The sequence below is a fragment of the Tenacibaculum sp. 190130A14a genome (assembly GCF_964048965.1).
Taxonomy (GTDB): domain Bacteria; phylum Bacteroidota; class Bacteroidia; order Flavobacteriales; family Flavobacteriaceae; genus Polaribacter; species Polaribacter polynesiense.
Genome location: NZ_OZ040189.1, coordinates 2191515 through 2249185 on the forward strand (window position 1 = coordinate 2191515; position 57671 = coordinate 2249185).

A 57671-nucleotide genomic window follows, 5' to 3' on the forward strand; every position below is an offset into this window, starting at 1 on the left:
AAGTAACACAATTATTAACCCTGTTAATCCAAGTGTTAAACCTCCAATATTGATTAGCGTATTTAACCAATTCTTTTTACTATTTCTAAAGAATAGTTTTAACCAAACTTGTAACATAGCTATTCAAATTTTAAATATTTAATCAAATCTACTTTAGTGGCATAAAACGCTTTAACTCCAACCACCATAAAAACTAAAACACTTAAAATTAATGGAGTAATGATATAAGGTATCAAAGGCATCTCTATTCGATATACAAAATTATCTAACCAGTTTTGCATAAAATAGTGTGCTATAGGAATTAATACAACTGATGCAATTAGCGTAATTTTTAAGAAATTCTTTATTAATTGAAACATAATTTCTTGTACAGAAGCTCCTAAAGTTTTACGAATTGCCACTTCCTTTAATCGTTGTTGAATTGTTAACGTAGCTAAGGCAAATAATCCTAATAGCGATATTGTAATTACAATGACTGACAACAACAGAAACATTGATTCTTGCTTTTTAAATTTTTCATAAGTCTTGGCAAATTTCTTATCTAAAAATTCATAGGTAAAGGGATACTTGGAATCGACATTTGCTTTCCAAAAAGTTTCGATTTCAGCAATTGTCTCTTCTATATTCTGAGATTTTAGTTTAAACTGAATTCCTGGAAGCCAACTATCTGGGAAATCTAAGCTATTCCAAAGAACAAAAAACATCGGTGCTATTTTAGTATCAAAGCCATCAAAATGATAATCTTTGACCATCCCAACTACTTCAAAACCATTAGAATTTTCATCTAACCAACCTAAATTTAATTTTTCACCTAAAGGATTCTCATAAATTGCAAGTTCTCTTGCTGCTGTTTCATTAATAATTATTTTTAAAGAGTCAGACGCCAATTCTTTTGTAAAACTTCTACCTTTCAATACTTTAATTTTGGCAAAATCTAAATAATTATCATCAATAATATTTGAGGCTGAATTGAATCGGATATCATTTAATTTATGTATTAAAGAAGTTCCATTTACAAAACCTTCTCCTGGTACAAACATACTTGAAGTAATTCCTGTTATATTCTTATTTTTTATCAATACTTCCTTTGCCAATTCATATTTTCTAAACTTATCCTTTATGTTATACATTTCTACAGAAAGTACATATTCTTTATCAAAGCCCAGTTCCTTCTCCATCATATAACCAATTTGATTATTTACAATTAATACACTAATTATAAAAAATCCAGAAATTAGAAATTGAATACCTAACATAATGTTTCTTGCCAAATTCCCTTTCTTTGTTTTAGAAACACTCCCTTTTAAAACTTCTATTGCTTTAAAGTTGGAAAGATAAATTGCAGAAATAAGTCCGATAATAAAAGCGAGTACTAAGGAAGTTAATAATATAACAATTAGTGAGTTTACTTGAAGAATAGAAATATCCTTCTCTACGAATTGATTAAAAAATGGTAACAACATCTCTACTATAAGTAAAGCAAAGATAAATGAGATTATTCCCTGTAAAATAACTTCAAAAGCATATTGAAATAGTAACTGATTTTTTGATAAACCTAAGGTTTTTTTAACCCCTACTTCTTTAGCTCTTTGACTTCCAGAAGCAATAGATAAATTGATAAAATTAACACAAGAAATAATAATTAATAGTATAGATAAAGCCAACAATATCATAAGCAACTGATAGTTCCCTGTTCCACTAGGCCCAGCTCTTTTTGCCGTGCTGTGTAAATAAATAGTATCTAACTTATCCAGTAATATTGTTGGTGCTTTGTATTTTGCTTCAAACTCAGCTATACTTACTCCTTCTTCTAAAGCCATACTCTTATGAGCATTTACAATGATTTGATTCATTTTATCCTTTACCAGATCTAAATCTGAATTTTGAGTAATTCTACAAAAGAGCTCATTATTATGATTTCCCCAATGAATTTCAAAAGGAGTATCAAATTGCATTAACAAATCTGGTTCTTGGTGAGAGTTTTTCGGAATTTCATAGACACAACCTACAATGTAGTTTTTACCATCTATTTTAACCGTGTTACCAACAGCTTTATCCTCTTTAAAAATTCTTTCTGCATATGCTTTCGATAAGCCTATATAATTTCGAGTTTCTGAAAATTTTTGAACAGAACCTTCTAGTATTTTAAATGGAAAGAAATTAAAAAAATGTGGATCAGTAAATATCATTTTATCGCTATATTCAAACGATTTCTTGTACTGCACCGTTCTACTTCTGTAAAAAGGTTTTACCATTAACGCTTCTGTAACTTCTGGAATCTCTTCCGGAAAAGTTAAATACATTCCTGGGTTACTGGTAAACCATACTTCTCCACTTCTAGGTTTCTTTATATTTACCCTATAAACTTCATTTTTATTTGGGTTCCACTGATTATAACTCTTTTCTTCAGTGATATAAAGTAACACAATGAGTAAGCCAGATAACCCTAAAGTTAATCCACTGATATTAATCACTGTGTTCAACCAATTTTTCTTGCTATTTCTAAAGAATAATTTGAACCAAACTTGCAACATAACTATTCGAATTTTAAGTATTTGATTAAATCTACTTTAGTAGCATAATATGCTTTAATTCCTACTACAATAAACACTAAAACAGTTAATACAATTGGAGTTATTATAAATGGTATCAAAGGCATATCTATTCGATATACAAAGTTTTCTAACCAGTTTTGCATAAAGTAATATGCTACTGGAATTAAAATTACGGATGCAATGATGGTAATTTTTAAGAAACTCTTTATCAATTGATACATAATTTCCTTAATAGATGCCCCTAAGGTTTTACGTATAGCTACTTCTTTTAATCGCTGTTGAATTGTTAACGTTGCCAAAGCAAATAACCCTAATAAAGACACCAATATGACCACAGAAGTTAATATAAAAAAGATAGTTTGTTGTTTCTCGTATCTTTTATAAGTTCTAGCAAAACGTTTGTTTACAAACTGAGGATTGTAAGGATATCCTTGCTCTACATTTTGCTTCCAATAATCTTCTATATATACTAATGTTTCTTGTACGTTTTCTGGTTTAATTTTTATTTGAATTTTCCATAGATTTTGACGCATCCAGTCGAAACTATTCCAATGTACATAAAAAGTTGGTGGTATTTTGTTTACCAATCCTCTAGTATGATGGTCTTTTACAACTCCAATTACATTTAAGTTTTTCCCATCATTATCTTCCCCACCAAATCCAGCATCTACTTTTTTTCCAATAGGATCATTAGCTATTCCTAAAGCAGCTGCTAATGTTTCATTAATCAAAACATTTTTAATAGTGTCTGAAGCTATCTCTTCTTGAAACCCTCTACCCTTTACAATATCAATATCCATTACGTCTAAGTAATTATAATCTAATGCATTTGAATTAGATTGAACAGATATGTCCTTGTAAGTTAAATTTGTTGAGCTTGCGCTTCCTCCTCCAATAATAAAAGAATTACAAGTTACAGCTTCAATATTTGGATGTTTTACTAATTCTTGTTTAGCTATTAAATAGTTTTTAAAACGATCATCATACTTATTAAATGAAATCATGATTACTTGGTCTCCTTTAAAACCAAGATCTTTGTTCATCATATAATTTACTTGTTTGTTTATGATAATTGATCCAGTTAGAAAGAAACCTGAAATTAAAAACTGAACTCCTAACATCGCATTTCTAGCCATTACTCCTTTCTTACTTCTAGAAACATTTCCTTTTAGTACTTCTACCGATTTAAATTTAGACAGGTAAAATGCAGGAATACTTCCTATAGCTATTGATATTACGATTGCCAACAAGGTTAACTTAGCTAACAGTCCGAACTGTAAAATCGAAATATCTTTTCTCATAAATTCGTTAAAAGAAGGTAAAATTAACTCTACAAGAATAAGAGACAATAAAAACGCCACAGTACCTTGTGCTACAATCTCTAAGGTATATTGTCTTATTAAAGATTTTTTTGAAAGACCTAGTGTTTTCTTTACCCCAACTTCTTTTGCTCTTTGGGTTGCTGAAGCAATTGATAAATTGATAAAGTTTACACATGATATAATAATTAAAAGTACCGATAAGCCTATTAAAATTAGTATCAATCTATAATTCCCTTTACCTTCAGGACCAGCGTCATCTGAAATTGTGTGTAAACGGATACTTTCAATAGCCTCTAAATAAGCCTCTGTACCGTATTTTTCATTAAACTCTTCTACCGTAATCCCCATACTTTTTACATTCGGTAGTACAGAATGCTTATGCCATACGTCTTTCGCTTTTCTATTAAAATCTTCCTCATTACTCCCCTTAGATAGTTTTACCAATAAGTTCTTTGAAAAATTTCCCCAATGCCCTTCAGGTTGCTTTTTGTATTGTAAAATAACTTGAGGCATAAAGTAATGCTTCCCCACTATCTTATATACAGTAGTTACGATAAAATCCCTTTTATAAAAACTAATTGTTTTTCCTATTGGAGATTCATTTCCGAAGAAGATTTTTGCTTGCTTTTCTGAAATAGCAATGTTATTTCTAGTTTTTTCAAACGATTCTTTACTTCCTTCTATAATTTCAAAAGGAAAAAAGTTAAAAAAGTTAGGCTCTCCTTGCAATACATCTTGCGTAAAAACATCCTTACCATTCACCTTAACCAAAGCATCATCATACCAACTATTACATAAAAAGAACTCTTCAACTTCAGGTATTTCTTCTTGATAAGTTGGTCCTTCAATATTTGTACTAGTGGACCAAACATCACCATTAGACATTTTATGAGCTACCCTGTATACTTCTTTTTTAAACGGATTAGTTGCATTGTAACTTTGTTCATCGTTTAAGTATAACAAAACAATAATAAGCCCAGCAAAACCAAGAGTTAAACCTAATACATTCACTAGAATGTTTAACCAGTTCTTTTTACTATTTCTAAAAAATATTTTAAACCATGTTTGTATCATTTTCTTACAATTATTAATGGGTTATATTTATTGAACTAGTAAATCGACTGTATGTTCATTTTGTTTTTCAGAAACTATTTCACCATCTTTTAGCGTTATAATTCTAGAAGAAAATTTAGCATCATAAGATGAGTGCGTTACCATAATAATAGTTGCTCCTGTAGCATGTAGTTCAGTTAATAACTCCATTACATCATTTCCACTTTTACTATCTAAGTTTCCTGTTGGCTCATCTGCTAAAATTAACTTTGGATTGGTTACTAAAGCTCTTGCTACTGCTACTCTTTGTTGTTGTCCTCCAGATAATTGTAAAGGATAATGCTTTGCACGATGTGCAATTCCAATACGCTCCAAAATTTCATTTACACGTTGTTTTCTTTCTGAAGACTTTACTTTGTTATAAATCAAAGGCAATTCAACATTTTCAAATACAGTTAACTCATCAATCAAATTGAAATTTTGAAAAACAAAACCAATGTTTGCTTTTCTTAATCCCGCACGTTGTTTTTCATTAAAATTAGCTACTTCTACACCATCAAAATCATAACTTCCTGATTCTGGAGCATCCAATAACCCAATAATATTTAATAGTGTAGATTTACCACAACCTGATGCTCCCATTATAGAAACGAACTCTCCTTCTTTTACTTCTAAGCTTAGTTTGTTCAATGCTGTTGTTTCAACTTCTTCTGTTCTATATACCTTTACTAAATCATTAATTTTTATCATCTTATTTTATTTTTTTATGTTAATTCCAAGTGATTACAAATTTTCCCGATGCGTCCTTTCCTTTTACAAATAATTGGTAATTTTTAATCACATCGTTATGTGTAGTCACAATTTCTTCTATATTATTTTTTAATTCTTTCGAACTCCAAATGGTCTTTTTATTTTGATCTACAAGATAAACTATGATACTACCCTTAACTAAATTTGATTGCACTTTAAAGTTCGTTTTTGTAACTGCTTCCAGTTCAATATTTTGATAAGTATCTCCTGAAAAATCATCAAATGTTGCTTTAAAACTTTTATTTTCTTTTACAACCTTCCAATTTTTAACATTAATTCCTTTATATGCTATTTTTGAAGAACACGATGCTATTAAAAGTGAAAATAAAGCAATTATGAGTATAATAATTCTTGTCATTTAATCAATATTAACTTGTTCAACATCTTTAAAATCAGCATAGCTAGAGGTTATCACCTTATCTCCTACTTTCAGTCCTTCTAGAACTTCATAATAAAATGGATTTTCACGTCCAATTCTAATATTTCTTTTGACTGCTTTATTATTTTCATCTAACACAAATACCCATTTTCCATTTGTATCATGATAAAATTGTCCTTTCGATATTAACAAAGCCTTGCTATTATTCGATAAAAAGACTTTACTTTTAAGAGACATTCCTCTTTTAATATCCTTTGGTAAAGAATCTTTATCAAATTGAAATTCAATTCTAAATTGTCCGTTTACTACTTCTGGATGAATTTTAGATAATTTGATTTGATAATCGTTAGTGTTTATAGCAACTTTCCCACTTATGTTTTCTTTCAATTTAGCAATATAATATTCATCTACTAGAGCGACTAATTTATACCCATTTAGCACATCAATTTTCCCGATGTTTTGCCCTTGATTATAGTTTTCACCTAAAGTAGGATTAAATGATGATAGCAAACCATCTACAGGGGCTTTCACGGTGAAATTTTCTTTGTTTTTTCTTAATAATTCTAAACTCTTTTGCATGTTTGTAATCGAAGTATTGATACGTGCTAATTGTACATCTCTGCTCTTTTTTTCTTCTGCAACACTCTTCTTTATAACACCACTGCGTTCTTTTTGAAACTTATATTGTTGTGCTGTTTTTTCATAGTCATTCTTAGCTACAACACCTTTACCATACAGTTTTTTATCCAAGTCATATTGACGCTTGGCATTTCTAAAGTCATTATCTATACTTAACAATTGTTGATCTAATGTTAACTGTTGATTTTTAACATTAACTCTAATGTTTCTCAAATTATTGATTTGCTCAACAATAGCAGTTTCTTGTGTTAAATAATTTAATTCTGCATTAGGATTATACACCTTTAATAATGCAGTTCCTTTTGTAACTTTTTGTCCACTTTCTACAAAAATTTCTGAAACTGAACCTCCTTGAATTACATTCACAAAAACTGATGTTTTAGGCTCAACAGTACTATTAAATAATAAGACATCTTCAAAATCTCCTTCGGTTACTTCTCTAACAGAAATGGATTGTTTACTTATATTTACTTGTTTTTTTCGAGTCATGTTCATCAACACCAAACTCGTTAATAATATAATGGGTATACTCCATAATAACATCTTTTTTGTTTTTTTGTTTTTGGGTTGTATTTGCTTGTCCATAGTTAATTACACTTTGTTTGATTTAGTAGATGCCACAAATATGCCAGCACAAAACAACTATATAAAAACCTAGCTTACAGTAAGTTATGTTTTTATACTTATTTTAAAGTGTTCGAAATCGAACATTTCTTTGTTCATATTCTAACAATTAACTAATTATGTAACATGAGAAAAAAAGATGCTACCATTTTAATTGTTGATGACGACGATGATATATTATTTTCTGCAAGAATCAGTCTGAAAAAATATTTTTCTGAAATTATTACAGCCAACAATCCAAAAAAAATAAGTAACCATCTGACCAACTCTACAGTAGATGTTGTTTTGTTAGATATGAACTACCGCATTGGTTTCGAGGATGGTAAAGAAGGTTTGTATTGGTTAAAACATATTAAAGAAATTAATCCAGAAACTACTGTAATCCTCATGACTGCCTTTGGTTCGGTTAATCTTGCTGTTGAGGCTATTAAACAGGGCGCTACCGATTTTATTTTAAAACCTTGGAATACTGAGAAATTATATGGTGTAGTAAATGCTGGTGTTGAATTAGCACGTTCTAAAAGAAAAACTTCGCAACTCACTACTGTTCAAAAACAACAGGATAAAGACTTTCACCAGCAAACAGAACATATAATAGGAAACTCTCCTGCAATGAAATCTGCAATAAAATTAATGCAGAAAGTTGCTCCTACTGATGCCAATATTTTAATTTTAGGTGAAAACGGTACGGGAAAATACGTCTTTGCTAAAGAAATTCATTTATTATCTGAAAGAAAAAACCATCCTTTTATTCATGTAGATTTAGGTTCTTTAAATGAAAATTTATTCGAAAGTGAACTCTTTGGGTATGCTAAAGGTGCTTTTACAGATGCACAAAAAGATACATTGGGTCGTTTTGAATTAGCAAAAGGAGGTACTATTTTCTTAGATGAAATAGGAAATCTACCCCTACACTTACAAGCAAAACTTTTAACTGTAATTCAAAATAGGAAGATTACGCGCTTAGGAGAAGGAAAAGAACGCGTTATTGATGTACGTATTATATGTGCCACCAACGCACCTATTCATGAAATGGTGGACGAACAAACCTTTAGACAAGATTTGCTTTTTAGAATTAATACTATCGAGTTGAGCCTTCCAGCTCTGCGAGATCGTAAAGAAGATATTCTTTTATTAGCCAATCATTTTCTAAAAAAACTTACTAAAAAATACAGAAAAACAATAACCCACTTTTCCAATGAAGCCATCTCAGCAATGAAAGGTTATCATTGGCCTGGTAACATTAGAGAAATAGAACATATTGTTGAACGCGCAGTAATTATAACAGATAGAGAAATTATCCAATTAGAAGATTTACATTTTTCTACTAAAAAAATGAACGTATCTTTAGGAGATAATCTTAATCTAGAAGAAACTGAAAAGATGCTAATACAACAAGCTCTGAATAAACACCAAGGAAATATTTCCAAAGCCTCCAAAGATTTAGGTTTAACAAGGGCCGCTCTATATAGAAGGTTAGAAAAATTCGGATTATAATATTTTGGGAAAATCACAAATCATACAAATATCCATACGAATTCTGTTAATTCTAGTTAACGGAATCATTGTATTTTACACTTACAATAATGACTTTGTTGCCAACGCGGCAGGGTTTTCTTTAATACTCATTTTTCAATTCTTTTTACTAATTGATTACCTTAAGAAACTTTTTGCTGATATAGAAAAATCTATCGATTGCTTATTACACAATGACTATTCAAATACAATTTCTCAAGAAAAAAGAAAAAACCCATTACACAATAAAACAGCTTTATTATTAGAAAAACATCGAAAATTAAGCCTACAAAGCTCTTCAGAAACCTTAATCTTTACCAATATTTTGGAAAGTTTAAGTATTGGGGTACTTATTTTGAGAAAAGATAGTAATGAAGAGGTGGATGTTTTTCAGCTTAATGAAGCCTTTGTAAATTTTTTACAAGTACCCAAGTTTTATAAGTGGCAATTGTTAAAAGAACGTATTGGAAACTTAGAAGATCTAATATCAGAATGGAAATTTCTCAAACATACCATTGCTTTAACTATAAATAATAAGGAAGAAAATTTTTTTCTAAAAACATCTGTCACAAGGACCAACGAATATCAATATCTAATTGTTACATTAGAAACCATACAACAATTAATTGATAAAAAAGAAAAAGAAGCATGGTATAAATTAATGAATGTAATGTCTCATGAAATCATTAATACCATAACTCCCATTAGCAGTTTAGCCGAAAATCTAGAGGATCTTATTCAAGAAGAAGCAGATGAAGATACTTTAGAAGAATTATCTACTGGTTTAAAAATTATTAAGAAGCGTTCAAAACATTTAACATCATTTGTTGATACGTATAGAAAATTGGCAGAATTACCGCTCCCCAATAAAGAAGAATTCGATTTGATTGTTTTTGTTGAGAGTACTTTACAATTGTTTGAGCGTGAATTTCAAGCTAAAAACATTGAAACAACTTTGTTTACAAATGTAAACAGAAAGATTTTAGCAGACAAACAACAATTAGAACAAGTTCTTATCAATCTTATATCTAATAGTATATATGCTTTAGAGACTATTAATCTCCCTAAAATATCTATAAATATTGAACAAGATAAAGACTATAGAACATATATAACCGTGAACGATAACGGTATTGGTATTTCAGAAGAGATAAAAGACAATATCTTTGTACCCTATTTTACCACTCGAAAAGATGGTTCTGGAATTGGATTAACCTTATCAAAAAGTATCATAGAAGCACATAAAGGAACAATTAAGTTTAGTTCTTCTTTTCAAAATACTAGTTTTACTATTAGTTTACCCATTTAAATTTATGAAACAAACAACATCAACTAAACTGCTTAGCTTAAAAGACTTAAAAACTCCCAAAGGAAGCTTTATTTTAGGAAACTTAAAAGACTTTAAAAAGAAAAATAAGCATCGTATACTAGAGCAATGGGCAGATGAATTTGGTGATTTATATACGATTAAACTCGGTCCTATAAAAGCATTAGTTTCTGCTGATACAATTGTAAACACGACTATTTTAAAACAAAGACCAGATCAGTTTCGTCGTTTGTCTAAAATTGATGAAGTGTTTAAGGAAATGGGGTTTCATACAGTGTTTAATGCTGAAGGTGATGATTGGAAAAAACAAAGAAAACCAGTTGCTGAAGCATTGAATGTTCGTAAAGTAAAGGGTTACTACCCTATTGTACACGATAAAACTGAAAAGCTACTTGCTAAACTTCATTCTTATGCCAATACAAACGCACCTGTTGAAATATTGAAAGATTTTATCGCTTATACCATAGATGTTACCACTGAAATAGCTTTTGGATACAAATTAAATACGATTCACAATAAGCAAGATAGTTTTCAAAATCATTTAGAGTTAATCTTTCCTATGATTAATGAGCGAATAACAGCTCCTTTTCCATCTTGGAGGTACTTTCCTAGTAAAAAAGATAAACAATTAAAAGAATCGCTTATAGCTATAGAAAAAGTGGTTGGGAAGTTTATAGAAGAGGCTAAAGATAGGTTGCTTAAAAACCCTAATTTAAAAGAATCTCCTTCTAATTTCTTGGAAGCTCTTTTAATTGAGAGTGAAAAAGAGCATAGTATTTTTGATCAAAAGACTTTGTACGGTAATGTAATAGCAATGCTTTTAGCTGGAGAAGATACTACTTCTAATTCTATGGCTTGGACATTATATTACTTAGCGCAGCATCCAGAAATAGTACATAAAATAAGGGAAGAAGCTCATAAAGAATATACCGGTAGTATTGCTGATGCTTATGAGGTTGTTAGTAAGTTGAAATATACAAATGCCGCCATACAAGAAGCTATGCGCTTAAAACCCACCACTCCTATCCTATTCTTCCAATCAAATGATGATATTATAGTAAATAATCTTCAAATTCCTAAGAACACCAGTATTATACTAGTAAACAGTCACGCTCAGTTAAATAGTGATTACTTTAGTGACCCGATGAACTATGAACCTAGTAGATGGATTAAATCAGAATGCCCATTTCATAAGAACCATACGCCAAAAGCAGTTAAAGTATTTGGTGGTGGAGCTAGATTATGTCCTGGAATGCATTTATCTATGGTAGAAATGACCACTGCTATTTCAAGTATTTGTAAGAGTTTTGATTTTAAATTGAATGTTCAACCAAAGGATGTTCATGAAAATTTTGCTTTTACTGTGTTTCCAGAGAATTTAAAAATGGAATTCATTAGTATAATTTAACATTTTACATTTGTAAACAATAGATGTATTATATTTAAGTGTAAAACTATAACCTTTATATAAGTATTTAACGAAAGTATTGCACTCAATTTAGACGATTACAAGTAAAATACATGTATTTAGTATCAAAATACCCAACATTTACTTCTCTATATACGGTATATATCTACTATTTACACTTGTATACCACTAAAACTTGATAAAAACTCATAACACTTAGTTAGGTATAAGTGTTTTCTATATAAAACTTTTAACTAACTCATTTACAACTAATAACAACCCTTTATTTTAAGTTAATTCTAGATTAAATATATCTAAGAATAAGAAAAATTCGGTTTTTTTCTTGTTTACTTATGTAATTTAACTATCTTTACAAACGTAAACAATAAATATCGTTTACTAATGTAAACCAATGATCGATAGAATTAAACTTATTTTAGATTATTACAATTTGTCAGCTTCAACATTTGCTGATATGATTGATGTACCAAGATCTAGTATCTCTCACCTATTATCAGGAAGAAACAAACCTAGTTTAGATTTTGTCATTAAAGTAGAAAAGGCTTTTGATGAAATTGAATTAGATTGGTTAGTGTATGGTAGAGGTACTTTTCCAAAAAGTAAGAGTACAATTATAAATAAAGAAGAAAAATCCCCTATGACTGAATCCCCTTCTCTGTTTAACGAAAATCCCGTATTTGAGCAACAGTCCGAAAAAAAATCAAATACGCCATTCTCAGGCAATGAACAAAAAGGTGTTCCTGTTGAGAAAAGAATAAAAAACATTGTTGTACTATACAATGATGGTACTTTTGAAGATTATAAAAAATAAAATTTAAATTTTTAGTTTCCCTTATAACCAACCCCTCTATAATTTTGATTTCTCTTGTGTATTTCTTCCCCTTAAGTAATACAATACAGAGTTCCCCGGATAACATTTTACCCCTAAAATGTTTCCCTTGATTCCCCGATGATTGCTTTTCCCCAAAAGCACATTGCCCCTAAGCCCCTTACACTTTTCCCCTTTAAAAGTGTACCCCTAAAAACAAAAACCCCTAAATGAAAAAAGTCTGTATCCTTTAAGATACAGACTTTTTTATTTTATATTATTAAGTTTTATGCCTAGGTTAACATACCTCCATCTACTGATAAAGTTTGCCCAGTGATATAAGAACTCATATCAGATGCTAAGAATACACAAGCATCAGCAATGTCTTTTGGAGAACCTCCTCTTTTTAAAGGAATTTCATTCCTCCATCCCTCTACAACTTTTTCATCCAATTTAGCAGTCATCTCAGTCTCAATAAAACCTGGAGCAACCACGTTACTACGAATATTACGAGAACCTAATTCTAATGCAACCGATTTAGAAAAACCTAAAATACCTGCTTTTGAAGCTGCATAGTTTGCTTGACCCGCATTTCCTTTTAACCCAACAACAGAACTCATATTGATAATAGATCCTGCACGTTGCTTCATCATTGGACGAATAACTGCTTTTGTTAAATTAAAAACAGATTTTAAGTTTACTTCAATTACTTTATCAAAATCATCTTCAGAAATACGCATCAACAAATTATCTTTTGTTATACCTGCATTATTCACTAAGACATCAATCGTTCCAAATTCTTCTAAAACATTCTTTGCCAATTCTTGTGCTGCATCAAATTCAGCTGCATTTGATTGGTATCCTTTTGCATTTACTCCTAATTCTTTCAATTCATTTTCTAAAGCAGTAGCAGCATCTACTGAAGAATTAAATGTAAAAGCTACATTAGCTCCTTGTTTAGCAAACTCTAAAGCAATTCCTCTACCGATTCCTCTTGTAGCACCTGTGATAATTGCTGTTTTATTTTCTAAAAGTTTCATTTATTAGTTGTTTTAATGGTTCAAATATAAAAAGAAAATCCTGCTTAAAAAGATTAAGCAGGATTTATATTACGATAAATACTATTTTAAGATTTTATCTTCTTTTCATTTACATAATTAAATAAGTAGTCTACATCTAACTCTTTGATCTTACCTAATTTTTGTAATGATTTTACGTCTAAATCTTTCTTGTTTCCAATTACCATTACGTTATATGACTCTCCTTTAACATTTTTGTCAAAGAATGACTTTAAATCTTCCATAGTCATATTTTTAATAGTATTGTACATTTGCTCTCTATTATCATTATCAATACCTAGTTTCTTTAGTCTCTCATATGACCAGAAAATACTAGATTTTGTAATTCTTTGTGCTGCTAATTTTTTCAAAGTAGCATTTTTTGCTGCATTAAATTGCTTTTCAGCTTCAGGCATATTATTCATTAAATCCATCATCGCATCTACTGCTTGTGATAATTTATTTGCCTGTGTACCAACATACGCCAATACATAATTAGGATCCTCTTTTTTACTTGCATTACTATATGATGCAAATGCAGAATAAGCTAAAGATTTACTTTCTCTAATTTCTTGGAAAACAATTGATGATAATCCGCTACCAAAATAAGTATTAAACAACGTTGAAGCTGCTAAGTTCTCTGCTTTAAATGGCTCTCCTTTTGCTAAAAAGATCATTTCTGTTTGAACCATATCATAATCAGTATAGAATACATTCCCTCCAGTTTCAGTTTCTGTATATTTCTTTGCTTCAGGATACTCTTTTAACTCTCCATAAATTTTATGATGATCATTTAAAGCAGCTACTGCAGCATCAATATCTTTACCATAATAGAAAATACGTTGTTTATAGTTTTTCATTCCCTTAATGACATTTACTAAATCTTCTGGGTTAATTTCTTTTAACTCATCAATTTGCATAATATCTCTTAAACGAGAATCTTCTCCATATTTTCCGTAGCTATATAATCCACTCCAAAGAATATTACCTTTTTGAGTTTTTCCATCTAAACGACCTTTGTAAATCTTTTCAACATATTTATCATATGCACCTTGATCAGCTTTTGCATTATCCCATAAATGCTCTAATAATTCGAGTCCTTTAGGTAAATTCTCTTTTAATCCTCTTAAACCAACATAGGTTTTGTCATTTTGAGCACTTACATAATAGTCTACTCCTAATTTATAAAACTCTTTTTTGATTTCTTCAGCTGTATATTTCACTGTTCCTAAATACTCTAAATAACCTGCAGCTAAACTTAACTTTTTATCATTGTCTTTCCCCATATCAAAGATGATATTTAAGTCAAACAAATCATTATTTTCATTTAATACATAAGAAACATTAATATCGTTTGCTGTTTTAGTTTCTTTTATTGCAGTCTTATAATCAACAAACTTAGGTTGCAAAGCTTCTGATTTTACTTTGTTAAACTCTTTTAAATAATCAGAACTCTTATCTCTATTTAATTTAACAGGGGTAATACCAGGGTTCTGAACTTTAACAATATTCTTATCTTCTCCTTTACGTTTGTAAGTAACTACATAATTATCTTTATAAAAATTGTTTGCAAAATCAACCAATTCTTTTTTAGAAATATTCTTTAAATCATCTAAGAATTTAACTTTATCCTCCCAATTTTCATTATGAATAAAAGCGTTATAGTATGCACTTGCTAAAGCGGTATTGTTTTCATATTGACGAGTTTGACTCAATTTTAAATCATTAACAACAGCTTCTATCATCCATTCTTCAAACTCTCCTTTCTTTAATTTTTCAATTTGCTCTAATAATAAGTCTTTTACTTCATCTAATGATTGCCCAGATTTTGGTCTACCGGTAAAAGTATGGTAACCATAGTCATTATTAAAACTAGGATAACAACTCGCACGTTGTACTACTTGTTTTTGATTTAAGTTTAAATCTATCAAACCAGCATTTCCATTTGCCATAATCATATCGCAAAGTGTAACTAATTTTTCTTCATCAGTCTTTACCCCTTTTGATCTATACGCAATAGAAATAGATTCAGAAGTAGGACCAAAAACTTCTTTTATTACTGGTTTAGTTAATGGCTCTTCTTTAGGTAAAGTTGGATGTACTAATTCTTTTTTCTCAAACTTTCCAAACGTTTCATTTATCTTTTTAATAGTACTATCAAACTCTAAGTCACCTACCAATACAATTGCCATATTATTTGGAACATAATATTTATCGAAATAATTGTGGATATCAACCATTGAAGGATTTTTCAAGTGTTCTCCAGTACCAATCGTAGATTGTTGACCATATGGGTGCTTTGGAAATAAACCATCTAATGAAGCAAAATAAACCTTCCAACCATCATTATCTTGTCCTCTGTTAAATTCTTCAAAAACTGCTTCTAATTCTGTGTGAAACAAACGTAACACTAAAGTACTAAAACGCTCAGATTCTAAATCCAACCATTTATTCAATTCATTTGCTGGTATTTTATTGTAATAAATAGTTTCTTCAAATGAAGTATGTGCATTAGTTTCTTCGGCACCTAAAGATGCCGTCATTTTATCATACTCATTTGCTACAGAATAATTAGAAGCTTCTAAAGAAACCTTATCAATTTCTTTATAAATAGCTTTTTTCTTTTCTGCATCTGTTTCTGTTCTATGCTCTTCATAAAGCTTAGATATTTTATTCAAATACTCTTTTTCTTTTTCCCAATCAACGGTTCCAAATTTATGCGTTCCTTTGAATAGCATATGCTCTAAATAATGCGCTAATCCAGTAGATTCTTTTGGGTCATAATTAGAACCTGCTCTTACAGCAATATAGGTTTGAATTTTAGGTTCATCAGTGTTTTTACTCAAGTAAACCTTTAATCCATTTTCTAAGGTATACAAACGCAGTCCTGTTGGATCGTTAGTTACAGTTTCATATTTAAAACCGGTAGCATCGGTATGCTGTTCAGTTTTAATTTTTGCTGCTGTTTGATTAGTTTGTTTACAACTAGTAAACAAAAGTGCTCCAATCAAAACAACACTAAGAATTTGGTTAATTCTTTTCATCTAATTTTTGTATTTAATTAAGTTGATATAAAAAATCCGATGCTATAGATATAGCATCGGATTTAAAAACGTTCTTTTTTTATTAATATTTTAGCAATTATGCTAAAACCTTAGCTACCATTTCTCCAATCTTAGCAGGAGACTCAACTACATGAATTCCGTTTTCAGCTAAAATTTTCATTTTTGCTTGTGCAGTATCATCAGCTCCACCTACAATAGCACCTGCGTGTCCCATTGTTCTACCAGCTGGTGCAGTTTGTCCTGCAATAAATCCAACAACTGGCTTACGATTACCATCAGCTTTAATCCAACGAGCAGCTTCAGCTTCTAATTGACCTCCGATTTCTCCAATCATTACGATTGCATCTGTCTCTTCATCATTCATTAATAATTCTACAGCCTCTTTAGTAGTTGTTCCAATAATTGGATCTCCACCAATACCAATAGCAGTAGTAATTCCGTAACCTTGTTTTACAACTTGGTCAGCTGCTTCATAAGTTAAAGTACCTGATTTAGATACAATACCTACTCTACCCTTTTTGAAGATAAACCCTGGCATAATACCAACTTTAGCTTCTTCTGGAGTAATTACTCCTGGACAGTTAGGTCCTACTAAAGTACAATCTTCTTTAGCATCAATATAAGCCTTTACCTTAGTCATGTCAGCTACAGGAATTCCTTCTGTAATACAAATGATTACCTTGATTCCTGCTTCTGCAGATTCCATAATTGCGTCAGCAGCAAATGCTGGTGGTACAAAAATAATTGAAGTATCAGCTTCTGCCTTTTCTACAGCTTCAGCTACTGTATTAAATACAGGCTTTCCTAAATGCTCTTGTCCTCCTTTTCCTGGAGTTACACCTCCAACAACATTGGTTCCGTAGTCGATCATTTGACCAGCGTGAAAAGTACCTTCACTACCAGTAAAACCTTGTACAATAATTTTCGAATCTTTATTTACTAAAACACTCATTGGTTTATTTTTTACTTATTTTTTTAAGACAGACAAAAATAACTTTTTAATTGAGTTTTCACAATTAATTTTACGTTACTTTTTATCTGGATTTGTTACATTTTTTAAATAGATAACTTCACGCAAGGTTTGACGATATTCTCGCTGTGGTGTACCGAAGTAAATTCCTTTTTTCAAAGACTTCGTCACTCCTGTTTGCGCCATCAATACCGTTCCTTTTTCTATAGTTAATCCGCTGATAATTCCCACTTGCCCCCAAATAGTTACTTCATCTTCAATGACTGTACAACCAGCAATACCAGTTTGAGCAGCGATCAAACATTTTTTACCGATCATGGTATCATGTCCGATATGTACTTGGTTATCTATCTTAGATCCTGCTCCGATAGTGGTATCTCCTGTAACTCCTCTATCTATAGTACACGAAGCTCCTAAATCAACATTATTTTCAATCACTACTCTACCACCAGAAATCAACTTATCAAAACCTTCAGGTCTATTTTTATAATAGAAAGCATCTCCTCCAATTACTGTATTGGCATGTATGGTAACGTTGTCTCCAATTATACAATTATTATTGATCGTTACGTTTGGGTGAATTAAACAATTCTTACCAATCATTACATTCTCTCCAATAAAAACATTGGGTTGTACAATGGTATCAGCTCCGATGATAGCAGAATCTGCTATACTACTTTTTGAAGCTATGAAAGGATTAAAGTGTTTTGTTAATTTATTAAAATCACGAAAAGGATCATCAGAAATAAGTAATGACTTTCCTTCAGGGCAATCAACTTTTTTATTAATTAGTACAGTTGTTGCTGCAGAGTTTAAGGCTTTATCGTAATATTTAGGATGGTCTACAAAAACAATATCTCCTTTTTCAACCACATGAATTTCATTAATTCCAGTGATAGGAAAGTCTTTATCTCCTACAAACTCTACCTCCAATAGAGAAGCTATTTGTGCTAATGTTTGTTGCTCTTTAAATTTCATATAAAAGAAAAATCCCGCATTAGCGGGAATCAAATTTATTCTTTGATACGTTCAGAATATGCTCCTTTCTCAGTATCTATTTTAATCTTATCTCCTTCATTAATAAATAAAGGTACATTTACTCTTGCTCCAGTTTCAACAGTTGCTGGCTTTGTAGCGTTGGTTGCTGTATTTCCTTTTACTCCTGGCTCGGTATGAGTTACCTCTAAAATTACATGCGATGGCATTTCAACAGATAAAGGTAAACTATCTTCTGTATTGATTAAAATTGTAACAACCTCTCCTTCTTTCATAAACTCAGATCCGTCAACCACTTTTCTCTGTAAAGTAATTTGGTTATAATCATCTGTATTCATGAAATGTAAATCATCTCCTTCTGCATATAAATACTGAAACTTATGAGTTTCTACTCGTACATCTTCTATTTTATGTCCAGCAGAGAATGTATTATCTATAACTTTTCCAGTAGTTACACTTTTTAATTTAGTTCTTACAAAAGCTGGTCCTTTTCCAGGCTTCACGTGTAAAAATTCAATAATTTTAAAAATATCGTGATTGTACTTAATACATAATCCTTTTTTAATATCTGATGTTGTTGCCATCTTTAAAATGTTTATTTAGGTTTAATTGCGTATTATTTACGCACTTAAAATTAATTTGATTTAAAATATCCTTTCATTATTCCTCTATGAGAGTCTTTGATAAACTGAACAATTTCATCTCTTTCTGAAGTTGCTTGCATCTCTGCCTCTATAATATCAATTGCTTGTGTATTATTATAGTTTTTTTGGAATAATATTCTATAAATATCCTGTATTTCTCTAATTTTTTCTGTTGTGAATCCTCTTCTTCTCAACCCAACTGAATTGATTCCAACATATGATAATGGCTCTCTAGCTGCCTTTACATATGGAGGTACATCTTTACGTACTAAAGATCCTCCTGTAACAAATGCATGATTACCAACAGAAGCAAATTGATGCACCGCTACCATACCTGCCAACACTACATTATCTCCTACGTTTACATGACCTGCTAAGGTGGTATTATTTGAAAAAATACAATTATTTCCAACTCTACAATCATGTGCTATGTGTGAATATGCCATGATTAAACAGTTGTCGCCAATAATAGTTTTCATTCTATCGGAAGTACCACGATTTATTGTAACACACTCTCTAATTGTTACATTATCACCGATTTCTGCCGTGGTATCTTCATCATTGTATTTTAAGTCTTGAGGAATAGCTGAAATAACTGCTCCTGGAAATATCCTACAGTTTTTCCCTATTCTAGCACCTTCCATGATAGTTACATTAGAACCAATCCACGTTCCTGAACCAATTTCTACATTAGCATGTATTGTTGTAAAAGGTTCTATCACTACATTTCTAGCAATTTTAGCCTGTGGATGAACATATGCAAGTGGTTGATTCATAAGTTTTATTGTTTTACTTTAGATATTTGAGCCATTAATTCTGCTTCACAAACTAATTTTCCATTAGCATATGCATATGCTTGCATGTGAGCAATACCTCTCCTTATCGGTGTTATTAGTTCACTTTTAAATATTAACGTATCTCCTGGTAATACTTTTTGTTTAAACTTAACGTTATCCATTTTCATGAAATAAGTTAAATAATTTTCAGGGTCTGGAACTGTACTTAATACTAATACTCCACCACATTGTGCCATTGCTTCTACCTGTAACACTCCTGGCATTACCGGTGCACCAGGGAAATGTCCTACGAAGAAATCCTCATTCATAGTTACATTTTTCATTCCTACTACGTGTTTATCAGATAATTCGATAATCCTATCTATTAATAAAAACGGTGGTCTGTGAGGTAAAATGTCCATGATCTTATGAATATCCATTAAAGGAGCTTCATTTAAATCATATACAGGAACATTATTCCTTTTTTCTTTCTTAATAATTTTGGCAAGCTTTTTTGCAAAAAGAGTGTTTACCAAATGTCCTGGTTTATTTGCAATAATTTTACCTCTAATTCTAGTTCCTACTAAGGCTAAATCACCAATAACATCTAACAACTTATGTCTTGCTGCTTCATTTGCCCAGTGTAACTCTAAATTATCTAAAATTCCGTTTGGTTTGATAGAAACATTATCTTTCTTAAATGCCTTCTTAAGTTTCTCTACAGTACTATCTGAAAGCTCTTTATCTACATATACAATTGCATTATTTAGATCACCTCCTTTGATAAGATCGTTTTCTAAAAGCATTTCTATTTCATGTAAAAAACTAAACGTTCTTGCTGCAGAAATTTCCTCCTTAAATTCTGATATAGAATTTAACGTAGCGTTTTGCGTACCCAAAATTTTAGTTCCAAAATCAACCATTGTAGTTACTTGGTACTCATCTGCTGGCATTAAGATAATCTCACTTCCAGTAGCTTCATCTTTGTAAGAAATTATTTCTTTAACAACATACTCTTCAATATCTGCTTCTTGCTCTACAATCCCTGCTTCTTCTAATGCCTTTACAAAATACTTTGAAGAACCATCCATAATTGGTGGTTCAGAAGCATTAATTTCTATTAATAAATTATCAATATTTAATCCTACAGCAGCAGCTAAAACGTGTTCGGAAGTTTGGATTTGAACTCCATTTTTCTCCATATTAGTTCCACGTTGTGTAGTGGTAACATATTCTGCTTTTGCTTCAATTATTGGTTGCCCCTCTAAGTCTACCCTTTTAAACGCAAAGCCATGATTTACTGGTGCTGGTTTAAAAGTCATTACAACCTCATTACCTGTATGCAACCCTACACCAGATAATGTAATTTCTTTTTGTATTGTCTTTTGCTTGTTACTCATTTTTTAAATTTTGAGCATTAAATTCTTTTTCTAATTTATGCACCGTCGACGCTAACTTTGGTAAATTTTTAAAGTACACATAAGACTTGCTATAATCTGAATATCCAAATGCTGGAGAACCTTGAACCACATCATTATCTTTTAGACTCCTTCCGATTCCCGATTGTGCTTGAATTTTCACATTATTACCAATATTAATGTGTCCTACAATACCTACTTGACCTCCAATCATACAGTTTTCTCCTACTTTTGTAGAACCTGCAACCCCTGATTGAGAAGCTATAACAGTATTTTTACCTATTTCAACGTTATGTGCTATTTGAATTTGGTTATCTAATTTAACTCCTTTTCTTATTACTGTAGATCCTAAAGTAGCCCTATCTATAGTAGAATTGGCTCCTATGTCAACATTATCTTCAATAATAACATTTCCTATTTGCGGTACTGCCTTGTATTCTCCATTTTCATCTGGAGCAAAACCAAAACCATCAGATCCTATAACAGTTCCTGAATGTATTTTACAATCCTTACCTATGATAGTTTCTGAATATACTTTTACTCCTGCAAAAATCACCGTATTATCTCCAACAGTTACATTATCACCGATATATGAATTTGGATAAACTTTTACGTTTTCTCCTAAAACAACATTTTCACCAATGTAAGCATATGCACCAATATATTCATTTGAACCAATCTTTGCTGAATCCGCAATGAAATGAGGATGTTCTCTACCTGATTTATTGTTTTTTACCTGGTTATAAAACTCTAATAATTTAGAAAATGATTTATACGCATTTTCTACTTTAATTAGGGTTGTAGTAATTTCCTTTTCAGGTTCAAAAGATTTATTTACAATTGCAATCGATGCATTTGTATCATATATATATTGATTGTACTTAGGGTTTGATAAAAAGGTTAAAGAACCTAATTCACCTTCCTCTATTTTAGAAAGTTTGCTAACTTCAACATCAGGATTTCCTACAATCTCTCCTTCTAAAATATCTGCTATTTGTTTTGCGGTAAATTTCATTAAATGCAAAAGTAATTATTTTTTAAATATTAATCCCTTCATTGAATAAAGTTATACACTAAATCTCTTTAGGGTAGCATAAATAATATTTGATTACTGGTTTCGTTAATGCCTGTAAATTTAACTGATCTGAAGCCTTTGCAATGTCCTTTAATTTGCCTTTTTTATTCAATATTTTTATAGGAAGTTTTGTATTATACGCCTGATTTTCAACCTTAGAACTCAACATATAATAGTTAAGTTCTTCATTTCCTAAGTTGAACTTTTTAACAAGTTTTGATTTAATTTTATCGAAATAAGTTTCAGTAAAAGGCATATCTTGAATTTCAATTCGCAACAACTTCCTGTTAATGATCATATTAGACAAAGATGATAATATTTTGTCAGAATGATTTGTCCATTCCTTTATAGAAGAAAGCACATCATAATCATCTAATTTAGAAAATGTTTCCAAAGTCTCGCTGGTAAAGTTTTCTGGTCTAATTTCATTATATAGAAAATATCTAAATGCATTACTAGCATACAAACTTTCTCCTTTTAGAGCTAGTTCTTTGGCTCTCTTTAATACATTTACCAAAATACTTTCAGCAACCAAGCCTGTTTTATGCAAATACACCTGCCAATACATCAATCTTCTAGCAATGATGAATTTTTCGACAGAATAGATTCCTTTTTGTTCAATTACCAACTCATCATCTACCACATTCATCATTTTAATCAACCTATCTGATGATATATTTCCTTCGGTAACTCCAGTATAAAAACTATCTCTCTTTAAATAATCAAGTCTATCAATATCTAATTGACTCGAAATTAACTGATAAAAAAACTTCCTTGGATACTTTCCTTCAAATATTTCAATAGCTAAAGTTAGCTCTCCTTTAAACTCTTTGTTAAGGGCTTTCATAAACTTTAATGAAATTTCTTCATGAGTAATTTCATTTACAATACTATGCTCCAAAGCATGAGAAAAAGCACCATGACCTATATCATGTAAAAGAATTGCTAAATAGAGAGCATTTGCTTCTTCCTCTGAAATTTCAACACCTTTGTTTCTTAAAGAGCTTACTGCCTTTTGCATTAAATGTAAACAACCCAAAGCATGATGAAAACGTGTATGATTTGCTCCTGGATATACCAAATTAGATAATCCCATTTGACTAACTCTTCTCAATCGTTGAAAATAAGGATGTTCAATAACATCAAATATTAAAGAGTTAGGAATAGAGATAAATCCGTAAACAGGATCATTAAGTATTTTAAGCTTATTGGTTTTAGGAGTATTCAAAATAGTTAGTATCTTCAATTTCAAACAAAAGAATTATAAATTATCAATAAAAGCAAGCTAAAGCTAAATTTTATTAACGTATTTTTAGCTTTTAAATTTACAACAAACGCATATTTGAGCGTTATGTAAAGAAACAAGCCATAAAAAAACATGAAGAACATAGACATCCTTTGGGTTGATGATGAAATTGATTTATTAAAGCCACATATCTTATTTTTAGAAAAGAAAAATTATAACGTAACTACATGTACCAATGGTACCGATGCTATAGAATTAGTTGAAAATGAAAATTTTGACATTGTTTTTTTAGATGAAAATATGCCAGGTATTACTGGTTTAGAAACCCTATCATCTATCAAACAAATTAACGTAAATCTTCCTGTAGTGATGATTACTAAAAGTGAGGAAGAATATATTATGGAAGAAGCTATTGGTTCTAAAATAGCCGATTATTTAATTAAGCCTGTAAACCCAAATCAAATATTATTAAGTTTAAAAAAGAACTTAGATCATTCACGTTTAGTTTCAGAAAAAACCACCCTAAATTACCAACAAGAATTTAGAAAAATTGCCATGGATTTGGCCATGGTTAATTCTTATACAGACTGGATTGAAATGTATAAAAAACTAGTTCACTGGGAATTGGAACTTGAAAACATTAATGACACTGGAATGTTAGAGATTTTAGAATCTCAAAAAACTGAGGCCAATAGCCAATTTTTTAAATTTATTAAAAAGAATTATGAAGATTGGTTAACCAGTGATGATAAACCAACCTTTTCGCATACTCTTTTTAAAGACTATGTACTTCCTAATTTATCAAAAGAACAAGGGGTATTATGGTTGGTAATCGATAACTTAAGATATGATCAATACAAAGTCTTAGAACCTCTATTAAACAACTACTATAAAAAATCAGAAGAACATTCTTATTATAGTATACTACCAACAGCAACTCAATATGCTCGTAACGCCATGTTTTCTGGGTTAATGCCTTCAGAAATGGAAAAAAGACACCCTGATTTATGGAAAAACGACACCGATGAAGGTGGTAAAAATCTGCATGAAGCTGCCTTTCTAGAAGCTCAAATTAAAAGGCATAGCTTGCAAATAAAACACGAGTATTACAAAATTGTTTCTCTTAAAAATGGAAAAGATTTAGTTGAAAACTTTAATGGTATCAAACAAAATGATCTTACAGTTGTAGTATATAATTTTGTAGACATGCTTTCCCACGCTAAGACTGAAATGGAAGTAATTAAAGAATTAGCAGCAGATGATAAAGCCTATCGTTCTTTAACCGTAAGTTGGTTTAAGAATTCACCTCTATATGAAATGATTCAGAAAGCACAACAATTAGGATTAAAGTTAATTTTAACAACAGATCATGGGACTATAAACTCAAAGAACCCAACAAAAGTTATTGGTGATAAGAATATTAGTTCAAACCTCCGTTATAAAACAGGTAGAAGCTTATCTTATGAAGATAAAGATGTTTATGCTGTTAAGAATCCTAAAGATATCTTTTTACCAAGTATAACCATTAATAGCCCTTTTATTTTCGCTAAAGAAGACTTATTCTTTGCTTATCCAAATAACTATAACCATTTTGTAAAATATTATCGTAATACCTATCAACATGGAGGTATTTCATTAGAAGAAATGATTATTCCTTGTGCAATTTACAATCCGAAGTAATGCTAAGAAATTGGATTTTTATCATCTTTTTTATTGGCATTACTAGTTATGCGCAACAAAATTCAAACAAGCTGAGCCTTGCTGCTTTAGAATTAACAAAGCAGCAAGTTACTTATGATCCGAGTTACTTTTCTTTCAAATACCCGAATGGAGATGTTCCAGCTAATAAGGGGGTTTGTACCGATGTAGTTATTCGTGCATATAGAACCTTAGGAATTGATTTACAAAAAGAAGTACATGAAGATATGAAGAAAAACTTTTCTTTATATCCGAAAATTTGGGGTTTGAAACGAACTGACACCAATATTGATCATAGAAGAGTTCCTAATTTAATGACATTTTTCAATCGAAAAGGAATTGTTAAAAAAATAACTTCGAATCCAGAAGACTATAAACCTGGAGACATTGTTTGTTGGAATTTAGGAGGTGCAACTACGCATATTGGAATTGTGTCTTCACAAAAATCACCTTCTAGTTATAAAAGATATATGATTGTTCATAACATTGGAAATGGCCAAGTATTAGAAGATTGTCTGTTTGATTATAAGATTATTGGGCATTATATTTATAAGAACAAATAAAGTTTAGTAAATAATAGTTCACTTCATTACTTTTGCGATTATGAACAGAGATTATTCTTTAAATGAATTACAAGAAGTTGCAGAAGAAGTAATTACCACTGCTACTAATAAAATACTATTGTTTAATGGTGAAATGGGCGTAGGAAAAACTACACTTATTAAAGAGATATGTAAAGTTTTAGGAATTGATGATGTAACCCACTCCCCTACTTTTTCTTTGGTAAATGAGTATCACACAAACAATGGAGAAATTGTTTATCATTTTGATTTTTATAGAATTGATAATGAAGAAGAAGCATATGATATGGGTGTTGAAGACTATCTATATAGCAACAATTGGTGCCTTATTGAATGGCCCGGAAATGTTAAAAATTTACTACCTTTAGAAGCTGTTGACGTAAATATTACTCTTTTAGAAAACGGTCAGCGCAATATTCAACTAAAAACCAACTAATTATATGGGGTCTATTTCACCTTTTACAAAAGAGCAGTTAATGCCACAACCAGAAATGCTTGAAATTAAAAAGCAGAAAGGTGAATTGTTTATAGGGCTACCCAAGGAAACACATTTTGAAGAAAAGAGAATTAGTTTAACCCCTGATGCTGTTTCTGCTTTGGTTGCACATGGGCATCGTATTGTTGTAGAAACAGGCGCTGGAGATGGAGCAAATTATAGTGACAAGGAATATTCAGATGCAGGTGCTAAAATTTCTTATGATGTCAAGGAAGCTTTTGCGTGTAATATTGTTTTAAAAGTTGAACCACCATCATTAGAAGAAATTAAAATGATGAATCCGCAAGCTGTGTTAATTTCAGCATTACAACTTAAAACTCAGAATAAAAAATACTTCGAAGCATTAGCTAAAAAAAGAATTACCGCTATTGCATTTGATTATATAAAAGACGAGCATGGCTATTACCCAATTTTAAAATCGTTAAGTGAAGTAGCTGGTATTGCCTCTATGCATATTGCTGCTGAACTTATGACTGTTCCGAATGGTGGAAATGGTTTATTACTTGGAAATATTGGAGGAGTTCCTCCAGCAGACGTTGTAATTTTAGGTGCAGGTACTGTAGGTGAATTTGCAGCAAAAACCGCTACAGGTCTAGGGGCTAGAGTAAAAGTCTTTGACAATTCTATTACAAAACTCCGCAATCTTCAAGCTTGTGTTAAAGCACCTATTTATACTTCCACTGTTCAACCTAAAACGCTAGCAAAAGCATTAATGCGTTGCGATGTAGCTATTGGTGCTATTAGAGGAAAAGATCGTTCTCCAGTTATTGTTACAGAAGGAATGATTGAACAAATGAAAGAAGGTGCAGTTATTGTTGATGTAAGTATTGATAGAGGTGGTTGTTTCGAAACTTCTCGAGTAACAACACATAGTCAACCAACGTTTACAGAGCATGGAGTAATTCATTATTGCGTTCCGAATATTCCATCAAGATATGCTCGTACTGCTTCGGTTTCTATTAGTAATATTTTTACTCCTTATTTATTAGATATTGCTGAAGAAGGAGGTTTTGAAAATGCTGCTAGATTTGATAAAAGCTTACGAAACGGTATGTATTTTTATCACGGAATTCTAACAAATAAAACAGTTGCAGATTGGTTTGATTTGCCTTATCGCGATATTAACTTGCTAATTATATAACATAACACAAGAAGTCTCTTTGTAAATAGGTAATGAAAACTCAAAAAGAGTTCCCTCATTAGGAATATTTTTTATGTTTAGACTAGTATGATGTAAGTCTGCAATTTTTTTAACAATAGCAAGACCTAAACCCATTCCCTGTTTATTAAAATCTATTTCTCTTTGTTGACTTTCATTAAAAACGACATCTTTATCTGATTGACTAATCCCAATACCCGAGTCTTTAATTTGAACAATAACAAAATCGTAGTCATACGTAACTCTTAAAATAATCTTGCCTTTTTCTGGAGTAAACTTAAGAGCATTATCTATAATATTTTGAATTCCTCTTTCTATTAAAGTTACATCGGCAACTACAGTAGGTATATGATTGGCAGTATGCAATTCAAGAGAAATACTCTTCCTCTTTGCAATTATTGTATAACGTTTTTTAATCACTAACAACAGCTCAGTAACATCAATCAACTCTTTATTTATCTTAATATTTTTAGCATCCAATTTAGAATAATCAAACAACTGATTAATCATTCCTCCTAGATACTCAGCACTTGTTTCAATAATATTCATAAACTCGCTTTTATCATCAATAGTCATTACTCTTCCTTTTAATCTAAGAGTTTCAACATACCCTTTAATAGCAGTCAATGGCAATCTTAAATCATGGGAAACATTTGCGATTAACTCCTTTCTAAATTGATTTACAGAATTTATCTCTTTTATATTATTTGCTATTGTTTCTGCCATCTGATTAAAAGTAATTGCCAGTACAGATAAATCTGATGTTTCAGGAGCGGGTATTCTACTTTTTAAATCCCCTTCTTTAAAATTATTTACATGATAAATGATGGTGCGTAAACTTTTAGTCAAAAACCAAATACTCAACAAGCCTAATAAAATTGCGGATAACATTGTAATCAAAGAGGTTGTTACTCCTAAATTCACAAAGAAATCGGAAAACAATAAACTACAAACTTCCTGATACTTTTCACTGGCAAGAATAATATAAATATATCCTGAATGTTCGTTTTTTTTAAAATGTGCTGCCGAAAATATTTTCTTTACATTTCTATCCCTAGGATCATCTCCAAGTACATAATCTTGATTATTATTTATAAACCTTTTAATAGGTTTTAAATCAATCATAGTCATAGGACTTTTAGGATCTGAATGATCTAAAACCACAGAGTAAACTATTCCTCCTTCTTCATTTAGTAGATAAACTTCAATAGCTCTATTCACAGCCATCATATCGTGCATTAAATCATCAAACAATGCTTTATTTACACTACCATCTTCTAAATATGGAGATGCATTTCTAAATTTCTCTTCCACCAAATGATTTGCCACATTAGCATTCAAATGTTGTGATGTTTCTCTATAAAATTGCTGAATTAAATAGTATGTTGTACATATGTATACAACACCAATGATTAGTATGATGAATAAAAAGGATACACTTAACTTTTTAATTAATTTGTTTGAAATAGTTTTGTTTGAGGTCACGGGAAAGGTTTTTTAATTCTTCGTTAAATCTATAACCAACACCCCAAGAAGTTAGTATAAATTTAGGATCATCAGAATTATACTCAATTTTGTTTCGCAACCTATTAATATGTGAATTAACTGTATGTCTATACCCCTCAAAATCATATCCCCATATGATTTCCAATAAAGAATCCCTACTATATACTTTTCCTGGTGTTGAAGCCATTAACACTAATAATTCAAATTCTTTGGGAGATAAGTTTATTCTTTGAGCATTCAGTGTTACTTTTCTTTTTTCTACATCAATTGAAAGTTCTTCAAATGACAAGTTGTTATATAAATTATATTCAGATTCTTTATTTTTTACAATTAAATTTCTTCTTATTAAAGCATTGACTCTAGCTAATAATTCTCGGATACTAAAAGGCTTCGTCATATAATCATCCGCTCCTATTTCAAGCCCCAATACTTTATCTATTTCATTACTCCTAGCTGTTAACATTAAAATAGGAGTATTTTTCTTTTTTCTAATAGCCTTACAAACTTCTATGCCATTTAAAACAGGCAGTGTAAGGTCTAATATAATTAGAGAAAAACTTTCTTTAAGAGCACGCCTTAGCCCCTCCTCTCCATTAGAACAAATAGAGGTTTTATAGTTTACATCTTTAAGGTTAAATTCTAACAATTTTGCAATAGCAATATCATCTTCTACAATTAGAATATTTTTCATTTTTAACAGATTTTCGGGGTTCTTAAAGGCGAACTTAAAAAAATATATTGTGATTTAAAAATGATTTTTTTGTGATATTTCTGTGATACTATCCTCAGTTCTTTACATCATTATAAAAAGCTGCAGCTAAATTTTATGAATAATTCAATTTTTTAATTATGAAGAAAATAGCTTTTAATGATGAAGCTCTCAATTCACAAGTTGAGAGTAACAATCTAGAACTGTATGCAAAAAGTACAGTAATTAACATCGATGCTATTCAAAATTTATCGCAAAAAGATCAGAAACTTTTTGTGAGTTTTGGAATAGCCCCCTCAGTTCCCCCGAAATATGAAAATATTTTAGATGCTTTTGAATATTGGGTACGTAAAACGCCAAATAATATTGCCATAAATCATTTAGACAATAGACTCACTTACAAAAGTCTTGACAACGAAGCTACGATATTAGCGTTAATATTAAAACAAAAAGGAATAACACGTGGAGACGCTGTTGCCCTATATACCCATAGATCGATAGAAATGGTTATTGGTATTATTGCTTGTTTGAAACTCGGAGCAAGTTATATACCACAAGACCCGAGAATAGTTCCTAAAACAATGCTCTCTACAATTTATCAATTGAGTAAAGCTTCTATCGTCCTTTCTTTAGCTGAGTATCAATTAGAAACAGCTTTTGAAAAAAACGAAGAGACTGTATTTATAGATACTGAATTGGCGAAAGAAATCTATAGAAACTTATATGGTAATGTGAGACTCATTAGTCAGAAAAGTACTTCTCCAGAGGCTACCTGCTTTATTTTGTTTACTTCAGGAACCACTGGAACACCTAACGGAGTACAAGTATCTCATAAAAATCTATGCAATATTCTGTACAATTCTCCTGGTAATCTAAACATCAAGCCAGGAACAAAAGTTGCTCAAATATTAAATATATCTTTTGACATGGCTGCCTGGGAAATACTCGGTTGTCTTGGAAATGGAGGGACATTACTTATTAGAGGAAAAAACATTGCAGAAACAGCTCAAAAAGCCAATGTAATTATCGCTACACCTACTATACTAACTTCTATCGATATTCATAAATGTAAGGATATAAAAACAGTAGCTGTTGCTGGAGAACCTTGCCCTGAAATATTGGCAAATCAATGGGCTAAAGTCTCCAACTTTTATAATTCATGTGGTCCCACCGAAACTACTATCGTAAATACCATGAAAAAGTGTGATTTAAAGAACAAAGAACTTTCTATTGGAAAACCAACACCAAACAACACTGTCTATATTTTAAATGAAAACAAGGAACCCTGTAAAATTGGAGAAGTTGGTATTATGTGGGCTGGTGGACATTGTGTTACAAAAGGATATATAAACAACCATGATTTAAACAAAATACGGTATGCCTATGACCCATTTTTAAACAATGGAAATCTAATGTTTAACACAGGAGATTTAGGTAAGTGGAACTCCAATGGAGAACTTATTCACTATGGACGTATTGATGATCAAGTAAAAATAAAAGGTTTTAGAGTAGAACTAGATGCTATTTCAAAAATTATAGAACGATTTTCAGAAGTTGTAAGAGCTGTTACCATTAAACATCAAAACTATTTGGTTTCTTTTATCAGTTCCACAACAGAAGAAAAACATCCTCTTTTGCAGTCTATTAAAGATGCAATATCCAAAGAACTTCCCTATTACTATTTACCTTCAGAATTTATATTCTTAAAAGAATTACCCAAAACTTCTAGAGGTAAAATTGACAAGAGAAAATTAAAGGACTTTTTAAACTAAGCAATTATGGAAACAATTAAATTACCTCCCAAAAAGAGTTTTTGGTATCGTTTAGGAAAGCACCCTTGGTTGATACCTTATCGTAGATTATTCATTCTTATAACCGTTATAAATAGTATTGTTTTAATAAAAGCAGGTACTTCATGGAATTGGTTTTCTTATGATTACATTGCTCTTGATAAAATTGCTGAAGTAATATTATACAATTTTACATTGGCTATTTTAATTCGTCAACAGTATGTAATTAACTTACTATTTAAAATTGCCACAAGTACGCCAAAACATTGGCCTTTATTTATAAGACGAATTTGTGCTAAAGTATATCATTTTGGAGGTTTACATAGTTCTAGTTCAACTATGGGAACACTTTGGTATATTCTCTTTGTAGTTAGTTTATTTCATTATTATATCAATGGGTATGACGGAGTAGATTTACCGATTATCATAGTTACTTCTATAATATTAGTTCTTTTAATAGCCATTATAATTACGGCGTTACCAAAAATGAGAGCCAAAAACCACAATCAATTTGAAGCAATGCACAGATTGGGAGGCTGGACAGTTCTCATACTATTCTGGGTACAAATGATTTTGTTTTTAAAAGCTCAACATTCAATAGACACCATATTTAGCAGTGCTAACTTTTGGATTCTAGTTGTATTAACCATTAGTGTAATACTACCATGGTTGCGTTTAAAAAAGGTAGCTATTGATATTGTAAAGCCCTCTAATCATGTAGCACTTACATCTTTTAACTATGGAGTTACTCCCTTTGCAGGCTCATCAACAGCTTTAAGTAGAAATCCTTTATTAGAATGGCATTCTTTTGCGAATGTACCTGCTCCAGATAAGGATGGGTTTAGACTTACGATTTCTAGAGCTGGAGACTGGACGGGCAATTTCATCAATGACACACCAGAAAAGATTTGGGTTAAAGGTATTCCTACAGCAGGAGTTGGAAATGTAGATAAACTTTTTAATAGTGTTATTTGGGTGGCTACAGGTAGTGGTATTGGTCCATGTTTACCTCATTTACTTTTAAATGAAACTCCTTCACTGCTTATTTGGGCTACGAGAAATCCTGAAAAAACATACGGTAAGGAATTAGTAAATGAAATCTTAACAGTACAACCCAATGCTATAATTTGGGATACTGATGCCAATGGTAAACCAGATTTGGTAAAACTTACCTATAAAGCTTATAAAGATTTTAATGCCGAAGCTGTAATCTGTATATCAAATCAAAAACTTACTGAAAAAGTAGTACATAATATGGAGTATCTCGGTATTCCAGCTTATGGAGCTATTTGGGATTCTTAACGTAAAATCAAACTAAATATTAAAATGATGAATGTACTATTTAAACAAATAGACAGGGTTCTTATTGCCCAATTAAACCGACCTAAAGCTTTAAACGCTTTAAGTTCAGAGCTAATGTATGAGCTATTAACTGGACTGGAAAACTACGATGCTGATTCTTCTGTAGGTTGCATAATTATTACTGGTAATGATACTTTTTTCTGTGCAGGTGCAGATATCAAAGAAATGGCTAGTAAAAATGCAACACAAATGATTGAAGAAGATTATTTCAATCATTGGGAAAGAATAGCTAAACTTAAAACACCAATTATTGCAGCTGTTTCTGGTTATGCCTTTGGTGGAGGCTGTGAGCTAGCAATGATGTCAGATATCATTTATGCATCAGAAAATGCCGTCTTTGGACAACCTGAAATAAAACTCGGAGTAATTCCTGGTATCGGCGGTACTCAAAGATTAACCAAATTAGTTGGAAAATCTAAAGCAATGGATATCATTCTAACGGGTAGAGATGTTTCAGCTATTGAAGCAAATAGAATAGGATTAGTTTCAAAAATTTTCCCTCAAAAAGATTTTATGCAACATGTACTAGATCAAGCACAAAAAGTTGCCAACTATTCTAAAGTTGCTTTAAAAACAGCTAAAGAAACTATCAATCAATCCTTAGAAACAGGGCTTAAATCAGGAGTTGTATTTGAAAGAAAGTTGTTTCACTCGCTTTTTAATACTCCAGATCAACAAGAAGGTATGCAAGCTTTTATTGAAAAAAGAATACCTCAATTTAACAACTTCAATTAAAAATTTAAATCATGAAAAAAATATATTTCACATTTATAATCACACTATTATTCACTTCTTTTCATTCCTTTTCACAAGAGAACAAAGAATCAAAAACAACCTTCGCTATTATGCCTATTCATAATAGTGGCGCGGGGTTTAACAATGTCTTTTTAGGATCTTATGAACTTGAATCTGACAAAAAACTTACTTTTTATAGTGTTTTCTGGGTAAATCCATCTTTTGGAAATCAAGGAAAGGATTTATTCCTAGAAACAGGTATAGGACTTGGCTTTACTTCTAAAAATAAGAAATGGTATTTCAACCCTAGTTTAGGGTTTGGCCATGGAAAACTACTATCACAATCGGCAGGCACCAAAATTGCAGAGAGCATAATACCAAGTATCTTCTTATTACATCATTCTGGAAACTTTGAATTAGAAGCGTATACTGCTTACTATAAAAGTTTACGTGGTGAAGGTAATTCACAAGATTTAATGTTAAACTGGGTCATCCCAGGTTTTAAAGTTAATAAACACTTTTCCTTAGGAGGGTTCTACGAACACTTAGGGCAAACAAGAGTAGATCAAGGTGATACGGTTACCTTATATCAATTTTTAGGGGGCTATGTCAAAGCTACTTTAAACAATGGTATTTGGTTTCGTTTTGCAGCCGGTCCAAATATTTCTAATGACAAGGTAAATGCAAACGAATTTTACAAAATACAAGCCTTTATACCTCTTTAAATAGATGTTCTTGGGGGAGAATATCTACTAACTACAAAATGTTAGTAGTTTCTACGAAGTAATCTTACTTAAGATTACTTCGTTTTCATTTTTATCAATACTTTTGCATTCATAAAATCAAAATCATGCGATTACTTAAACGTATTGGGTATTATTTAATAGGAGTAGCTCTAGGCTCTATAGGAGTAGCTTATTTTTGGAAACAAAAAGATGTTTCTTTTGATTATGGTATGGATGCACGTACTTTAAAAACTATACGTATCAAAAAACGCCTATTTTCTAAAGACGCTAAAGCTGTTATGCAATCAAATCAAATTGATACCGCAACAATTTCTGTTCTATTGAAAAATGCTGATGTTGATTTTAGCAAAAGTAAACCTAGACAAAAGCCTTGTGCGGAATACTATGTGACAGGTAAAGGAACATTAGAAAAGATCCATTTATACGTAATTCGATGCGACTCTACTGCTACTATTGATAAAGTCTACGTTCACTAACAGTTTTTATACTTATCGTGTAAACCTACACCATTCAAAATCATTGGAATAATTTTCTCTAGCCGAGAGGTTTTAGTTGCTTCTCTTTTAGCGCTCGCTATGTGGTCTGCAAATTCTCTTTGTTTGCTTAAAGTGAATTGATTGAACTTTTCCTTTAGAAGTAAATCTTCATTTAGTTTTATACCTAATTCTGGAGGTATCATTAAAGGTTTTTTATTTCTTTGTGGTTTAATTTCCAATCCTTTTTCTGAATTTTCAATAGCCTCCAAAGCATATGCTTTTACTAAGTTAACGTCTATCTTATCTATGGCATCAAAACGCCACTGGCGCATAGCTTTTGTTTTTCCTTCTTGAGCATTCATTAATAAATTAGCTTCATCTTTTAAGAAATGTCCTTGGAAAAACCATAAACCACAATAATGTTTAAAAGCAGACATTCCTAAAATATTCTTCCCTTTATAAACATATACTGGAGATCCCCACTTTATAGTTTCTTCAAAAGGTAGTTCAGATAATACTGAACGCAAGAGCGTCAACTCTTGCGTCCATTTATCTTTATCTTCGATATATTGTGTTACTTTACTATTCATTATTAATTGGCAACGTCACTTGTAAATTTAATACGCATTAATCTTAATTCTTCATCGTCGTAGTCTCCATCAAACTCATCTAAAGCATCCTGAATTTTATCGGTATCGGATTCCATAAAATACTCGTGAATTTCTTCTTGTTGATCTTCATCCAAAACATCATCAATCGCATAATCTATGTTCAATTTAGTACCTGAAAACACAATTGCCTCCATTTCCTTGATAAGCTCCCCCATTTCTAAACCTTTAGAACTTGCAATATCTTCTAATGGAAGTTTTCTATCTGTATTTTGAATGATATAAAGCTTTAAACCTGAATTTATTCCTGTACTTTTTACAATTAAGTCATCAGGTCGCATAATATCATTTTCTTCCACATAACCCGAAATAAGCGCAATAAATTCTTTACCATACTTCTTAGCTTTTCCTTCACCTACTCCATGGACCTTGGATAACTCTTCTAAATTGATTGGATATTTTAAGGCCATATCATCTATAGAAGGATCTTGAAAAACTGCATATGGAGGTACTCCTAATTTCTGTCCTACTTTTTTACGTAAATCCTTCAGCATTCCAACTAACTTATCATCTACTCCTCCAGCCGATTTGGTATTTGTAATAATAGTACCATCATCATCTGTAGCGTATACATGATTTTCAGTCATCATAAACGAACTCGGGCTTTCTTTAAAAGCTTTACCTTCTTTCGTTAGTTTAACGACTCCATACTGTTCTATTTCCTTTCTAATATATCCGGCAACCAATACTTGACGTAATAATGCCATCCAATAATGCTCATCTTTATCTTTTCCTACCCCAAAGAAAGGTTGTTCAGTAGTCTTATGAGATTTTAACAATGCATTTTCTCTACCAATAATCGTATTCACCAATTCTTTTGGTTTATACATCTCATTCGTCTTACCAACAATCTCTAAAAGTTTTACTACTTCATCTTGAGCTTCATGCTTTTTCTTTGGATTCCTCATATTATCATCCATATCAGCACCATCTCCATTTATTTCATCAAACTCTTCTCCAAAATAATGTAGCAAATACTTTCTACGGTTCATCGAAGTTTCGGCATATCCTACCACCTCTTGTAACAATGCATGACCTACTTCTTGTTCTGCAACAGGCTTATTAGCCATGAACTTTTCTAACTTTTCTATATCCTTATATGAATAGAATGTTAAACAATGACCTTCACCTCCATCTCTTCCAGCTCTACCTGTTTCTTGGTAATAACTTTCTAAACTTTTAGGAATGTCATGGTGAATTACAAAACGTACATCTGGTTTATCAATTCCCATTCCGAAAGCAATTGTTGCTACCACAACATCGCATTCTTCCATTAAGAACATATCTTGATGTTTAGCTCTTGTTTTAGCATCAAAACCAGCATGGTAAGGCACAGCATTGATTCCGTTTACCTGAAGTACTTGTGCAATTTCTTCAACTTTCTTCCTACTCAAACAATAGATTACTCCAGATTTACCCAAACGCTGTTTAATAAAGCGAATAATATCTTTTTCTACCTCTTTTGTTTTAGGTCGTACTTCATAAAACAAATTGGCACGATTAAACGATGCTTTAAAAACTTTAGCATCTGTCATTCCTAAAGTTTTTAAGATATCTTCTTGAACCTTTTCTGTAGCAGTTGCTGTAAGACCAATAATAGGTACATTATCAATTTGCTTAATAATGTTTCTTAGATTTCTATACTCAGGTCTAAAATCGTGTCCCCATTCTGAAATACAGTGAGCTTCATCGATTGCTACAAAGGATATCTTTTGTTTTCTTAAAAACTCTACATACTCTTCTTTAATTAGGGATTCTGGGGCTACATATAATAATTTAGTAATACCATTTTCAATGTCACTCATCACCTGATTTACTTCAGATTTGTTCAAAGATGAGTTCAAAACGTGGGCTATACCATGCTTTTCAGAGATACCTCTAATAGCATCTACCTGGTTTTTCATTAATGCAATTAAAGGTGATACAACTATTGCAGTACCTTCTTTCATCAATGCAGGAAGTTGGTAACATAATGACTTACCTCCTCCTGTTGGCATAATTACAAATGTGTTTTGGTTATTCAAGATGCTACTAACTACACCTTCCTGTAATCCTTTAAATTGATTAAAACCAAAAATTTTCTTTAATGAACCGTATAAATCCGTCTCCTCTTTATTCATCATTCAATTCAAAAATTAAAAATGCGAACTAAGTTACAAAAAATCCTTTGATAATAACTTGAAAAAGTTTCTTTTTTTATACACCATGTTCTAGCCAAAATATTCCTATTTTTACACTTTAAAATTTCTCAAAAAAATATAACCTTGAAAGACTCAAGAAGCGTTATTTTAAACACAGCTAAAGAGACAATACTTTTAGAAAGTAAAGCTGTAGCCAACCTAGCAAATTTAATAGATGATTCTTTTGCAGATGCAGTAAACTATATCCTTACTTCTAATGGTAGGGTTATCATTACTGGGATTGGTAAAAGTGCCAATATTGCAAATAAAATCGTAGCAACATTAAACTCCACAGGAACTCCTGCCATTTTTATGCATGCAGCAGATGCTATTCATGGAGATTTAGGGATTGTACAAAAGAATGATGTTGTTATTTGTATTTCTAAAAGTGGAAACACGCCTGAAATTAAAGTATTGGTTCCTTTAATTAAAAATTCAAGTAATAAAATTATTGCTATTACTGGGAATCCTGATTCATACTTAGGAAAAAATGCTGATTTTATTCTAAACTCTCATGTTGATAAAGAAGCTTGTCCAAATAATTTAGCACCTACAACAAGTACTACTACACAATTGGTAATTGGGGATGCTTTGGCAGTTTGTTTGTTAGAGCTGAGAGGTTTTACAAGCAGTGATTTTGCAAAATATCATCCAGGTGGAGCTTTAGGAAAACGTTTATACTTACGTGTTTCTGACTTAATCAAAAACAATCAGTTACCCAAAGTAAAAAGTAATGATACAGTAACTAATGTTATTATTGAAATTTCTGAAAAACGTTTAGGAGTTACAGCAGTAATAGATGATAATGATAAAATCACTGGAATTATTACTGATGGTGATATTCGAAGAATGCTGACCAAATCTACCAAGATAGATGAATTAACAGCTAATGATATTATGAGTAGTAATCCTAAATCTATTCATGTTGATGCTATGGCTGTTGATGCACTTGAAATGTTAGAAAACAATAGTATCACGCAAATTTTAGTAACTGATGAACAACAAAACTACGTTGGTGTTGTCCATTTACACGATATAATAAAAGAAGGAATATTTTAAGATGGCAGAAAAGGAAATGTCTTTTTTAGACCATCTTGAAGAGCTCAGATGGCATTTAGTTAGAAGTTTTGCAGCAATTTTTGTAATTGCGATTGTTGTATTTATCAATATTGAATTTGTTTTTAATGAAGTTTTACTTGCTCATTTAAAACCCGATTTTGCAACCTATCGTTTCTTTTGTGAAGTTTTTTCTTCTTTAGGAATTGAAAGTAGTTTTTGTAACATCAAGTTCAAACAAACACTTCAGGCACTAAATCCAACTCAACAGTTAATGACTGGAATTTGGTCTTCTCTAATCTTAGGGTTTGTAGTGGCCTTTCCTTATGTGCTATGGGAAATGTGGCGATTTATATCCCCTGGACTACACGAATCCGAACGAAAAAAATCAAGAGGGTTTATTTTTATCTCTTCTTTATTGTTCTTCTTAGGAGCGCTTTTTAGCTATTACGTTATCTTACCGATGTCGGTATATTTCTTTTATAATTTTTCTATTGGAGATGCCATCGTTAATAATTTCAAACTAGAAGCGTATGTTAGTTTAATTACCAATACATTACTTGGGGTATCTGTCTTTTTTGAACTACCAATTATTATATTCTTTTTGTCTAAAATTGGTTTAGTTACCCCTCAGTTTTTAAAGAAATATAGAAAACATGCTTTGGTACTTGTACTTATTTTATCTGCTATTATTACACCTCCAGATGTAGCCAGTCAGGTAATTGTTACTGTACCGATTATGATTTTATACGAAATCAGCATTCATATATCAAGCATTGTTATTAAAAAACAACAAAAAAATGTCACAAAAAGTCCAAGAGTTTAACGACTATCGTTCTAAAATGAACGAAAAAATATTATCATCAGATAACAAGGTTATCAAACGTATATTCAATTTAGACACCAATGCGTATGCAGAAGGACATTTACCTGTAAAGACAAAGGAATTGTTAGGGTTGGTTGCCTCTGCTGTTTTAAGATGTGATGATTGTATTGCGTACCATTTAGAAACTGCTTTTAAGAATGGTGTTACCAAAGAAGAAATGATGGAAACCATGAGTATTGCTACTTTAGTGGGTGGTACTATTGTTATTCCTCATTTAAGAAGAGCTGTTGAGTTTTGGGAAGCTTTAGAAGAAAACAGTTAACATATAATTAAGTTTAACACATCTCGTTTTATACTAATTTAGCAGCATAAATATCTTATAAACTTACATGAAATTAAGAGCACAAGACATACAAAAGATTTACGGTAGTAGAAAAGTAGTAAAAGGAATTTCATTAGAAGTAGAACAAGGCGAAATTATTGGTTTATTAGGACCAAATGGAGCTGGAAAAACAACTTCTTTTTATATGATTGTTGGTATGATTAAACCTAATCATGGTCAAATATTCTTAGATGATGAAGAAATTACTACTGATGCTATGTACAAGCGTGCTCAAAAAGGAATTGGATATTTAGCTCAGGAGGCTTCAGTTTTTAGAAAACTATCTGTTGAAGATAACATTATGTCTGTTTTAGAATTTACAGATCGAACTAAAGAACAAAGAAAACAACGTTTGGAAGAATTAATAGAAGAGTTTAGTTTAGGACATGTTCGTACTAACCGAGGTGACTTATTATCTGGAGGAGAACGTCGTAGAACCGAAATTGCACGTTGTTTAGCTTCTGACCCTAAATTTATTTTATTAGATGAGCCTTTTGCTGGTGTAGATCCTATTGCTGTAGAAGATATTCAAGGAATTGTAGCTCAGTTAAAAAATAAGAATATCGGAATTTTAATTACAGATCACGATGTACAAGCCACACTAGCTATTACAGATAGAACCTATTTAATGTACAATGGAGGTATTCTAAAAGAAGGAACCCCAGAAGAATTAGCGGCAGATGAAACCGTAAGAAGAGTATATTTAGGAAAAGACTTTGAGCTTAAGAAAAAGAAGTTTTAATAGTATTTCTTCAAGAACTCATTACTTCTTAGTATTAAGAAAGAACTTTAATTAAAGTTTTTTCTTAAAAAACACATTATAATCTCCTTTTTTAGGATAATCTGTTATTCTACCATATTCTTCATAACCATACTTTTGATAAAATCCATCGGCTTGAAAAGAAAAAGTATCTACAACTACCAATCTTGCCCCTTTTTCTTTGGCTATTTTCTCAGCTTCTAATAAAAGCTTAGCTCCTATTCCTTTACCCCTTTCTTTTTCATCAATCCAAAATATTTTCACATAAAAACCAGCATAATAACCTATCCCTCCTAATATACCTCCAATAATCTCATCGTTATCATTTTTTGCTATCAATTCAATCGGAGTATACAAAGTAGCCAAATCCCATGCGACTTTTTCCTGATTATATGCATTTAAATTGTCTACAATTTTTCGAGCATCATCCCTACTCTTACAAACCTCAATTTTCATTATTTCTTAGTCATATTTTGAATCAATGAAATAACAATGTATAGTAATATAATCGTTGGGATTGCTGCAACTTTGATAACCACCAATAAAACAATTGAAAGCACCAAGAAAATATACTTGATTAGATTATCTTTTAGTCCGAAGTTTTTAAACTTTAATGAAAACAATGGAATTTCAGAATTCATAATAAAACTGAAAAACAACGTTACTCCAATTAAAAAGTATTTGTTTTGAATTAACTCTACAATAAAATGATAGTCTGTATACTCAACAATTAGAGGTAATGAGATTACAAATAAACTCATTGCAGGTGTTGGAACCCCAATAAAACTATCTGATTGACGCTCATCTAAGTTAAATTTAGCCAATCGATAACATGCAGCCAATGTTAACAACAATCCTAAATACGGTAAGTTACTTCCAGATTTCCCATAGGCATCTACCCCAAAATATCCTACTGCATCTTTATCAATTGCATTCACCAACATTTGCAACATTACAATTCCAGGTACAACCCCACTAGTAACCATATCTGCCAAAGAATCAAGTTGTTTTCCTAATTCTCCTTGTACTTTTAATAAACGTGCTGCAAATCCATCTAAAAAATCAAATCCAATTCCCAAAATTACTAAGAAAGCCGTAGCGAAAAAATCACCTTTCACAGCAAAAATTACAGCCGCCGTTCCACAAAACAAATTTCCTAGGGTTAATAAATTTGGAATATGCCTAACTATGTTCATATGATATCATTTTTACACGAAAATAGGAATATTGAACGATTTTTTTATTAATTTTCAAGCTAATTAAGTTGCTTCAATAATATTTTTTAATAAGAATTTGCTATATGCCTATTATTCAATGTGATTTTAATCCTAGTTTGCCTTTCAAAAATGGTCATTTCAACACTGTTTACAGAGCTCTATTTATGAAAGATGAGATTAACTATACTAGAAAAAGAGTTACTACTTGGGATAATGATTTTATTGATTTAGACTTTTCTACTGTGAATTCAAAAAGTATTGCATTGTTAATTCATGGCTTAGAAGGAAGTTCACAATCAAATTACATGGTATCAACCACCAATATTCTCAATAACGCTGGTACTGATGTGGTTTGTATGAATTTAAGAGGGTGCAGTGGAGAAGATAATTTATTATTAGAAACTTATCATAGTGGAAAAACGGATGATGTTGAGTTTATCATTAATTATATAGTAAATAATTACAACTATGAGAATATAATTGTTGTAGGTTTTAGCCTAGGTGGTAACCTAACTTTAAAATACTTAGGTGAGTTTAATACTATTCCTGAACAGGTTAAAGGAGCTGTTGCGGTTTCTGTACCTATAGATCTCACCTCTTCTCAAGCTGAACTTACTAAAATTAAGAACAAACTATACATGACCGAATTCTTGAGAACAATGAAATTGAAGTTGTTAGAAAAAGCTGATAAGTTTCCAGAGTTTGAGTTAAATAGAGAATTACTTTTTAAAGCAACAAAATTTAGACATTTAGAAAAACAGTATACTGTACCTGTATTTGGATTTGAGAGTTCTGAAGATTATTGGGAAAAAGCGAGTTCTAAGCCATACATCTCCAAAATAAACCGTAAAACACTCTTAATAAACGCTTTAGACGACAGTTTTTTATCTCCTGAATGTTATCCATATAACGAAGCAAAAAACCTTAAAGAGTTTTATTTAATGACACCAAAATATGGTGGACACGTTGGTTTTGCTCAATCTTTTAATAACCAAGAAAACAAATGGGTAGAAAATCAAATACTAAGTTTTATACAAAACCACTTATTCATAGATTTGTAATCTTAAAACAAAGAACTTATTCTTTTTATAAATGCGTATTTTAAAATATACTATGTCTAAAATATATATCAGCTTATTTATAAGTCTATTCACCATTCAATTGGTTGTAGGGCAATCTAATTTTACTTTATCCAATTTATCTCAAATAAGTATCATTACCTCTGGCCCTGGGGATCAGCTATATGAAAAATTTGGTCATACGGCTATCCGAGTAAAGGATCCGATATTAAGCTTAGATCTCATTTATAATTACGGAATGTTTGATTTTAATGATGCAAATTTTTACGTGAATTTTACCAAAGGATATATGAAATACAAATTAGCTCGATATCCTTTTTATATTGCATTAAAAGACAATCAAAAACATCAACGATGGGTAAAAGAACAAATTCTTAATTTGAATACTGAAGAACGAAATGCGCTATTTAGTTTTTTAGAAAATAATGCTCTTCCTGAGAATGCAGGGTACTTTTATGATCCATTTTTTGATAATTGTGCTACAAAACCAAGAGATATTTTAAAGGAAATATTAGGTAAGAAATTTCTTTTTTCTGAGAGTTTCGTTGAAAGCCCTAATTCTTTAAGACAATTAATGAATATTGAAATTCATCCAAATACTTGGGCTAGTCTAGGTATTAATATAGCTTTAGGAAGTAAATTAGATAAGACTGCAACACCAAGTGAATATCTTTATTTACCTGATTATGTTTATACTTCTATTGCGCAATCGGCTATTAAAACTTCAGAAGGAGAAAAACCACTTGTTCTAAAAGAAAACATCTTATTAGACTTTGATGAAATAACACCTCAAAGTGATAGTATTTCACCATTACTAATATTAAGTCTGTTATTCATTATAACCGTTCTTATTACAAGGAAAGATTTACAAAACAATAAAAGAACTACATGGTTTGATGCTACCCTTTTCTTTTTGACTGGGTTAACTGGCTGCTTAATCGTATTTCTTTGGTTTTTTACAAATCACTCAACAGCACCAAACAATTTTAACTTTTTATGGGCTTTTGCTCCTAACTTATTTCTTTTCTTTATTATTAAAAAAGGAACACCTCCTAAATGGACACAAAAATACATGGTAGTTTTACTTTGCCTTTTAGCTATAATACCTGTAGTATGGATTTTAGGAGTTCAATTGTTTACCTATCCAATGATACCCTTGTTTTTATTACTTGGAATCCGTTACTGGTTTCTTTACAAGAAACTTTCTATTGCCAACTCATAACCTTGTAAACCAAACCCAAAAATAACCCCCTTTGCATTTGGAGCAATGTAGCTAGCATGCCTAAACTCTTCTCTAGCATGAATATTTGAAATATGCACTTCTACAACAGGAGTTTCAATACCTTTTACTGCATCTCCTATACCAACAGAAGTATGTGTATATGCCGCTGCATTTAATATAATTCCATCATAACTAAACCCAAATTCATGTAGCTTACTTATCAACTCTCCTTCTATATTTGATTGAAAATAAGATATCTCAATACTTCTATATTTTTTTTTAAGACGATTTAAAAAATCTTCAAATGAATCTGCCCCATAAATTTCAGGCTCTCTTTTTCCTAATAAATTTAAATTAGGCCCATTAATTATTATTAATCTTTTCATTCTTTTTATTTCTGATAACTAAAGTAGTATTTTAATTTTAAGGTATAAAAAAAAGGAAGCAATGTTGCTTCCTTTTTTCGTAATATTTTGATTGAATTAGAAGTGTAATGCAAATCCAACGTTGAATTGGAAAAGATTAGCGTCTTCTGCATCTCCAATACCTAAGTTATATCTTAAACCTGGCTCGATACTTACATTTTCTCCTAAGAAAATAGCGTATCCTCCTTGAATACCTAACCACATTGGGTTTGATCCATCACGAGCAGATCCAGTTAAGTCCAATTGTACTGGAATCATACTTTCAATATAGTACTTAGCACCAACTTTATAAGTAAACGCTTCAAAAGAATCGTTATAACCTAAACCAGCTTTAATTGCTAAATCATCCATTACGAAGTAACCTCCTTCAGCTCCTACAGCCCAAGTAGTGTTACCATCAGAAGAAGCTAAATAGAAACCAGTGTTAGCTGCATGACCAGCTCCAAAACCTGTGTTAGTTTCAATTAACCACTTTCCTTTTTCAGTTTGACCGTTAGACTCCTGTGCGTTTGCAGTAAATCCAGCAGCTACCATAGCGAATACTAATAATAATTTTTTCATAATTTTTAATATATAATTTTTAATTTGAGCCCAAAAATAATCTATTTTTAATAGCTGACAATTTTTTTTTTCAAAAAAAAACATACACTTTTTACTAATGAACTGGGAACAAGCAATATCAGATTATCTGAATTATTTGAAAATCGAAAGAGGGCTATCACAAAACTCAATTGACAGCTATCATAGAGACATTAGGAAGCTCCTTAGATTCTTAGAAACACTAGAAAGAATAGTATCTCCTATCCAAATATCTTCCGACATTATTAAAGAGTTTATTTATGAAAGTAGTAAAGACATTGGTTCGAGAAGTCAAGCACGTCTTATATCTGGATTACGTAGCTTTTTTGATTACTTGGTTTTTGAGGATTATCGAAAAGACAACCCCACTGATTTAATTGAGAGTCCCAATATAGGTAGAAAACTTCCCAATACATTAAATAGAGAAGAAATTGATACAATAATAGCAGCGATTGATTTAAGCCATCCGCAAGGAGAAAGAAATAGAGCTATCATAGAAACGTTGTATAGTTGTGGCTTACGTGTAAGCGAACTTATAAATCTTCAACTTTCTGATTTATTTTTTAAAGACGGGTATATACGAATCTTAGGAAAAGGTAATAAATACCGTTTTGTCCCTATACATTCAAGTACTATATTGCTTTTAGAATTTTATATTAATGAGATTCGCTCAAAAATAACTCCTAAAAAAGAAGATGAAGATATTGTTTTCTTAAATCGACGAGGAAAGCGATTGTCACGTCAAATGATTTTCATTGTTCTAAAGGAACATGCGGCAAAAGCAAATATTAAGAAAAGTATAGGTCCACATACCCTACGACACTCATTTGCTACATTTTTACTATCAAGAGGTGCCGATTTGCGTATTATTCAACAATTATTAGGACATGAAAGTATTACAACTACAGAAATATATGTCCATTTAGATAAAACTCACCTCATTAAAACGGTAGAACAATTTCACCCAAGAAGCACACAAGAAGAAAAGAAAAAACACGAAATTTAAAACCGAGAATTACAGGTACAAAAAATGGCGAGCTACCTACATCACACCGCTACGACCTAATACCCTTGCTGCGTTCCCGCCCTGGGGGATTCAAAGGGAGCTGGTTGTGTAGAACTCGCCGGGGCAAAGATACAACCATTTTTTATTAAAAAACAAACAAAAAAAGTATAAAAAAACTGTAACATTTATAAGTTTTTGAATACTAATCGATTGTTATGAATATTTTTTTCAAGTTTATCTTTTAAAAGTATTCAATACCTAAAAAGAATATATTTGTATCACTAACTAAATTTACACAATGGAAAATCAAGCAAACAGCAAAAGCATTATTTTAAACTACGGATTGTACCTAGGATTAGCAGGGGTTTTAATTCATTTAACTTTTTACGCAACTGGAAATTTAATCTCTTTAGGATGGTTATCTGGTATCTTAGGAATCATTGCAATGATTGTATTTATTGTTTTAGGAATTAAAAAATTTAAAAATGACAACAGTGGATACTTAACATTTGGTCAAGCTCTTAAAGTTGGAGTTGGAATAGCAGTAATCAGTGCAGTAATTTCAACAATCTATACCTTAGTATTTACCAATGTTATTATGCCTGATTTTCAAGAACAAATGTTAGAAGTTCAAAAACAAGCATGGATGGACGCAGGATTAAACGATGAGCAAATAGAAAGTTCTGCAGAGATGACTAAAAAGTTCCAAAGTCCTTTTATTTCAGTTCCAGTTTCTTTAGTTATGGCTGCATTTTTAGGATTTGTATTCTCTGCAATTAGTGGAGCTATTATGAAAAAAACAGAAGAAAACGACTATTAAGAAGAGTTTAAGATTCAAAAAGTTGTAAAGTCAACAAAAGACTCTTAACTTTGAAAATCTGAACAACTTAGACAAATAGTACATGGATATATCGGTAGTAATACCACTTCTTAACGAAGAAGAATCTTTACAAGAATTATATGATTGGATTGCAAAAGTTATGCAATCCAATCAGTTTTTATATGAAGTTATATTTATTGATGATGGAAGTACTGATACTTCTTGGAATATCATTGAAAAATTAACGAAGGAGCATTCTCAAGTTAAAGGAATTCGCTTCCAACGTAATTATGGTAAATCTCAAGCCTTAGACGCTGGTTTTAATCTTGCATTAGGAACTGTCGTAATGACCATGGATGCAGACTTACAAGATAGTCCAGATGAAATCCCTGAACTTTACAGATTGATTACAGAAGAAGATTATGATTTAATCTCTGGATGGAAGAAAAAGCGTTATGATAATGTAGTTACCAAGAATATTCCTTCTAAACTTTTCAATTGGGCTGCTCGTAAAACATCTGGATTAAGCCTTCATGATTTCAATTGTGGTTTAAAAGCTTATAAAAATGAAGTTGTAAAAACCGTAAAAGTAAGTGGCGAAATGCATCGTTACATTCCTGTTTTAGCCAAAAACGAAGGTTTTCATAATATTGGAGAAAAAGTAGTACAACATCAAGCCCGAAAATACGGTGTTACCAAATTTGGAATGGATCGTTTTGTAAACGGTTTTCTTGATTTAATTACGATTTCATTCTTATCTAAGTTTGGAAAAAGACCGATGCATTTCTTCGGATTATGGGGAACTTTAATGTTTATTTTTGGATTCTTTTCTGCAGCTTACATTGGTATTATGAAACTTTACATGCTTTCTAAAGGTCTTAAAGCAATTTTGGTCACTAGTAACCCTTGGTTCTATATTGCATTGACTTCAATGGTTTTAGGTACCCTTTTATTTTTAGCAGGTTTCTTAGGAGAACTAATCATCAAGAGTAATCCACAACAAAAACATTATAAAATTAGAGAAGAACTCAATTTCTAAACGCGTACCTTTGTACGTTTTTTAATTTGACACATGAAAGAGATTTTAAACAAAGCAAAACAATGGCTTTCTGATTCTTTTGACTCAGAGACTCAAGATAAGATTCAACAATTAATTGATACTAACCAAGAAGAATTAACAGAGAGTTTTTATAAAAACCTTGAATTTGGTACAGGTGGAATGCGCGGTGTGGTTGGTGTTGGTACTAATCGTATTAATAAATATACACTAGGTAAAGCAACACAAGGGTTAAGTAACTATTTACAGAAAGAATTTCCTAAAAAAGAATTAAAAGCTGCTATTGGATATGACTGTAGACATGACAGTAAATGGTTGGCTGATGTGGTTGCTAGTGTACTCTCTGCAAATAATATAAAAGTGTATTTGTTTGAAGATATGCGTCCAACACCTGAGTTATCTTTTGCAGTAAACCATTTAGGTTGTGATATAGGTATCGTATTGACAGCTTCGCACAACCCTCCTGAATATAATGGTTACAAAGTATATTGGAATGATGGTGGGCAAATTGTACCTCCACAAGACCAAGAAATTATCAATGAAGTTAACAGTTTAGACTTTTCTGAAATTAATTTCAATACCCAATCAAATTTAATTGAAGAAATTGGAAGCGAAATTGATGAAGCCTTTTGGAAAGCTTCTTTAGAAAATGGAACTTTTGATATACAGGGAAGAGATAAGTTAAAAGTTGTTTTTACATCACTTCATGGAACCTCTATTAAACTTATTCCTGAAGTATTAAAACGTGCGGGCTATACTCAAGTACATATTGTTAAAGAACAAGCGCTTCCTGACGGTGATTTTCCAACGGTAAAATCGCCTAACCCGGAAGAACCAGAAGCTTTACAAATGGCTGTTGATTTGGCTAATGAGATAGATGCTGACATCGTGTTAGGAACGGACCCCGATTCTGATAGAATTGGTATTGCTGTTCGTGATACTGATGGTAACATGAAGTTGTTAAACGGAAATCAAACCATGAGTATGATGACCGATTTCTTAATAAATGACTGGAAAAAACAAGGAAAATTAAACGGTAAGCAATTTGTTGGCTCAACGATTGTTTCTTCTAATTTAGTAAATGATATTGCCAATTCTTATGGTGTTGAAACGAAAGTAGGACTAACAGGATTCAAATGGATTGCGAAAAACATTAAAGATTTCCCTGAGTTAGATTTTATTGGAGGTGGTGAAGAGAGTTTTGGTTATATGGTTGGAGACTTTGTTCGTGATAAAGACGCCGTAACCTCTGCCCTATTAGCCTGTGAAATTGCTGCCGATGCGAAAGCAAATAATAGTTCTTTCTATAAAGAATTATTAGCACTCTATACAAGACATTCTTTTTATAAAGAACATTTGATTTCTTTGGTAAAAAAAGGAATGGATGGTGCAGAACAGATCAAACAAATGATGATAGATCTACGTCAGAATCCAGTAACAGAAATTGATGGTTCTAGAGTAGAATTCTTATACGATTACCAATCTTCAATAAAGAAAAATTTAATTACTAATGAAGAGAGTGTAATTGATATTCCTAAATCTAATGTGTTGATTTATCATACAGAAGATGGTACAAAAATAGCTGCTCGTCCAAGTGGAACAGAGCCTAAAATTAAGTTTTATTTTAGCGTTAATACTCAATTAGATTCGGTTGAAAATACCAAAGAAACTGAGGAGGATTTAGATGCTAAAATTCAACGAATTATTAAAGATTTAAATTTATAAATGGAATATTTTAAGAAGATAATAAAATACGCCAAGCCCTATAAAAAATATGGAATACTTAATATATTCTTTAATATTTTGTATGCTATTTTTTCAGGGCTATCATTTATTGTCTTAATGCCACTTTTAAAAGTTATTTTTCAACCTAAAGAAGAAGAAATAATTACAGTTGAACCATTCCTTAAAAATTATGATAATACCGGTAAGTTTTTAAATGATCTTTTTACATATCAAGTACAACAATTGTTAGGAGAAGACCCTTCAAAAGCTTTATTAGCTGTAATTATCTTAATATCTGTTGTTTTCTTGTTAAAGAATCTGTTTAATTATTTAGCATTATACAATATTACCTTTCTTAGAAACGGGATTCTAAAAGATATTAGAAATGACTTGTATAAAAAAACAGTTGATTTACCTATTTCCTATTTTTCAGAAAAAAGGAAAGGCGATATGATGGCTCGCATAGGAACCGATGTTTTAGAAATACAGCATTCTTTCCTGTCTATGTTAGAATTATTAGTTAGAGAACCTCTTACTATAATTTTCACTGTATTTTATATGCTGTTTTTGAGCCCCAAATTAACCATTTTTATATTTGTATTTATTCCAATAGCTGGACTTGTCATATCTCGAATTGGAAAAAGTTTAAAAAGAAAATCTGACAATGTTCAAAAAGAACAGGGATATTTTTTGTCTTTACTCGAGGAAACTTTAAGTGGCTTAAAAGTTATCAAAGCTTTTAATGCAGAAAACGAATTTCAAGGTAAATTTTCGAATTCAACAGGAAGATTTGAAAAATATCTCAACTCTTTACTTAACAGAACCAATTTAGCTAGTCCAACAAGTGAATTTTTAGGTATTATGGTTTTTGGAGTTTTACTTTGGTATGGTGGAAGTCTTGTTTTAGTGGAGAAAAGCATTACTGGTAATACTTTTATAGTATTCTTAGGATTAGCATACAATATTTTAACTCCAGCAAAAGCTATATCAAAGGCAAATTATAATATTAAAAAAGGAAATGCTGCTGCCGAAAGAGTATTAGAAGTTTTAGAAACTGAAAACCCTTTAGAAGATATTGAAAATGCCATAGAAAAACAAGATTTCAACTCGGAGATACAGATTGATAATATTTCATTTAAATATGCCGATGATTACGTTTTAGAAGATTTTTCATTAACCATTCCTAAAGGAAAAATGATTGCTTTGGTTGGGCAATCAGGAAGTGGTAAATCAACACTAGCCAATTTATTAACTCGTTTTTATGACGTTAATAAAGGAAGCATAAAAATTGATGGGGTTGATATCAAAAACATTACAAAACAATCTTTAAGAAAATTAGAAGGTCTAGTTACCCAAGATTCTATTTTGTTTAATGATAGTGTGAAAAATAATATTACTCTAGGTTTAGAAAATAAAACCGATCAAGACATTATCGCCGCAGCAAAAGTTGCCAATGCGCATGAGTTTATTGAAAACTTACCGAACCAATATGATACAAATATTGGTGATGGAGGAGGTAAGTTATCAGGTGGACAAAAACAACGTTTGAGTATCGCTCGTGCTGTTTTAAAGAATCCACCTATTATGATTTTGGATGAAGCTACTTCAGCTTTAGATACAGAATCTGAGAAATTAGTTCAAGAAGCTTTAGAAAATATGATGCAAAATAGAACCTCTATTGTTATTGCCCATAGACTTTCTACTATACAAAAAGCGGATCTTATTGTAGTAATGCAAAAAGGAAAAATAGTAGAACAGGGAACGCATAGTGAACTACTAGCCAAAAGTGGAACTTATAAAAAACTGGTTGAAATGCAGTCTTTATAGAATATAATTAATAAAAAAAGAGAAGTTTACAACTTCTCTTTTTTTATGCTTCTATTTTTAATCCAAGTTTCTTTCCTTTTTCGATCATAAATTGATACGAAGCTTCATATTCATTAGGAATTTTACCATCCAAAATTGCTTCTTTAATCGCTTCCTTTATTTGACCTATCTCTCTACAAGGTGTTAGGTTAAAAGTCTTCATTATTTCCTCACCCGTAATTGGAGGTTGAAAATTACGTACTCGATCTCGCTCCTCAACCTCTTTGATTTTTCTTCGAACAATCTCAAAGTTTTTATGATAACGTTTAAACTTCTTTGGATTCTTCGTTGTTATATCTGCTTCACATAAAGTCATTAAACTTTCTACATCATCTCCAGCATCAAAGATTAACCTTCTTACTGCAGAATCGGTTACTTCAGAAGCTAGCACAATAGGTCTTGAACTTAACAATACCATCTTTTGAACAAACTTCATTTTGTTATTCAATGGCATACGCAACCTTTTAAACAGCTTATAGGTCATTTTGGATCCTACAAACTCATGAGAATGAAAAGTCCACCCTATTTTGGGGTGATACTTTTTCGTTGGAGCCTTTCCTATATCGTGTAATAAAGCAGCCCAACGTAACCAAACATCTTCTGTATTTTCAGAAATATTATCTACAACCTCTAAAGTATGGTAAAAATTATCTTTATGCTTTTGTCCATCAACATCCTCCACTCCTTTTAAATCGGTAAGTTCTGGTAGAATTCGTTTTAATAATCCAGTCTTTTCTAAAAGTAAAAAACCTATAGACGGAATTGGAGCCGATAAAATTTTATTTAACTCAACAACAATTCTTTCTTTGGTAATAATATCTATTCGATGTGCATTTCTAGTAATTGCTTCTAAAGATTCACTTTCAATCTCAAAATTCAATTGAGTGGCAAACCTTATAGCTCGTAACATTCTTAATGGATCATCAGAATACGTTATATCTGGATTAAGTGGAGTTCTTATCGTTTTATTTTCTAAATCGGAAATTCCTCCAAAAGGATCGAGTAATGCGCCCAAATCCCCTTCATTTAAGCTTAACGCCAAGGCATTGATGGTAAAATCTCTTCGATTTTGATCATCCTCTAAAGTTCCTTCTGAAACCTCTGGATTCCTACTCTCCTCAGAATAAGATTCTTTGCGAGCTCCTACAAATTCAATTTCAATTTCTTTAAAACGCAACATTGCTGTTCCATAAGTCTTAAAAACCTGAACTTTCGGGGTATTTGGCAATAACTCAGCAACTTTTTGTGCCAATTTAATACCACTACCAATGGTTACTACATCTATATCTTTTGCATTTCCTCTTTGTAAAATAAAGTCCCTTACAAAACCTCCTATTACATAAGACTCAAGCCCTAATTCTTTAGATGCTTTTGTTATATATTCAAATATTTCGTTAGAAATAGCTTTTTTAAAGTATTGCTGCATATATTATTCTCTAATCACAATAATATCATCACCATCAATTTTCAAAATGGTAGATGACTTTTCATTCACTTTATCTTGCTGCAAATTTACCACATAATCTACACTATTTAAAATAGCGTTACTCATTTCTGAGAAAGATTTCGGAGTTGGTTCTCCACTAATATTAGCTGAAGTTGATACAACTGGTTTTCCAAATGATTCGATCATTTGAACACAAAATTCGCTGTCTGGTATTCTAATAGCAATTGTATTATCTGATGCAATCGTATTAACTGCCAAACCCTTCGGGTTTTGATAAATTATAGTAGTTGGTTTTGTTGCTGACTTTAAGATTCGAATTGCTTTCTCTGGAATCTCTTCCACAAATTCCTTTAACATCGATATAGAGCTTACCAAAATAATTAAACTTTTAGATTCTGCCCTATTTTTAATCGTATAAATCTTCTTAACTGCGTCCTCATTGGTAGCATCACATCCCAATCCCCAAACGGTATCTGTAGGATACAAAATCGTTTTTCCCTCTTTTAACTTATCTACAATTTCCTGCAACATTTTATAAAGTATATCTTTCTTCTAACCAATTAAGTACATAGTCTAGTTTGTCTTTCGGACATTGATCTAAACTCTGCATATTCAAAAACAACTTTCCTTCTTTCTTAGTAATATTATTCAGCTTATACTTCAACCAAGCAAACGATTTTTTATAGTTCTGAATATAAACTAGCTGATAATCATCTTTTAAAACACCTGTATTATTCTTTATCTCTATATGATTAGCTAATCCTTGTGGTGTATATTGCTCCGGACTCCTAAATTTATGCTCAATATTTCTTATTTCAATATCTTTATGCTCTTTGAAAAAGTTCATAAATGTAGCTTTTCTTAAAGAAAAAGGAGTATGATGAAATTTATAATACTTTTTAAACCCTACAAGTTTAGCACTCATTTCTTGCGCTTTTTTATGTCCAGCTCTTTTCTTTTTCTTTTCAGTATTAAATAAACGCTTATAAAAAATATCTTCGTTAAACTTCAACCATTTTCCACGAATTACTGGTTTTCCTTCTATAAAAAAATCTGTAGGTTTTAGTTCCTTCAACAAAAACATATCATCGTTAAAATAAACAAAATGTTCTGCTAATTCGGGTATATCATACAATTTCGTTTCTATGGGCCTACAGTTAAAAACTGGTAAGTAATTGGCATCCTCCTTAAAAATATCTTTATGATCAACTATAAAAACATTTTCATAGGTTCCTTCTTTTTTATTTCTAACAAAATCAGGGATTTGATTATCTGTTACTATAAAAATGTTCCTAATAAAGGGAGCATATTTTAAAATTGAATTTACGGTAAACTTAATCTCTTCTACCTGATCAAAACGAGTTCTAAAATTTTTATTTGTAACTACCTTCTTATCCTCTAAATAAGGTAACATTTTTTCTTGATGCTTCGGATCTTTACCATCAACCCAAGTAATTACTGCGTCTATAGGAAAATTCATATCCAATTTTTTATACTTCTGTAATTATATCTTTACCATTATGTGGAGGTAGTACAAACATGTCTCCAATAATCTTGTTGTATTCATCTGGCACGTATTCTTTTCTACCATCTGAAGGGTAAAATGTCATTTCTCCAAAAACAATTTTATCCCTAATTGAATAAAAATCAACTCTAACAAAAGGAAATTTATCGGCTAACTTTTCTGATAACTCAATCATTTTTTCAAAAGTTGGTGGTTTCTTTACTTCCTCCGTTATTCTATTGATTTCTGGCATTTTATTAAAAGGTAAAAAATTGAAATCTCTATCAAAATTGGCTATTTTTAAAAGCTCTGCTCTATCAAAATGAACCTCCATAAATTTCACCTTACCATCAAAACAATAGAATTTATAATCGGTTAGCGATCCTCTCTCTTCATCTTCTATAAACTTCTCAGCAATCAATCTAGGAGCTACATCTTTGTATGCCCATTCTTGCCCAGCTCTATAATACTGGTTAGTAGATTGCCATTTCTTTATAGTTCTCTTAACCTTTTTTAAATCTAATTTAGATTTGTCTTTACAAATAATATTATAACTACTTGCATGAACAGCTTTTAACACAAACTCATTAGGTAATTCATCAAAATTGATATCTTCAAAAGAATCATAAACCCCATACAAGTCATTTAAATACTCCCCTCCTATTTTTTCAGATACATACGTTCTTACCGCATACTTATCAACTAACTGATTTAATATCTTCGGACGATAATACAATTTGTACCACTGAATTTTTTCATTAAACTCAACTGGATTTTTTAAATCTAATTTTTTACCTGTAAAATATTCATATAAATAAGGCAAAAAGACCTTTTCTGGTAAAAAGGTCATTTTTTTAAGAAAGCGTAAAACTGTTCTATTCATAATATTATTTTAAACTGCTACATCATACTCTCTAAGAGCATCGTTTAAAGAAGTTTTCTTATTGGTACTTTCTTTTCTTTTACCAATAATTAACGCACATGGTACTTGATATTCACCTGCAGCAAATTTCTTTGTATAACTTCCTGGAATAACTACCGAACGCGCTGGTACAACTCCTTTCATTTCAACAGGCTCATCTCCAGTAACATCAATAATTTTTGTACTCATTGTTAACACTACATTGGCTCCCAATACTGCTTCTTTTTCTACTCTCACTCCTTCTACTACGATACAGCGCGATCCAATAAATGCACCATCTTCAATAATAACAGGTGCAGCTTGCAATGGTTCTAATACACCACCAATACCTACTCCTCCAGATAAATGTACATTTTTACCAATTTGAGCACAAGACCCTACGGTAGCCCAAGTATCAACCATAGTTCCCTCATCTACATAGGCCCCAATGTTTACATAACTTGGCATTAAAATAGTACCTTCTGATATATATGCACCATGTCGTGCTACGGCATTAGGGACCACTCTAATTCCTTTTGCCTCGTATCCACGTTTTAAAGGAATTTTATCATGGTATTCAAAAATACCAGCTTCTAGAGTTTCCATTTTTTGGATTGGAAAATATAGTACTACTGCCTTTTTAACCCATTCATTAACCTGCCACCCATCACTTACTGGTTCTGCAACACGTAATTCTCCCGAATCTAATAAATCTACTACTTTTCTAATAGCATTGATTGTAGTTTCCTCTTTAAGTAGCTCTCTGTTATCCCAAGCTTTTTCTATAATTGATTGTAATTCTGTCATTTTTAAAGTAAAATTTTCAGCAAAAATATAATTGCTTTGAATATTTATCGCGAAGATACATTTTTTAAACAGATTTTTATTGCTTGTTTAATTTCAATTACCTTTGTCAAAACTTTTTATATGGGTAGAATTTTAGCTATTGATTTTGGTAAGAAAAGAACTGGAATTGCAGTAACCGATGAATTAAAAATTATTGCTTCTGGACTTACTACTGTTGATACCAATGATTTGATTTCTTTTTTAAAAGACTATATAGCCAAAGAGAAGGTTGAACTTTTTGTTATTGGAAAACCCAAACAAATGGATAATTCAGATAGCGAAAGCGAGCAACTAATTATGCCTTTTATTAATAAATTAGTAAAAGAAATTCCACAAATACCGTATAAACGAGTTGACGAACGTTTTACCTCTAAAATGGCTTTCCAAACAATGATAGACAGTGGACTTAAAAAGAAACAACGTCAAAATAAAGCTTTGGTAGATGAAATTAGCGCTACAATTATCTTACAAAGCTATTTATATAACCAGTAATCTATAAATTATTGGCTTTTTTAAAACGGCTTATCGTTAATTTTGTACTTTTGCAAACTACTAAATAAAAAAAGTACTAAATGATTTTACCTATTGTTGCTTACGGAGACCCTGTTTTACGTAAAGTAGGAAAAGAAATTGACGCTGATTACCCAGAATTAAGCAAGTTAATTGCTAATATGAAGGAAACTATGTACAATGCTAATGGTGTTGGTTTAGCCGCTCCTCAAATTGGAAGAGCTATCCGTCTGTTTTTAGTGGATGCGACTCCTTTTGCTGATGATGAAGATTTAGATGAAAATGAACGTAAAGCATTGGAAAACTTTAACAGAGTATTTATCAACCCAAAAATTTTAAAAGAAGAAGGTGACGAATGGGCTTTCAATGAAGGTTGTTTAAGTATTCCTAATATTAATGAAGATGTTTTTCGTCAAGAAACGATTACAATAGAATATCAAGACGAAAATTTTGAAAAGCATACAGAAGTATTAAGTGGAATGGCTGCTCGTGTTTTTCAGCATGAATATGATCATATTGAAGGCGTTTTGTTTACAGATAAATTGTCTTCTTTGAAAAAGAGATTGATTAAAAAGAAGTTAGAGAACATTTCAAAAGGAAAAATAACGCCTCTATACAGAATGCGTTT

At 31.2% G+C, this 57671-nt stretch carries 54 protein-coding genes and 1 other RNA gene (2 of these 55 cut by a window edge); 26 read left to right on the forward strand and 29 right to left on the reverse strand.

Annotated elements, in window-relative coordinates; translation table 11 throughout:
• The 6 genes in view from ABNT22_RS10460 to ABNT22_RS10485 are tightly spaced (at most 27 nt apart) and all read right to left on the reverse strand, a layout consistent with a single transcriptional unit that may run on beyond the window.
• Nucleotides 1–117, reverse strand: partial view of an ABC transporter permease gene (locus ABNT22_RS10460; RefSeq protein ID WP_348716887.1) — the start only. 2280 nt of this gene lie to the left of the window's left edge; the window shows 117 of its 2397 coding nt (coding positions 1–117); its start codon is at nucleotides 115–117; the stop codon falls past the left edge of the window.
• A 2-nt stretch (nucleotides 118–119) separates the two neighbouring features.
• Complete coding sequence (locus ABNT22_RS10465) at nucleotides 120–2534, reverse strand: ABC transporter permease (protein WP_348716885.1); 2415 nt, start codon at nucleotides 2532–2534, stop codon at nucleotides 120–122.
• A gap of 2 nt (nucleotides 2535–2536) precedes the next feature.
• Nucleotides 2537–4951 (reverse strand): ABC transporter permease, encoded by a 2415-nt coding sequence (locus tag ABNT22_RS10470; RefSeq protein WP_348716883.1) that lies wholly within the window; start codon nucleotides 4949–4951, stop codon nucleotides 2537–2539.
• A gap of 27 nt (nucleotides 4952–4978) precedes the next feature.
• The gene (locus ABNT22_RS10475) at nucleotides 4979–5680 is read right to left on the reverse strand and encodes an ABC transporter ATP-binding protein (RefSeq protein WP_348716881.1); all 702 of its coding nucleotides are present in this window, start codon (nucleotides 5678–5680) and stop codon (nucleotides 4979–4981) included.
• Between the two features lie 19 nt (nucleotides 5681–5699).
• On the reverse strand, nucleotides 5700–6098 hold the full coding sequence (locus ABNT22_RS10480) for a hypothetical protein (RefSeq protein WP_348716879.1): 399 nt from the start codon (nucleotides 6096–6098) through the stop codon (nucleotides 5700–5702).
• On the reverse strand, nucleotides 6099–7343 hold the full coding sequence (locus ABNT22_RS10485) for an efflux RND transporter periplasmic adaptor subunit (protein ID WP_348716878.1): 1245 nt from the start codon (nucleotides 7341–7343) through the stop codon (nucleotides 6099–6101).
• Nucleotides 7344–7508: 165 nt separating this feature from the next.
• Between ABNT22_RS10485 and ABNT22_RS10490 the strand changes: the two genes are divergently transcribed.
• The 4 genes from ABNT22_RS10490 to ABNT22_RS10505 all read left to right on the forward strand — a co-directional run bounded on the left by ABNT22_RS10490 (nucleotide 7509) and on the right by ABNT22_RS10505 (nucleotide 12464).
• Entirely contained in the window at nucleotides 7509–8879 is a 1371-nt protein-coding gene (locus ABNT22_RS10490) for a sigma-54 dependent transcriptional regulator (protein WP_348716876.1), read from the forward strand.
• A gap of 4 nt (nucleotides 8880–8883) precedes the next feature.
• Complete coding sequence (locus tag ABNT22_RS10495; RefSeq protein WP_348716874.1) at nucleotides 8884–10206, forward strand: HAMP domain-containing sensor histidine kinase; 1323 nt, start codon at nucleotides 8884–8886, stop codon at nucleotides 10204–10206.
• Between the two features lie 4 nt (nucleotides 10207–10210).
• Nucleotides 10211–11632, forward strand: coding sequence for a cytochrome P450 (locus ABNT22_RS10500; RefSeq protein ID WP_348716872.1), 1422 nt, complete (start codon nucleotides 10211–10213; stop codon nucleotides 11630–11632).
• A 412-nt stretch (nucleotides 11633–12044) separates the two neighbouring features.
• On the forward strand, nucleotides 12045–12464 hold the full coding sequence (locus ABNT22_RS10505; protein ID WP_348716870.1) for a helix-turn-helix transcriptional regulator: 420 nt from the start codon (nucleotides 12045–12047) through the stop codon (nucleotides 12462–12464).
• A gap of 290 nt (nucleotides 12465–12754) precedes the next feature.
• On the opposite strand, the gene fabG is transcribed toward ABNT22_RS10505, so the two are convergent.
• From fabG to ABNT22_RS10550, 9 genes are all read right to left on the reverse strand, one after another.
• The gene (gene fabG / locus ABNT22_RS10510) at nucleotides 12755–13501 is read right to left on the reverse strand and encodes a 3-oxoacyl-[acyl-carrier-protein] reductase (protein WP_299104466.1); all 747 of its coding nucleotides are present in this window, start codon (nucleotides 13499–13501) and stop codon (nucleotides 12755–12757) included.
• Between the two features lie 86 nt (nucleotides 13502–13587).
• Nucleotides 13588–16563, reverse strand: a complete 2976-nt coding sequence (locus ABNT22_RS10515; RefSeq protein ID WP_348716868.1) for a M16 family metallopeptidase — start codon at nucleotides 16561–16563, stop codon at nucleotides 13588–13590.
• A gap of 97 nt (nucleotides 16564–16660) precedes the next feature.
• Complete coding sequence (gene sucD / locus ABNT22_RS10520; RefSeq protein ID WP_348716866.1) at nucleotides 16661–17536, reverse strand: succinate--CoA ligase subunit alpha; 876 nt, start codon at nucleotides 17534–17536, stop codon at nucleotides 16661–16663.
• A 75-nt stretch (nucleotides 17537–17611) separates the two neighbouring features.
• Nucleotides 17612–18532: a UDP-3-O-(3-hydroxymyristoyl)glucosamine N-acyltransferase gene (locus ABNT22_RS10525; RefSeq protein WP_348716864.1), complete on the reverse strand. Its 921-nt coding sequence runs from the start codon at nucleotides 18530–18532 to the stop codon at nucleotides 17612–17614.
• A gap of 35 nt (nucleotides 18533–18567) precedes the next feature.
• A complete protein-coding gene (gene efp / locus ABNT22_RS10530; protein WP_348716862.1) occupies nucleotides 18568–19134 on the reverse strand; it encodes an elongation factor P in 567 nt (188 codons plus the stop codon).
• A 50-nt stretch (nucleotides 19135–19184) separates the two neighbouring features.
• Nucleotides 19185–19970: an acyl-ACP--UDP-N-acetylglucosamine O-acyltransferase gene (gene lpxA, locus ABNT22_RS10535; protein ID WP_348716860.1), complete on the reverse strand. Its 786-nt coding sequence runs from the start codon at nucleotides 19968–19970 to the stop codon at nucleotides 19185–19187.
• Nucleotides 19971–19975: 5 nt separating this feature from the next.
• Entirely contained in the window at nucleotides 19976–21370 is a 1395-nt protein-coding gene (locus ABNT22_RS10540) for a bifunctional UDP-3-O-[3-hydroxymyristoyl] N-acetylglucosamine deacetylase/3-hydroxyacyl-ACP dehydratase (RefSeq protein ID WP_348716858.1), read from the reverse strand.
• On the reverse strand, nucleotides 21363–22403 hold the full coding sequence (gene lpxD, locus ABNT22_RS10545; protein WP_348716856.1) for a UDP-3-O-(3-hydroxymyristoyl)glucosamine N-acyltransferase: 1041 nt from the start codon (nucleotides 22401–22403) through the stop codon (nucleotides 21363–21365). The genes ABNT22_RS10540 and lpxD overlap by 8 nt, the downstream gene beginning before the upstream one ends.
• 58 nt (nucleotides 22404–22461) lie before the next feature.
• On the reverse strand, nucleotides 22462–23709 hold the full coding sequence (locus ABNT22_RS10550) for an HD domain-containing protein (RefSeq protein WP_348721665.1): 1248 nt from the start codon (nucleotides 23707–23709) through the stop codon (nucleotides 22462–22464).
• Nucleotides 23710–23841: 132 nt separating this feature from the next.
• On the opposite strand from ABNT22_RS10550, the gene ABNT22_RS10555 reads away from it, so the two are divergent.
• The 4 genes from ABNT22_RS10555 to ABNT22_RS10570 are packed head-to-tail and all read left to right on the forward strand — an operon-like array spanning nucleotide 23842 to nucleotide 27625.
• Nucleotides 23842–25389, forward strand: a complete 1548-nt coding sequence (locus tag ABNT22_RS10555; RefSeq protein ID WP_348716852.1) for a bifunctional response regulator/alkaline phosphatase family protein — start codon at nucleotides 23842–23844, stop codon at nucleotides 25387–25389.
• Entirely contained in the window at nucleotides 25389–25970 is a 582-nt protein-coding gene (locus ABNT22_RS10560; protein WP_348716851.1) for a DUF1287 domain-containing protein, read from the forward strand. Before ABNT22_RS10555 ends, ABNT22_RS10560 begins: the two co-directional genes overlap by 1 nt.
• 40 nt (nucleotides 25971–26010) lie before the next feature.
• Complete coding sequence (tsaE, locus tag ABNT22_RS10565; protein WP_348716849.1) at nucleotides 26011–26424, forward strand: tRNA (adenosine(37)-N6)-threonylcarbamoyltransferase complex ATPase subunit type 1 TsaE; 414 nt, start codon at nucleotides 26011–26013, stop codon at nucleotides 26422–26424.
• Nucleotides 26425–26428: 4 nt separating this feature from the next.
• Entirely contained in the window at nucleotides 26429–27625 is a 1197-nt protein-coding gene (locus tag ABNT22_RS10570) for an alanine dehydrogenase (protein ID WP_348716847.1), read from the forward strand.
• Here ABNT22_RS10570 and ABNT22_RS10575 read toward each other — a convergent pair.
• Nucleotides 27614–29128 (reverse strand): HAMP domain-containing sensor histidine kinase, encoded by a 1515-nt coding sequence (locus tag ABNT22_RS10575; RefSeq protein ID WP_348716845.1) that lies wholly within the window; start codon nucleotides 29126–29128, stop codon nucleotides 27614–27616. The two genes, ABNT22_RS10570 and ABNT22_RS10575, sit on opposite strands and share 12 nt — an antisense overlap.
• Entirely contained in the window at nucleotides 29091–29840 is a 750-nt protein-coding gene (locus ABNT22_RS10580) for a response regulator transcription factor (RefSeq protein ID WP_348716843.1), read from the reverse strand. The genes ABNT22_RS10575 and ABNT22_RS10580 overlap by 38 nt, the downstream gene beginning before the upstream one ends.
• A gap of 158 nt (nucleotides 29841–29998) precedes the next feature.
• Here ABNT22_RS10580 and ABNT22_RS10585 point away from each other — a divergent pair, with 158 nt between their 5' ends.
• The 5 genes from ABNT22_RS10585 to ABNT22_RS10605 all read left to right on the forward strand — a co-directional run bounded on the left by ABNT22_RS10585 (nucleotide 29999) and on the right by ABNT22_RS10605 (nucleotide 34967).
• Nucleotides 29999–31630, forward strand: coding sequence for an AMP-binding protein (locus ABNT22_RS10585; RefSeq protein WP_348716841.1), 1632 nt, complete (start codon nucleotides 29999–30001; stop codon nucleotides 31628–31630).
• Between the two features lie 6 nt (nucleotides 31631–31636).
• Nucleotides 31637–32950 (forward strand): hypothetical protein, encoded by a 1314-nt coding sequence (locus tag ABNT22_RS10590; protein WP_348716839.1) that lies wholly within the window; start codon nucleotides 31637–31639, stop codon nucleotides 32948–32950.
• Between the two features lie 24 nt (nucleotides 32951–32974).
• Nucleotides 32975–33745 (forward strand): enoyl-CoA hydratase-related protein, encoded by a 771-nt coding sequence (locus ABNT22_RS10595; protein WP_348716837.1) that lies wholly within the window; start codon nucleotides 32975–32977, stop codon nucleotides 33743–33745.
• An 11-nt stretch (nucleotides 33746–33756) separates the two neighbouring features.
• Nucleotides 33757–34470, forward strand: a complete 714-nt coding sequence (locus ABNT22_RS10600) for a DUF6733 family protein (RefSeq protein ID WP_348716836.1) — start codon at nucleotides 33757–33759, stop codon at nucleotides 34468–34470.
• Nucleotides 34471–34595: 125 nt separating this feature from the next.
• Nucleotides 34596–34967, forward strand: a complete 372-nt coding sequence (locus ABNT22_RS10605) for a DUF4258 domain-containing protein (RefSeq protein WP_348716835.1) — start codon at nucleotides 34596–34598, stop codon at nucleotides 34965–34967.
• Here ABNT22_RS10605 and ABNT22_RS10610 read toward each other — a convergent pair.
• Nucleotides 34964–35557 (reverse strand): YdeI/OmpD-associated family protein, encoded by a 594-nt coding sequence (locus ABNT22_RS10610; protein ID WP_348716834.1) that lies wholly within the window; start codon nucleotides 35555–35557, stop codon nucleotides 34964–34966. The two genes, ABNT22_RS10605 and ABNT22_RS10610, sit on opposite strands and share 4 nt — an antisense overlap.
• 2 nt (nucleotides 35558–35559) lie before the next feature.
• Nucleotides 35560–37755 (reverse strand): RecQ family ATP-dependent DNA helicase, encoded by a 2196-nt coding sequence (locus tag ABNT22_RS10615; RefSeq protein ID WP_348717613.1) that lies wholly within the window; start codon nucleotides 37753–37755, stop codon nucleotides 35560–35562.
• 144 nt (nucleotides 37756–37899) lie between these two features.
• Here ABNT22_RS10615 and ABNT22_RS10620 point away from each other — a divergent pair, with 144 nt between their 5' ends.
• From ABNT22_RS10620 to lptB, 4 genes are all read left to right on the forward strand, one after another.
• On the forward strand, nucleotides 37900–38874 hold the full coding sequence (locus ABNT22_RS10620) for a KpsF/GutQ family sugar-phosphate isomerase (RefSeq protein ID WP_348716832.1): 975 nt from the start codon (nucleotides 37900–37902) through the stop codon (nucleotides 38872–38874).
• A gap of 1 nt (nucleotide 38875) precedes the next feature.
• Nucleotides 38876–39697 (forward strand): twin-arginine translocase subunit TatC, encoded by an 822-nt coding sequence (gene tatC, locus ABNT22_RS10625; protein WP_348716831.1) that lies wholly within the window; start codon nucleotides 38876–38878, stop codon nucleotides 39695–39697.
• On the forward strand, nucleotides 39672–40019 hold the full coding sequence (locus tag ABNT22_RS10630) for a carboxymuconolactone decarboxylase family protein (RefSeq protein WP_348716829.1): 348 nt from the start codon (nucleotides 39672–39674) through the stop codon (nucleotides 40017–40019). Before tatC ends, ABNT22_RS10630 begins: the two co-directional genes overlap by 26 nt.
• A gap of 67 nt (nucleotides 40020–40086) precedes the next feature.
• Nucleotides 40087–40821, forward strand: coding sequence for an LPS export ABC transporter ATP-binding protein (gene lptB / locus ABNT22_RS10635; protein ID WP_348716828.1), 735 nt, complete (start codon nucleotides 40087–40089; stop codon nucleotides 40819–40821).
• A 51-nt stretch (nucleotides 40822–40872) separates the two neighbouring features.
• On the opposite strand, the gene ABNT22_RS10640 is transcribed toward lptB, so the two are convergent.
• Together ABNT22_RS10640 and ABNT22_RS10645 are read right to left on the reverse strand one after the other, a co-directional pair.
• Nucleotides 40873–41295 (reverse strand): GNAT family N-acetyltransferase, encoded by a 423-nt coding sequence (locus ABNT22_RS10640; RefSeq protein ID WP_348716826.1) that lies wholly within the window; start codon nucleotides 41293–41295, stop codon nucleotides 40873–40875.
• Nucleotides 41295–42035 (reverse strand): CDP-alcohol phosphatidyltransferase family protein, encoded by a 741-nt coding sequence (locus ABNT22_RS10645; RefSeq protein ID WP_348716824.1) that lies wholly within the window; start codon nucleotides 42033–42035, stop codon nucleotides 41295–41297. Before ABNT22_RS10645 ends, ABNT22_RS10640 begins: the two co-directional genes overlap by 1 nt.
• 104 nt (nucleotides 42036–42139) lie before the next feature.
• On the opposite strand from ABNT22_RS10645, the gene ABNT22_RS10650 reads away from it, so the two are divergent.
• Both ABNT22_RS10650 and ABNT22_RS10655 read left to right on the forward strand, forming a co-directional pair.
• Nucleotides 42140–43117: a YheT family hydrolase gene (locus ABNT22_RS10650; protein ID WP_348716823.1), complete on the forward strand. Its 978-nt coding sequence runs from the start codon at nucleotides 42140–42142 to the stop codon at nucleotides 43115–43117.
• Between the two features lie 52 nt (nucleotides 43118–43169).
• Entirely contained in the window at nucleotides 43170–44357 is a 1188-nt protein-coding gene (locus ABNT22_RS10655) for a DUF4105 domain-containing protein (protein ID WP_348716821.1), read from the forward strand.
• Here ABNT22_RS10655 and aroQ read toward each other — a convergent pair.
• Both aroQ and ABNT22_RS10665 read right to left on the reverse strand, forming a co-directional pair.
• Nucleotides 44327–44743, reverse strand: a complete 417-nt coding sequence (aroQ, locus tag ABNT22_RS10660) for a type II 3-dehydroquinate dehydratase (RefSeq protein WP_348716819.1) — start codon at nucleotides 44741–44743, stop codon at nucleotides 44327–44329. The genes ABNT22_RS10655 and aroQ overlap by 31 nt on opposite strands.
• A gap of 96 nt (nucleotides 44744–44839) precedes the next feature.
• On the reverse strand, nucleotides 44840–45343 hold the full coding sequence (locus ABNT22_RS10665) for a hypothetical protein (protein WP_348716817.1): 504 nt from the start codon (nucleotides 45341–45343) through the stop codon (nucleotides 44840–44842).
• 97 nt (nucleotides 45344–45440) lie between these two features.
• Between ABNT22_RS10665 and ABNT22_RS10670 the strand changes: the two genes are divergently transcribed.
• A complete protein-coding gene (locus tag ABNT22_RS10670) occupies nucleotides 45441–46367 on the forward strand; it encodes a site-specific tyrosine recombinase (RefSeq protein WP_348716815.1) in 927 nt (308 codons plus the stop codon).
• 22 nt (nucleotides 46368–46389) lie between these two features.
• Here the strand turns inward: ABNT22_RS10670 and ffs are convergent.
• Nucleotides 46390–46488, reverse strand: an RNA gene (gene ffs / locus ABNT22_RS10675) — signal recognition particle sRNA small type.
• Between the two features lie 177 nt (nucleotides 46489–46665).
• Here ffs and ABNT22_RS10680 point away from each other — a divergent pair.
• The 4 genes from ABNT22_RS10680 (at nucleotide 46666) to ABNT22_RS10695 (ending at nucleotide 51796) form a co-directional block, all read left to right on the forward strand.
• Nucleotides 46666–47187, forward strand: a complete 522-nt coding sequence (locus ABNT22_RS10680) for a DUF4199 domain-containing protein (RefSeq protein ID WP_348716813.1) — start codon at nucleotides 46666–46668, stop codon at nucleotides 47185–47187.
• A gap of 82 nt (nucleotides 47188–47269) precedes the next feature.
• Complete coding sequence (locus ABNT22_RS10685; protein WP_348716811.1) at nucleotides 47270–48226, forward strand: glycosyltransferase family 2 protein; 957 nt, start codon at nucleotides 47270–47272, stop codon at nucleotides 48224–48226.
• 33 nt (nucleotides 48227–48259) lie between these two features.
• Complete coding sequence (locus ABNT22_RS10690; protein ID WP_348716809.1) at nucleotides 48260–49969, forward strand: phospho-sugar mutase; 1710 nt, start codon at nucleotides 48260–48262, stop codon at nucleotides 49967–49969.
• Complete coding sequence (locus tag ABNT22_RS10695) at nucleotides 49970–51796, forward strand: ABC transporter ATP-binding protein (RefSeq protein WP_348716807.1); 1827 nt, start codon at nucleotides 49970–49972, stop codon at nucleotides 51794–51796.
• A 43-nt stretch (nucleotides 51797–51839) separates the two neighbouring features.
• Here the strand turns inward: ABNT22_RS10695 and ABNT22_RS10700 are convergent, their stop codons facing one another.
• Genes ABNT22_RS10700 through ABNT22_RS10720 form a run of 5 tightly spaced genes read right to left on the reverse strand, consistent with a single transcriptional unit; the run spans nucleotide 51840 to nucleotide 56494 of the window.
• Nucleotides 51840–53261, reverse strand: coding sequence for a CCA tRNA nucleotidyltransferase (locus tag ABNT22_RS10700; RefSeq protein WP_348716805.1), 1422 nt, complete (start codon nucleotides 53259–53261; stop codon nucleotides 51840–51842).
• Between the two features lie 3 nt (nucleotides 53262–53264).
• Nucleotides 53265–53813 carry an L-threonylcarbamoyladenylate synthase gene (locus ABNT22_RS10705; protein WP_348716803.1) on the reverse strand — a complete coding sequence of 183 codons (549 nt, stop codon included), beginning with the start codon at nucleotides 53811–53813 and terminating at the stop codon, nucleotides 53265–53267.
• 1 nt (nucleotide 53814) lies between these two features.
• Nucleotides 53815–54762: a Stealth CR1 domain-containing protein gene (locus ABNT22_RS10710; protein ID WP_348716801.1), complete on the reverse strand. Its 948-nt coding sequence runs from the start codon at nucleotides 54760–54762 to the stop codon at nucleotides 53815–53817.
• A gap of 10 nt (nucleotides 54763–54772) precedes the next feature.
• Nucleotides 54773–55669: an ATP-grasp fold amidoligase family protein gene (locus tag ABNT22_RS10715; RefSeq protein ID WP_348716799.1), complete on the reverse strand. Its 897-nt coding sequence runs from the start codon at nucleotides 55667–55669 to the stop codon at nucleotides 54773–54775.
• Between the two features lie 9 nt (nucleotides 55670–55678).
• On the reverse strand, nucleotides 55679–56494 hold the full coding sequence (locus ABNT22_RS10720; protein ID WP_348716797.1) for a 2,3,4,5-tetrahydropyridine-2,6-dicarboxylate N-succinyltransferase: 816 nt from the start codon (nucleotides 56492–56494) through the stop codon (nucleotides 55679–55681).
• Nucleotides 56495–56614: 120 nt separating this feature from the next.
• Here ABNT22_RS10720 and ruvX point away from each other — a divergent pair, with 120 nt between their 5' ends.
• Both ruvX and def read left to right on the forward strand, forming a co-directional pair.
• Nucleotides 56615–57025, forward strand: coding sequence for a Holliday junction resolvase RuvX (gene ruvX / locus ABNT22_RS10725; RefSeq protein WP_348716794.1), 411 nt, complete (start codon nucleotides 56615–56617; stop codon nucleotides 57023–57025).
• 80 nt (nucleotides 57026–57105) lie between these two features.
• Nucleotides 57106–57671 carry the 5' portion of a peptide deformylase gene (gene def, locus ABNT22_RS10730; protein WP_348716792.1) on the forward strand. Its footprint extends 22 nt past the window's final position, so the window shows 566 of its 588 coding nt (coding positions 1–566); its start codon is at nucleotides 57106–57108; its stop codon lies off the right edge, out of view.

Excerpts from the sequence above, each read along its gene's own strand:
- ABNT22_RS10465 (WP_348716885.1), bottom strand. The coding sequence starts at position 2,534 with ATGTTGCAAGTTTGGTTCAAATTATTCTTTAGAAATAGCAAGAAAAAT.
- ABNT22_RS10470 (WP_348716883.1), bottom strand. The coding sequence starts at position 4,951 with ATGATACAAACATGGTTTAAAATATTTTTTAGAAATAGTAAAAAGAAC.
- ABNT22_RS10475 (WP_348716881.1), bottom strand. The coding sequence starts at position 5,680 with ATGATAAAAATTAATGATTTAGTAAAGGTATATAGAACAGAAGAAGTT.
- ABNT22_RS10480 (WP_348716879.1), bottom strand. The coding sequence starts at position 6,098 with ATGACAAGAATTATTATACTCATAATTGCTTTATTTTCACTTTTAATA.
- ABNT22_RS10485 (WP_348716878.1), bottom strand. The coding sequence starts at position 7,343 with ATGGACAAGCAAATACAACCCAAAAACAAAAAAACAAAAAAGATGTTA.
- ABNT22_RS10490 (WP_348716876.1), top strand. The coding sequence starts at position 7,509 with ATGAGAAAAAAAGATGCTACCATTTTAATTGTTGATGACGACGATGAT.
- ABNT22_RS10500 (WP_348716872.1), top strand. The coding sequence starts at position 10,211 with ATGAAACAAACAACATCAACTAAACTGCTTAGCTTAAAAGACTTAAAA.
- ABNT22_RS10505 (WP_348716870.1), top strand. The coding sequence starts at position 12,045 with ATGATCGATAGAATTAAACTTATTTTAGATTATTACAATTTGTCAGCT.
- fabG (WP_299104466.1), bottom strand. The coding sequence starts at position 13,501 with ATGAAACTTTTAGAAAATAAAACAGCAATTATCACAGGTGCTACAAGA.
- ABNT22_RS10515 (WP_348716868.1), bottom strand. The coding sequence starts at position 16,563 with ATGAAAAGAATTAACCAAATTCTTAGTGTTGTTTTGATTGGAGCACTT.
- sucD (WP_348716866.1), bottom strand. The coding sequence starts at position 17,536 with ATGAGTGTTTTAGTAAATAAAGATTCGAAAATTATTGTACAAGGTTTT.
- ABNT22_RS10525 (WP_348716864.1), bottom strand. The coding sequence starts at position 18,532 with ATGAAATTTAAAGAGCAACAAACATTAGCACAAATAGCTTCTCTATTG.
- efp (WP_348716862.1), bottom strand. The coding sequence starts at position 19,134 with ATGGCAACAACATCAGATATTAAAAAAGGATTATGTATTAAGTACAAT.
- lpxA (WP_348716860.1), bottom strand. The coding sequence starts at position 19,970 with ATGAATCAACCACTTGCATATGTTCATCCACAGGCTAAAATTGCTAGA.
- ABNT22_RS10540 (WP_348716858.1), bottom strand. The coding sequence starts at position 21,370 with ATGAGTAACAAGCAAAAGACAATACAAAAAGAAATTACATTATCTGGT.
- lpxD (WP_348716856.1), bottom strand. The coding sequence starts at position 22,403 with ATGAAATTTACCGCAAAACAAATAGCAGATATTTTAGAAGGAGAGATT.
- ABNT22_RS10555 (WP_348716852.1), top strand. The coding sequence starts at position 23,842 with ATGAAGAACATAGACATCCTTTGGGTTGATGATGAAATTGATTTATTA.
- ABNT22_RS10560 (WP_348716851.1), top strand. The coding sequence starts at position 25,389 with ATGCTAAGAAATTGGATTTTTATCATCTTTTTTATTGGCATTACTAGT.
- tsaE (WP_348716849.1), top strand. The coding sequence starts at position 26,011 with ATGAACAGAGATTATTCTTTAAATGAATTACAAGAAGTTGCAGAAGAA.
- ABNT22_RS10570 (WP_348716847.1), top strand. The coding sequence starts at position 26,429 with ATGGGGTCTATTTCACCTTTTACAAAAGAGCAGTTAATGCCACAACCA.
- ABNT22_RS10580 (WP_348716843.1), bottom strand. The coding sequence starts at position 29,840 with ATGAAAAATATTCTAATTGTAGAAGATGATATTGCTATTGCAAAATTG.
- ABNT22_RS10585 (WP_348716841.1), top strand. The coding sequence starts at position 29,999 with ATGAAGAAAATAGCTTTTAATGATGAAGCTCTCAATTCACAAGTTGAG.
- ABNT22_RS10590 (WP_348716839.1), top strand. The coding sequence starts at position 31,637 with ATGGAAACAATTAAATTACCTCCCAAAAAGAGTTTTTGGTATCGTTTA.
- ABNT22_RS10595 (WP_348716837.1), top strand. The coding sequence starts at position 32,975 with ATGATGAATGTACTATTTAAACAAATAGACAGGGTTCTTATTGCCCAA.
- ABNT22_RS10600 (WP_348716836.1), top strand. The coding sequence starts at position 33,757 with ATGAAAAAAATATATTTCACATTTATAATCACACTATTATTCACTTCT.
- ABNT22_RS10605 (WP_348716835.1), top strand. The coding sequence starts at position 34,596 with ATGCGATTACTTAAACGTATTGGGTATTATTTAATAGGAGTAGCTCTA.
- ABNT22_RS10610 (WP_348716834.1), bottom strand. The coding sequence starts at position 35,557 with ATGAATAGTAAAGTAACACAATATATCGAAGATAAAGATAAATGGACG.
- ABNT22_RS10615 (WP_348717613.1), bottom strand. The coding sequence starts at position 37,755 with ATGAATAAAGAGGAGACGGATTTATACGGTTCATTAAAGAAAATTTTT.
- tatC (WP_348716831.1), top strand. The coding sequence starts at position 38,876 with ATGGCAGAAAAGGAAATGTCTTTTTTAGACCATCTTGAAGAGCTCAGA.
- ABNT22_RS10630 (WP_348716829.1), top strand. The coding sequence starts at position 39,672 with ATGTCACAAAAAGTCCAAGAGTTTAACGACTATCGTTCTAAAATGAAC.
- lptB (WP_348716828.1), top strand. The coding sequence starts at position 40,087 with ATGAAATTAAGAGCACAAGACATACAAAAGATTTACGGTAGTAGAAAA.
- ABNT22_RS10640 (WP_348716826.1), bottom strand. The coding sequence starts at position 41,295 with ATGAAAATTGAGGTTTGTAAGAGTAGGGATGATGCTCGAAAAATTGTA.
- ABNT22_RS10645 (WP_348716824.1), bottom strand. The coding sequence starts at position 42,035 with ATGAACATAGTTAGGCATATTCCAAATTTATTAACCCTAGGAAATTTG.
- ABNT22_RS10650 (WP_348716823.1), top strand. The coding sequence starts at position 42,140 with ATGCCTATTATTCAATGTGATTTTAATCCTAGTTTGCCTTTCAAAAAT.
- ABNT22_RS10655 (WP_348716821.1), top strand. The coding sequence starts at position 43,170 with ATGTCTAAAATATATATCAGCTTATTTATAAGTCTATTCACCATTCAA.
- aroQ (WP_348716819.1), bottom strand. The coding sequence starts at position 44,743 with ATGAAAAGATTAATAATAATTAATGGGCCTAATTTAAATTTATTAGGA.
- ABNT22_RS10665 (WP_348716817.1), bottom strand. The coding sequence starts at position 45,343 with ATGAAAAAATTATTATTAGTATTCGCTATGGTAGCTGCTGGATTTACT.
- ABNT22_RS10670 (WP_348716815.1), top strand. The coding sequence starts at position 45,441 with ATGAACTGGGAACAAGCAATATCAGATTATCTGAATTATTTGAAAATC.
- ABNT22_RS10680 (WP_348716813.1), top strand. The coding sequence starts at position 46,666 with ATGGAAAATCAAGCAAACAGCAAAAGCATTATTTTAAACTACGGATTG.
- ABNT22_RS10685 (WP_348716811.1), top strand. The coding sequence starts at position 47,270 with ATGGATATATCGGTAGTAATACCACTTCTTAACGAAGAAGAATCTTTA.
- ABNT22_RS10690 (WP_348716809.1), top strand. The coding sequence starts at position 48,260 with ATGAAAGAGATTTTAAACAAAGCAAAACAATGGCTTTCTGATTCTTTT.
- ABNT22_RS10695 (WP_348716807.1), top strand. The coding sequence starts at position 49,970 with ATGGAATATTTTAAGAAGATAATAAAATACGCCAAGCCCTATAAAAAA.
- ABNT22_RS10700 (WP_348716805.1), bottom strand. The coding sequence starts at position 53,261 with ATGCAGCAATACTTTAAAAAAGCTATTTCTAACGAAATATTTGAATAT.
- ABNT22_RS10705 (WP_348716803.1), bottom strand. The coding sequence starts at position 53,813 with ATGTTGCAGGAAATTGTAGATAAGTTAAAAGAGGGAAAAACGATTTTG.
- ABNT22_RS10710 (WP_348716801.1), bottom strand. The coding sequence starts at position 54,762 with ATGAATTTTCCTATAGACGCAGTAATTACTTGGGTTGATGGTAAAGAT.
- ABNT22_RS10715 (WP_348716799.1), bottom strand. The coding sequence starts at position 55,669 with ATGAATAGAACAGTTTTACGCTTTCTTAAAAAAATGACCTTTTTACCA.
- ABNT22_RS10720 (WP_348716797.1), bottom strand. The coding sequence starts at position 56,494 with ATGACAGAATTACAATCAATTATAGAAAAAGCTTGGGATAACAGAGAG.
- ruvX (WP_348716794.1), top strand. The coding sequence starts at position 56,615 with ATGGGTAGAATTTTAGCTATTGATTTTGGTAAGAAAAGAACTGGAATT.